Here is a 57671-nt window from a genome sequence, read left to right as displayed (position 1 = left end):
TCGTCAAAGCTACTCGCTTGGATATGTACGATCGAAGCGGAGACGGGATGTTGAGGCCGTTGATTCTTAAATACGGCGATTAGCAGCGGGTGGCGAGAAGCAAGGTTAAGGTCTTATCTGTATTTGACTAAATGGTGGATTAACTTTTTCCGTCCTTGATTTATTTCTGCTTCATTCAAAGGCAAAAACAACTTTGCCCTTGCCGCCCCGTCGAAATAAAAGCGGCTTTTAAATTAACTTAGGCGTAAGGACGGCGTTGTGATAAAATAATGAGGGAGACGAGAGGCGATGGGGTGGCGATGGTTTGCTCTATCGTTTTCTTTTTTCTTTTTTTTCGGTTTTTTTTCTTTCCGGCGAATGATTTAATAATAAATTCATATATAATAACTTAAAAGAAAAATCCTAAGTTTGAACTTTAATAAAAAATCCTTTCGATCCTTTGGCGAATGATTGAGATGCTCATAATATGCAAAGGCGAATAATTGTCAGTTCCGATGATTATGAAATCCGGGTCGCAATCGTCGAAAATTCGAAATTGGCGGAGTATTATTTCGAGAGGCATAACGAGCAACGCATTGTCGGCAATATTTACAAAGGGGTTGTGACTTCCATCATTCCCGGCATCGAAGCCGCTTTTGTGGATATCGGATTGCCCCGCAATGCGTTTCTCTATGTCAACGATCTCTATCCCCAAATCGACGAATTCGGTTATTTCACCGATGAGGAGAATGGTTTCGAAGAAGGCGAGGAAGAAATCGTAGAGACGGAATTGCCGCCGCTCAATATCCGCGACATGCTGAAAGAGCAGCAACAAATCCTGGTACAGTTGCACAAGGAGCCGATCGGGGCCAAAGGCAGCCGCATCACGACCAATATTTCCCTGCCGGGGCGCTACCTGGTGCTGCTTCCTTCCACGAAACACATCGGCATATCCCGCCGGATCGAAGAGCCGGAAGAACGCAACCGCTTGAAAGAAATGGTTTCCCAAATGCTGCCGGAGAATATGGGCGCCATCGTGCGCACGGCGGGAAAAGAGATGGGGAAGGACGAGTTCGGCAAAGACTTGCAATTTCTGTTGGCCGAATGGGAAAAAATTCAGAAAAGAAGCGAGAAAGCGGCCGCTCCCGCCAAAATCCATCAGAATCCGGGCATGGTTTTTTTGATTATCCGCGATTTGATCGCCGACGGCATTGACGAGATCGTCGTCGACGAGCCGAAACTCTATACGGAAATAGTAGAATTCATCAAAGAACAACAGCCGCATCCAGTTCACCGCATCAATTACTACGACGAAGCGGCGCCGGTTTTCCGCGCTTATGGCGTGGAATCCGAAATCGAAGGATTGCGCAGCAAGAAAGTATGGCTGCATTGCGGCGGGTACATCATCATCGACGAGACGGAAGCGATGACCGTCATCGACGTGAATACGGGGCGTTACGTTGGCAAGCATAATCTGGAAGAAACTGTCTTTCAGGCCAACTTGGAATCGGCCGCCGAGATCGCGCGGCAACTGCGGCTGCGCGACATCGGGGGGATCATCATCATCGATTTCATCGATATGCGCTCCAAGGAGCATCAGCAACACCTGATCGAGCATTTCGAAACCCACTTGAAGCGCGACCGTTCCCGCGCCCATCTGTTCCCGCTGACGGAATTGGGATTATTGCAAATGACGCGCAAGCGGGTGCGCAAGAGTTTAAACAAAGCGCTGACGCAGCCGTGTTATTACTGCAAGCGGGATGGGCATATCCTTTCCAACGAATCCATGATTATCCGGATTTTCCGCACCTTCGAAGAGATCTGCAAGGAAGAAGGCGCGCATAGCGTCGCCTTGAAAGTCCATCCCCGCCTGGCCGCGAAAATCAACGAAGAACGGAAAGAGCAAATCGAAGTTCTCATCAAGCGATACGGCACGGATTTGAAAATTCTCCCCAGCGCCGACGTTCACTTCGAGCAAATCATCGAGGAAATTGCATGACCCCCGATTCGCAAAAGATGGCCTCCCTGCTTACGGAGCAGCGGAATCCCCATTCCATGAATATCGACCGCCTCTCCACGCGGGAGATTTTGGAGTTGATCCACTCGGAAGATTACAACGCTTTCCGCGCGGTAGACGATCAAATTGCAAATATCGAAAAAGCGGTGGAATGGACCGTAGAAGCGTTTCGCCATAAGGGACGCTTGATCTACGTAGGCGCCGGAACCAGCGGACGGTTAGGCGTTTTGGACGCCGCCGAATGCCCTCCCACGTTTTCGTCGCCGCCGGAGATGGTGCAGGGAGTCATTGCGGGGGGTTGGGAGGCCTTGCGGCGGGCGGTGGAAAGAGCGGAGGATTATCCCGAACATGGCGCGGAGGAGATGCGCCAACGAAACGTCGCTTTCTTAGATGTAGTGGCGGGTATTGCGGCTTCCAGCACTACGCCTTTCGTCGTCGGCGCGCTGCATGAAGCTCATGCGCGAGGCGCGAAAACCGTCTTTATCACTTGCAATCCCAACCAGGATTCCGTCCCGGAAGCGGACGCCGTCATCACCCTGACCGTTGGGCCTGAAGTAGTTACCGGCTCGACGCGGATGAAAGCGGCGACGGCGACGAAATTGGTATTGAACATGATTACGACGACGGCCATGATTCGAATTGGAAAGGTCTATCAAAACTTGATGGTGGACCTTACAGCCACCAACCGCAAGTTGGAAGACCGCTCGCGCCGAATCGTCGCCTCTCTGACGGATTTATCATATGAAGAAGCGGATGAGCTGGTTAGAAAAGCCAATGGACGATTGAAAACGGCGTTAGTCATGCATTATTGCGGAATAGAGCGCGAAGAGGCGGAAAAATGCATCCTGGAAAAAAAGGGAAGAATTCAGGATATCCCCGCCATTCATTCTCAGGTTGAGAATAACGCCCGGAGATAAAATACAAACAATCTCAATCCTATCCTTCAAAAAGACGTTAAACCGCCATTGATCGTTGAATTATTTCTTTTTTGTAATGATTTCCTTTAAAATGGTCTATTGTTTCCCATTTCCCAAAGTGATATACTTAAACAACTTATTTTTGTATCGATTCAATTAGGAAAACTGAGCGTAACTGTTATCCACCGCTTCTTTTCGGGCTGGAGAGGCCCAGCCAAGTTTTTACAATAACCGTTTTGTCGAATCGAAGAGTATGAAACAATGGATAAAGTCAGATTATTCCGAGATATTGCGCGCGTGAAGAAGCAAATGTTCGCGATGGTGAGTCTCGCGGGTTTTTTGGCTGTAGGTACAGCAACTATAATTGGTCATGGCTTCAATTTCGTCTTTCTGTTTCGCAACAGCATCATCGCCATCATCGCCTTCGGAGGATTGGCTTACGTATGCGGCATCCTCTACGAAAAAATTGTGGAGGCTCCGTTGATCGATTCGTATCGGGCGGAAGCGAAGCAGCGGATCGACGAATTGAAAACCATGGGCAGCCAAAGGATGGCGATGAGAGTCGGCGTATCCGAACTCACGCCCAACATGAAAGTCATCGATCCCATCTATAGCAAAGAAGGGGCGCTGCTGGTGCGGGGCGGCGCCAGTTTGACGGAACGGTTGATTAAAATTATTAAAGACAACAATATTCAGCAAGTCAGCGTTGAAGCCAAGCGAACCATCCCTTCCGAATCGGACTAGACAGGCGCCGGAACGGAGGAGAAATTAGTCAACGATCGGCGTTTCCCGCCGATCGATCGAAAACGGCCGTCTATCCAGGTATGATATTTCATGCGCTACTATAATGTCGTCAAAGAGAAAATATCGCAGGAAGAAGAAGCGAAGTATTGGGTGGAGTTTACCCAAACCGGCTCCCTGGATGCGCGTGAAAAATTGGCGGAAAAATACATCCACCTGGTCAAGTACGTCATCAATCGCATGTTGGCCGTTTCGCATATCGAAAGCGAAGTGTTGGATTACGACGACCTTTATTCCTGCGGCGTCATGGGGCTGCTGACGGCCATCGACAATTTCGATCCCTCGCGGGACGTGAAATTCATCACCTACGCCATCCCCCGCATCAAAGGCTCTATTATCGACGAATTGCGGTCGGTGGATTGGATCCCCCGATCGTTGCGGCAGCAGGTGAATCGCCTGCAAGCCGTGTTTTCCGAATTGGAAGGCGAACTGATGCGTCCCGCCAACGAAACCGAGCTGGCGGAGAAATTGGGAATCGACGTCAAAGAGCTGCAGCAATTGCTCCATCACGCCAGCCGGGCCACGCTGTTGTCCCTGGACGAGGTGTTGCGTGTTTCAGACGACGGCGCCACCACTCGCGGCGACGTGACCCCTTCCCGCAAAATCGACGATCCCCGCAATTCCATCCAACAGGAGGAGATCGTCGAACTCTTGACGCAGGCCATCGAGAACCTGCCGAGCAAAGAGCGTCTGGTGGTGGTTCTGTATTACAACGAAGAATTGACCTTGCGCGAAATCGGCGAAGTGTTGGGAGTTACCGAATCGCGCATATGCCAGTTGCACACCAAAGCCATGCTGCGGCTGCGGGGAAAATTGCAAACCTGGCAGCAGGATATGATGACTTGACGGCGGGGACGATTTCTTAGCGAATCGCCGGGAAAAGAAGTTTTTTATTGCGGCCATAAAAAAACGTGACTTGCGGCAAAAAAGAGATTATAATAATATCGTCTGAAACTTGCCGCTCGCCGGAAAGGCGGCCTTTGTACGATTTTATCGATAAGGAAGGAGAGCGAGAACCATCATGACTCTCGCCGACTTCCAAAATCCGCTTGCCAATATGCCCCTGATGCAGCAAATGCAGCAGGCGCAGAGTATGCAAGCTCAATTTGCGCCGTCGATGGTAGGCAAAACGTTCGAAGACGAGGTTCGGGAAGAGCTCAACACCGTACAAGAAACCAACGAACAACAAGGGAAAGACCGTATCAACGAGGAAGATACGCAGCGGGGCGACATTCGTAAGCAACGCATACGGCGGCGCGCCAAGCGGATGGAGGAGGAGCCGGAGGAACCGGCGGCGGCCAAACCCCGCGTACGCGACGGCATTCATGGCAATCTTTTGGATATTCAGGCTTAAGTTCCGATGCGCCTATGGGCGTTGGAGCGAGCCGGTTTAAATAACTCATTTTTCGCAATTCCTGTTCCCTCGCCCTATGGGAGAGGGTTAGGGTGAGGGAAAAATAAGTCTAATAGTATCAACCCTCGCCTAACCTCTCCCAATCTTGGGAGAGGGATTTGAAAAGCGACAAATTTAAAAGCGATTTGTATTTTTAGATGTGATTTGGGAATTGTTTCTGCGGATTGAGGGAAATCCATGAGCGCAGCGATCGATGCGTTATTGATCCTGGCCTTCGTTGGCTTGGGATTGTGGACGCTTCATTTGAAAGCGAAAGTACGGGAGTTGGAGAGGGAGATCGCCTCCCGCCCGCCGGAACTGCCTTCCTTTTCCGCCGCCGACTTACGAAAATTGCAAGCGGCGATGGCTCATTTGGTGGAAGAAGTCGAAGTCTACGCCGAATCCCAATTGAAAAAAATGCAAGTCCAAACCCAAGCCATGAGCGAATTGTGCGGACGCCTGGAAGCGAAACTCAAGGAGTTGGAAGAACCCGCCCTCGTCCCCGAATCCGCCGCCACGCGGATCGTTCCCCTCTCCACGAAGCAGCCGGCGGCGCGGCACCATGCGCGGGAAAAAGTTATAGACCTGCACAAACAGGGATGGCCAATGGAAAAAATCGCGGAAGAACTGCGCATAACCAAGGGGGAAGTGCAGTTGATCGTTAATTTGTGCTGAACGTTGCGTTATTAGTTATACGGTGGGCTTCGCTTCGCTTTGAGCCCACCCTACTTAGCGAATATGATAGAGAAGTCGATTAAGAAATGCCGTCTGCAAGACGCCTCTTCTGTCAAGGAAGATTTGGCCTATTGGCTGAGCAAAACGCCCGAGGAGCGCATCGCCGCCGTCGAAGAATTGCGCAGGCAATATTATGGAGATTCAATCGGACTTCAAAGAATTGCTCGCGTTATTAAACGAATATCGCGTTGAGCATCGATCGCCGGGGGATGCGCGTTTTGGGTAGAAGGAAGGATTTGACCGAGAATAATAGTGACGAAATAGTCGAAAAGGCGGCTTTGGCGGAAAAGGAAAAAATCATGAACCGGATTATCATTGAAGGCCAGGAACTTGCGAATGCGCAGTTGCAGGCGAACGATATCGACGACGCCATCGATAAACTCCGCGAATTGAAAGCGACTCAAAAACGCGAAGATTGGCATACCCTTCAGCGATTTAATGGCATCGTAAAACCGACGGAAAATTCGGAAACCGGCGAAGAGGAGTGGTATTTGCAATGAAAGTGTTTCTGGACAGCGTAGTAGGGTGGGCTCAAAGCGAAGCGTAACCCACCATTTGATAGGTACTATCCGAACAACTAAAGCCCCTCCAATTCTACCCCTCCGGAAACAGATTCGTAATCTTCCGCAGGCGGTCCGTTTTTTCTTCGGCGGATTTCATGCCCATGGCTTTATAAAATTCCTCTCCGTAATGCCGGGTTTTGACAACGATGGGCATGGGCGTGGCGTGGCCTAGGATCAGCGCTTGCTGCTTGCTGTCCAGCGAGGCCAGCACGTTGCGCAATGCGGCGGCGCCGGATACTCCCGTGAATACGGCTTGAATGTCCTTTTCGTCGTTGAGCAGCGCCGTGATGCGCGTTCCCAATTGCGAGAGGATTTCGTCGTCGATTCCCGATGGCCGCTGATCCACGATCAACAGCGATACGAAATATTTGCGCAATTCCCGCGCGATGGTTCCGAAGATGGTCTGCCGCGCCGCCGAGGGATTGAGAAACTTGTGCGCTTCCTCGATGGTGATGACTAGCGGCTTGGGCCGGTCTTTGGCGTCCTGGCTCGCCATGTATTTTTCCGCCTGCTTCACCCACTCGTGATGAATCCGCCGCGAGATGAGGTTAGCGACAAGCAGATAAGCCAGCAGGCTGGAGATGCGTCCGAATTCCAGATCGATATGCTTGCCGCTGCGCAATTCGTTGATAAGCCGGGCGATGTTGACGCGATTCGAAGATGCGCCTGCGATCTTTTCTTCCTCTTTATCGGCGATAAACGGCAGATCGCGGATAGCCCGCAGTTTGCGGTACAGCGCCGCCATGCTCTCTTTATTGGCGCCGAGTTCTTCCGCTCTATCTTTCATCTCTTCCGGCGGGATGTCCAGCAGCGTTTTCATCCAATTTTTGTTATAACGATTGCGCAGGATATACGCCGTCTCGATGGCGGTGGCGTGCAGGTTTAGTTCCTCCTGCAAAGGCGCGATATCCTCCACCTCGATTTCCGAGAGCGGGATTCGCAACTCCAAATCCCACTTCACGGCTCGCTTGCTTGCCGATTCGGGATCAAGAGTGCAGATGAGGACGTTGCCCCGGGCGGCGAATATGTTTTTCAATCCTTTGACGAATGCGTCGTTGCCCGCGTCGCCTTCCGAGCGCGTTTGCCAGCCGTATTCGCTGTGCATGTCGAAGATCAGGTTGACGGCCTTGTTGCCTTGAATTAAACCGGCCAATACCAGCCGCGTCAAAAAGGTTTTGCCGGTACCCGTTTTACCGAAAATGCCGTTGGAGCGTTCGATGAAGCGGTCCAAATCCAGGCAGACCTCGACGTTCTCCATATCCAGCGGCGCTCCCAGATTGAAATAGCGCGCCGAACGTTCCTCTTCTTCGCCGAAGACGCGGTTCACATCCTCGCGCGACGCTTCCCGCACCGTCGAGAAATGGGCGGGGATGCTCTTGACCGGCCGCAGCAGCTCCTCGCGGTCGATGCGCCCTTGCGCCGCCGTCCGCTGCATCATCAGCATGGGCTTGAGCGACACGGTGGCGTAGGTGTGATCCCCCGCGAGAACGTCCGCCAGCAGCGATTCCCCCGGCGGCGGATCGCGCAGAATCGATTGGCTGGAAGCGTCTAGCCGCGCATCCGTAATCATGGAAAAGAAATCGAATTCGCGCCCCTCCACCACAACGAACTTTCCCGCCCGCACCTGCTCCACCGAATGCGAAGGATGCAGCCGCATCTCCAATCCTTCCGCCAGCGAGCCGGATGTGATGACGCCGAGAATGGGATTTTTCATGGATTCATCCCCGCTTCCAACCGCGCCGCGATGCGCCGCAGCGAGTCGTAATCGTCGCGAAACAATTCCGAGACGGCTTTGCCTATGCGCACGGCGCAGCGCCGCTCCCAGCTATAAGCCGCCAGAAGGCGGCGGCAAGCGCTGACTAGCAGCTCTTCCGCGGACGATTTACCGGAGGAATAGAGCAGGCGCAGAAAACCCAAATCTTCGCCGATGCGCCGCACTTCTTCGTCGCCGCATTCCCGCGTCTCGGCGTGCAGCGCGGGCGGGATGGCGGGCAGGCCGAATAGAAATTGGCCGCCGTTCAAAGAGCCGATGAGCAATGCTTGAAATTCCGAGCGCAGCAGCCCGGCTAGTTGCGGATAGTATTGTTGGATTTGATCTTCGGGGACGCCCAAGGCGGAAGGACGGCGGTGGGGATCGATGCTGGCGGTTTCCACGTTATAGACCACGCCCACGCAGGCATTATCCCGCCCGGCGCGGATGAATGACCCGTAAGCCGGAGACGGCTGGTTCCTGACGCACTGGCCGACGATCTCGGTGGTGCTGGTATAAATAATCTCGCCCAAAACTGCGCTCATCGCCGCTCTTGATTAGGAAATTAGGTGACTCGATAAAGGCGATGTTCATTATACTCCAGAGAGGCGGCGGGTCGAGCGAAGCGGATGGCGGCTATGCCTTATTTGTGCGATCTTGTTCTTTTCGCGCGGAGCAATCGGCGCGGAATCGGCGCAGTCTTTTCTTGATTAGGCGCACGGAGTGGCGGCATGTAAGCACAGACCCAATGCCCGCACTATTTTGAGAACAGTGGCGAAATCCGGATGGCCTTCCGGCGACAGCGCTTTATTGAGGCTTTCGCATTCAATGCCAGTTTCGCGAGCGATTTGCGTTATACCTTTGGCCCGCGCGATGTCTCCCAAGGCCGCTGTTATCATTGAAGGATCGCCATCTTCAAGCGCGGCTTCCAGATAGGCAGCCATGTCCTCCTTGGTTTTCAAATGTTCGGCCGCATCCCAAGGCTGGATTAGGGTTTTTGCCATGAGAATCTCCTACAATTCGCGCGCCAGATTGATCGCTGTATAAATATCCCGTTCTTGGGAGCGTTTATCGCCGCCTGCAAGAAGGATTACCAATGAACGTTCGCGTATTTTGAAATATACTCTATAACCCGGACCGTAGTCGATGCGTAATTCCGAGATGCCTTCACCGACGGGTCTAACGTCTCCGAAGTTTCCCAGCGACAAACGGCGAATACGAATATCAATTCGCGCTCGCGCTTGCCGGTCTCGCAAACTGTCGAACCATTGGGCTTAGGCCTCTGTCTGGTGAATTTCGATCATTGTTAAACTATATCTTATTGAATTATAATAAACAAGAAAAACCTTTGGTTGACTGACGGATATTCACTCTACGACATATAGAGATTATAACTGATAATCGTGCATTTGAAGCGCGACGCTGTTGTTTGCCAGTGGCGCCCGTATTTTTTAAATGTTGGAAGAAAGTAGATTATCTGCGTCAGTTCCCATCTTCGCCGCTTCGAAGGTTTTCGAAGCCAAGCGGTCCGAAGTGACGTTGCCGATTTCCCCGGCTTGAAGCGTCAGTTCGTTCTCGCCTTCCATGCGCACGACGCCCTTCTCCACCATGACGACGACGTCGTTAGGAGATTGATTGGCAGGTTTTTTGCCGCCCATGAAGACTATGATTCCTACTAAAGCGACAATGCAGACGACGACCGCTAGAGCTAGCCATTTGTTCATAGCCCCCTCTAAAGGTATGTTTATGGATTGAAGGTTATCGGATATTGCGTTTTACTAAAAATCGTTTTTCATAATGAAAGTCAATAATCCTAAAAAAAACAGTTGGCGATTTGTTTGAGAATATTAATCCTTATTTTTTAATAAGAATGCGTAATAGCATCCTTATTACCCAAAAGGCGAGCGGAAAGTATTTATAACTCACTGAATTTCTTTTACTAATCACTCGTCACTTGTCACTAATCACTATTTTTAGGATTATGAAGCCGTTATTCTCGTTATTCCCAACCGATATTTCTTATAAAATATAAAGAATCGCATCTTTGGGAGGAATGAAAATGAAGGTTTATCGCAGCATCTTATCGCGCCGGAATTTTATATACCGCGCCGCTTTCGCCGCCGCCGCTCCTTTCGTCATCCCCTCTTCCGCGTTAGGATTGGACGGCGCCGTGGCGCCTAGCGAGCGGATTGCGCTGGGAATCATCGGAACCGGCGATCACGGCGTCAATCGCAATATCAAGCGCTTCCTGCCAGAGCCGGACTGCCGCATCGTCGCCGTATGCGACGTGGATCGCAAGCGGCGCCTTGGAGCCAAAGCCCTGATCGAAGAGCGTTACGGCGAATTGCTGCCAAAGGGAACGTATAAAGGCTGCGACGATTGCAACGACTTCCGCGAATTGATCGCGCGAGAAGATATCGACGCCGTCATGATCGCCACGCCCGACCATTGGCACGTCATTCCCGCCATCATGGCCGCCGAAGCGGGCAAAGACGTAATGTGCGAAAAGCCGCTTTCCCTCACGGTTCTCGAAGGCCGGGCGCTCAGCGACGCCATGCAGCGCACGGGACGCATCTTTCAAACGGCTTCGGAAAACCGCTCCGTGGAAGTCTATTACCGTATGTGCGAACTGGTGCGCAACGGACGCATCGGCAAGCTGCAAAGCATCAAGGTCGGCCTGCCGCAAGGTCATTCCATCCAAAAAGCCGGCATGGATCCGGCGCCTGTTCCGGAAGGCTTCGATTATGACCTCTGGCTCGGCCAGGCACCCGAAGCGCCTTACTGTCCCGCACGCTGCCATTGGAACTTCCGCTGGATTCTCGATTATTCCGGCGGGCAGTTAACCGACTGGGGCGCCCACATGATCGATCTAGCGCAATGGGGCAACGATACGGAACATACCGGCCCCATCGAAGTGGAGGGGAAAGGCGAATTTCCCAAGGAAGGCCTATACAACGCGCCGACTCAATTTCACATCGACTACAAATACGCCAACGGCGTCTCCCTGACCGTTTTTTCCAAAGAACCTTCACTGCGCTTCAAGGGAACGGAAGGCTGGATCGGCAACACCGGGTGGTGCGGGCCGCTGGAAGCCAGTTCGCCCTCCATCCTGCAAGAAAAAATCGGCGAAAACGAAATCCATCTCTATACCTGCCCGGCGGGCGAACAGCGCAATTTTCTCGACGGCATAAAGACGCGCAAACCCTGTTACGCTCCCGCGGAAGTCGGCCATCGCACCATCACCATCGCTCATATCGGCCATATCTCCATGCAACTGGGACGCAAACTGAAATGGGATCCGGACCAGGAACGCTTCATCGGCGATCCGGCGGCGAATTGGATGCTCAACCGCCCCATGCGCTCGCCGTGGAGCCTATAAAGAGAACGCTTCTTGCCGTAGGGTAGAGGAGAATTTCGGTTTGGGAATAATCAACGAACGACAATGAATGCGAAGGAGAAGAATCATGCCGAAATCGGCGGGTTTTACTTTAATCGAACTATTAATCGTTGTCGCTATTATTGGAGTATTGGCCGCCATCGCCGTTCCCAATTTCATCAATGCGCAGACGCGAGCCAAGATCGCCCGCGTCCAGGCCGACGCCGAAAGCATCGGAACCGCCTTGGAAATGTATAAACTGGACACGAACGAGTATCCTCCCGACGCCCGGTCCGGCGTCTATACTCATTTCGCCTTATATTGGGCCAAACAACCCTCCAGCGGCAAACACTTGACCACGCCCATCGCCTATATGAGTTCCATTCCCATCGATCCCTTCAACAGCAAAATGGAATGGAAAGGATGGACGCCGATCAGCGACGCTCAAAACTATCAGAAATCGCAGTTCTTTCTCAATCGCAAATACAACGAAGGCGTCAATTCATGGGAACCGGGACTTCCCTTCGCAGACCTTTTCAAGGGCGCCGCGTGGCAAATCTATTCCATCGGCCCATCCATTAATTACGGCTGGCGCGCCGAATTGACCGCCTGTTGGCTGATGCCCTACGACGCCAGCAACGGCTTGGTCAGCCAGGGCGGCATCTGGCGCATCGGCTCCTGAACCGCTTGCAATTTTGGATTTTTTTTGGAATGATTAAAAGCCGGTTGGCGTTTTCAAACCTATCTATATTCATTCGAAACTCGATGGAGGAGAATATTATGCATTGCCGAAAAATTGTATTCGCGGGTCTGGCTTTAGCGATTGCCATCAATCATGTTTTTTATGCAAGCGCGGCGGAACGTCCATCCGTCAAATCCCCGCAAGTATCGGACGACGGGCGCGTCACGTTTGAACTCTACGCTCCTAATGTTCAAAAAGTAAGTATGAATTGCGGCGAAATGCAATCGCAGATCGGCGCATCCTCCAAAGAGATGACCAAGGGCGAGAACGGCGTTTGGAGCCTGACGGTAGGGCCGCTGAAGCCGGGGATTTACGACTATACCTTCGATGTGGACGGCGTAGTCAATACCGATCCCTCCAGCCCCTTCGTCTTCGGCAACCGCCAAGGTTCGCGCGGCTACGTCGAAGTGCCCGGTCCCAAAGGTCAGCCGCGTCATGACGAATGGCGCGATGTTCCTCACGGATCGGTAAACATACACTGGTACGCCTCCTCGGCGGCGGAGGGCGCACGGCGGCGCGTGCATGTCTATACGCCGCCGGATTATTTCAAGAACGGGGAAAAGAAATATCCCGCGCTCTATCTGCTGCATGGCAGCGGCGATAACGATTCCCATTGGATGTGGATCGGACGCGCCAACGTCGTCGCCGACAACCTGATCGCCGACGGCAAGTCGCAGCCGATGATTGTCGTCATGCCCGATGGCCATGTTCCGCTTCCCGTTTCTATGGAACAAGACCGCGCCAACCGTTGGAGCCGTTCCCGCGAAGCTTTCGAAAAAGATTTGATGACCGATGTTATCCCCTTGGTGGAATCGGCGTATCGCGTTCTGCCCGGACGCGAAAATCGCGCCATCGTCGGCTTGTCGATGGGCGGCGGCCAATCGCTCTTCGTGGGATTGAACAACCTGGATACGTTCGCCTGGGTGGGCGGTTTCAGTTCCGCCGCTAGAGGCATGGAGCCGGTCGTCGCCAAACTGGCCGCCGAGGCCGAAGGCGTCAATAAACAAATGAAACTGCTGTGGATCGCCATCGGCAAGAACGATTTTCTGCTGGAAGAAAACCATAATTTCATCAAGTCGCTGAAGGACAATAAAATCGATCATATTTACAACGAGACGGAAGGCGCCCACCAATGGAGCGTCTGGCGGCTCTATTTATCCGAGTTTATCCCGCTGCTTTTCCGTTGAACAGCATAGAAGAAAGAAATGTAGGGCTGGCTCAAAGCAAAGCGTAGCCCACCATTGCCCCATTGAAGAAAGGAACAAATTAATGCAGCGAAATATGGGATTGATAGCTGTTTTATTCTTTATCGGCTACGTCGCAATGGCTGGCGCCCAAGATTCCAAGAACGAAATCCAATTGATCGTGCGGGGCGACGATATCGGCTCTTGCCACGCCGCCAATGTCGCCTGCATCCAATGTTATCGCGAGGGGATCGTGCGTTCCGTGGAGGTCATGGTTCCCGCGCCCTGGTTTAACGAAGCCGTGAAGATGCTGGCGGAAAATCCGCAGTTGGATGTTGGCGTTCATTTGGATTTGACCAGCGAGTGGGAGTATTACAAATGGGGGCCTATCACTCATGCTCCCAGTTTGGTGGATGAGATGGGACATTTCTTTCCCATGACAAGCCCAAATAAAAATTTTCCGCCTCATTCCAGTTTCATGGAAGCCCGCGCCAAAATTGAAGAGGTGGAAAAAGAACTGCGCGCCCAGATCGAATTGGCGATCGATAAAATCGCCAATGTCACCCATCTGAGCGCCCACATGGGAACGCCCGTCTGTACGCCTGAATTGAAAGCGTTGACGATGCGGCTCGCCGACGAATACGACTTACCTCTTGAAGCGCCCGCCGCCAAATATGCAGGGGGCTTCGGCGGCAGCGAAATGACGCCGCAGGAGAAAGAATCCGCCTTGTGCAAGATACTGGAAAACCTAAAGCCTGGCCTTTGGCTTTTCATCGATCATCCCGGCCTGGATACGCCGGAAATGCGTTCCATCGGCCATGAAGGCTACCGCAACGTAGCCGCCGACCGCGACGGCGTTACCAAGGCGTTCACCAGCGAGAAAGTGAAGTCCATTATCCAAAAACGAAGCATCCGCCTGATGAGCTATGGAGAGTTAAACCAAAAGGAATGATTTGGAAAAGTAGGATGGGTCGCGTTTTTTGACCCATCATTACTTGGAGAGGGAATCGACTTCATTCGGATTTATACATGCCATTAAGCCATACGGAGGGATTGCGATGAACAGGAAAAACCTAACCGGATGGATTCTCGTATTCATTCTTTTTCAATCTCTTTCCACCCAAGCCTCGGAAATTCTCGATCTGGCCCGGTTGATCCCCGGCAAGACGTATGCGCAAAACGCTTTATGGATCGAAACTCCATTGACGGCGCGGTTCAATTCCTCGAAAACGGTAACCGTCGTCGACGCAACTGGTCCAGCGGCGATTACCGTGATCCATTTCGCCATGCCCCAGACGTTGAAATTGAACCGTGACCTCTTGTTGAAAATGTATTGGGACGGCGAAGCGGAACCCAGCGTCGACGTCCCGTTGGTGGATTTCTTTTGCGATCCCGCCGGAACGCGGGACGAAGTCAATACGGCAATGGTGAATAAACAGCGGGGCTTCAACGCTTATTTTCCCATGCCGTTCCGCCGCTCCGCCCGCATTGAGTTGGTCTACGATGGACCGGTCGAGCCGGGCGAGGAACTGTGGAAAATCATGCCGTGCTACAGCTATGCGATGATCCGAACCGATCAAAATATCGATGACGATATCGCTTACTTTCACGCCTATTGGCGGCAGGAGGGATTGCTGTTGGGGAAGGAGGATTATCTGGCATTGGAGGCGAAAGGAAGAGGGAAGTTCATTGGTTGGAACGCCACGGTGCGCCGCCCTGGCCGCTCCGGCTATCCTGTCGATGAGAACGCGAAATTTTATATCGACGGTGAGGAGAAGCCGTCCGTCGAATTGCAAGGCATTGAAGATTCCTTTGGCTTTAGCTGGGGCTTTCCTCCCGTGGACGTGCAATTTCCTTATACGGGATATTGTAAATTTCTCCAAGGCGCTATGGCTTATCGTTTCTTTCTCAACGATGCCATCTCGTTCGATCGCTCGCTGCGCCTGACGATCGGCTTCGGCGAAAACGAAGATCCCTTTTTCCGCCAAGAGTTTTCCAAGCCGGGAAACGAGCTGCAACTCTCCACCGTCGTTTATTGGTATCAACGGGAACCTCATGCGCCGCTGCCTCCCTTGCCCGCCGCCGCCGAACGCGCCCCGGCGCCGGAAAATCCGCTGTGGCCGAGCGTGGAAAAACTGCCAATGGAGGAAGAACTGCGAACCCAGGGCGTGAAAATCTATATGCTTTGCGGCCGGCCGCAGAAAGAAGTGATTTTCGCCGAAGAAGGTTACGGCGCGGAAACGAAAAAAGGATACAGCTGGGACGGCTTCCGGCCTCCGGTTTACCATTGCCGCGCCGATGACAAGGAGCTGATTATCGAATTGACCGTTCCCCCTCGCTCCGTGGGAACCGTTCGTCTCTACGCCATCGACGCCGATCAATTTAAAGGAGGGCGTAAACAGGAAGTCTGGGTAGGGAAAACCTCCTTAGGCGTCATCGAACATTTCGAAGAAGGGCGATGGCTCGAATGCCCGGTCTCGTCGGATGAATCGGCTCTAGGCCGCCTGTATATCCGCGCCCAAAATAAGCGCGACGCGGCGAATGCGGTTCTTTCCATCGTGGAGTGGGTGGAGAAGAAATAACCTTAATAACGCATGTTACGTATTTCTATTCCCTCGCCCTTTGGGAGAGGGTTAGGGTGAGGGGTTATAAGTTCAATCAAATCAACCCTCACCTAACCTCTCCCCATCTTGGGAGAGGAATTGTAAAGACGGCAAATTCCTTGAAAAATGGCATTCATGCGTAACAAGAGTCAGTAATTCCCCTTGGTATAGGGAAATCCGTCCTTGTAATGACCTTCAACGAGAGCGATGATGTTTCCCGGACTGGTAAGGCCATTGGTGGCGTTGTATGTTTCTCCGTCAAAAACCTTGTCGGGGCCGTAGCTCAAAACGAAATACGCCGCTTGGCGGTTGCTGCGCACCGGATCTTTCGAGTTTTTGTTATAAGCGAAATAGGCGGGTTCGCAGTGATATTGTCCCACGGTGCAGCATTGCCAAGGCCATTCGCCTTTGCGTTTGGGATCGGCGAAGATGTCGGCGACGGAGGACGTGAGATAGGAAATAGGCGTCGTAACGAAGCGGTGCTGAGCGGGATCGCCGTCAATGTGCGGGGGATAGGCGCCTCGGTCTAATCTATACATAAGATAACTTTCGGCGATGGAGCGCTCTTCGGAAACGACGCGGGATATTTTGGCCCGCACTTGCGCGTTCAAGAAATTGGGAACGGCGATGGCGGCTAGGATGCCAATGATGGCCACGACGATCAGCAATTCGATGAGAGTAAAACCTTTATTGGACATTTTCGTTCTCCCCAATAGTCATTGATTCGCAAAAAAAGCATTATTCCTTCTCGTTTTCTGCCAATGCGCCTAACGAGTTTATCATTTTTCGGAAATTCGATGACATAATAAAGTATCATGAGTTAGGCGGATAAGCAATCGAATCTTCGTGGAATATTTTTATTAACGGAATGCCCCTTTAAAGGGGCTAACGATAATAGCCCGCCGTTTCAACGGCGGGTTGATTTCTGTACCGTTAAAATCGCGATGAGGATTGTTCCGGTGATAGGGGCGTTAGGAATAGAGAGGGCCAAAGCCGATAGGGCGATCGGCCCGTCATGTGCTTTGCAATCCTTGGCGTTGGTTTACTTCTACGGTGACATGCGCCAGTTCATCGTGGATGCTTAGCAGCCGCCGGAATTCGTCCGGAACGGCGGCGTCCGTCACGGCGAGCGAAAGGATGCAGGCATACTTGCTTTTTCCGACGCGCCATACGTGCAGGTCCGTGATGTCGATCTTCTCCGATCTTGCGTCGATGGCTTTCCGGATTTTGGCCACGACGGGAGCATCCATTTCGGCGTCGAGCAGGACGCGCCCGGTATCGCGCAACAATCCATAAGCCCATACTGCGACAAGTACGGCGCCCGCAATGCCCATGGCCGGATCGAGCCAATCGGCGCCCCAAAATTTGCCGCCGATCAGAGCCAAAATGGCAAGCGCCGATGTGGAGGCGTCGGCAAGGACATGCAGATAGGCGGAACGTAGGTTCATGTCGCGATGATGGCGGTCGTGGTGAAGTTCACGATCGTCCTTGAGCATCTGCGCGCAGGCAAGATTGACCAGCAGGCCGGATATGGCGATCGCAATGGCCTGGTTATATTGTATCGGCGTCGGCGAGATCAGGCGCTCAAAGGACTGATAGAGCATCAATCCGGCGACGCCTGCGAGAAAGACGGCGCTGGTATATCCGCCAAGCGCCTCAATTTTCCATGTGCCGAAGGCGAATCGTTCGTCGCGGGCAAAGCGGCGGGCGGTCCCGTACGCCAACACCGACAGTCCGAGCGCCAAAGCGTGGGAACTCATATGCCAACCGTCCGCCAACACCGCCATCGAGTTGTACGCCCACCCCCCGGCAATCTCGGCGATCATCATTACGGTTGTCAACGCCACAGCCCAACGCGCGTTTCTCTCGGCCAAGGGATTGCCTTCATCAAACGCATGGGTGTGGCGCCAGTCGTTAATAGAAGCGGATATTTGCATTGAATAGCATCCTTTGTCCAAATCGAATATCGTTTTTCAAGAATATCATTCGGCGATTTCTTTTATGAGGCTCTTGCAAAAATGATAAGGTCCGCTTTTTTAATTCTCCCCCCATGCTTGGGGAGAGTTAAGGGGGGTTGATTATATTAGACTTAAAGCAACCCCCTCCTAACGTCCCCCAAGCATGGGGGAGGAATAATGGAATTTTGCAAGAGGCTCTTATTATAAAAAATACCGGCGGCGCGCTCGATTTACAATGAATATTTATATATTCGAATCTGTTTTTTTCGCAAGGTAACCATACTGTAAAGTCATGCGCATTCCTTTTCGTAAACCTAATTTATACTGCGTGATTCTCCGAATAGCGTCCGGCGCCGGACGTTTTCCTGTCCGTTATCGGACATGGCCAGCTAGGAATTGCCTCTCGTTTTCGAAGGTAGGAATTATCGAACAGGATGAATTCGTTAAACTTATCGCCATTGGAACGATCCTTGCCTTTTAGCGGTGATCGAAGGAGATGAGAATTATGGATATACCTCGCGAATCTTCCAGACGCAAACGCATTATCCGGCGCACTCTCGCCGTTGTCTTAACCTTGATCGTAATCGGCGGCGTTACCGCCGCTCTTTCCCGCTTGGAACCGGCTGCGCCTACGGTGGAACGCTCTACCGTCTGGATCGATGCCGTGAAGCGCGGCGATATGCTGCGTGAAGTGCGGGGGCCGGGCAGCCTGGTTCCCACCGATATTCGCTGGGTGGCGCCTGAAACCAATGGGCGAGTGGAAAATATACTCGTGCGGCCGGGAACATTCGTAACGAAAGAAACGGTGATTATCGAACTGAGCAATCCCGAATTGCAATTGGATTTGGATGACGCTCAGTTGAAACTCCAGTCGGAGGAATCCAGGTTGGCGGCGAAAGAAGTGGAGTTGGAAAACCAATTGCTGAACCTGGAAAGTTCTTCCGCACAGATGGAAGCCAACCTGGCCGAAGCCAAGCTCAAAGCCAAAGCGGATGAAGAACTGGCCCAAAACGGTTTGATTTCCGATCTGCAATTGCAAGTATCCAAAGTGCGAGCGGAAGAGTTGGCCAAGTTGAAAATCATCGAGGAAAAGCGCATTACCGTTCAGCGGCGGCTTTCCAAAAAAGAACTGGAAGTGTCTCAAGCGCTAGTGGAACAAGCCAGCGCTTACCTGGCGCTGAAAGAACGGCAGGTCCAATCGCTCCAGGTAAAAGCGGGATTCGGCGGCGTGTTGGAGCAGATGCTGGTGGAAGAAGGCCATCAAGTAACTCCGTCAACAAACTTAGCCAAGGTCTCCGATCCTACGAAGCTGAAAGCAGTGCTGCGCATCGAACAAAACCAGGCGCGGGAAGTGAAAATCGGTCTTCCGGCGAAAATCGATCTGCGCAGTTCCATCTTGAAGGGGCATGTCATCCGCATCGATCCCTCGGTTCAGGAAGGAACGGTCAACGTAGACGTGGCTTTGGACGATTCGCTTCCGGCGGGCGCGCGCCCGGACCAAACGCTGGACGGATATATTGAAATCGAGAAAATGACGAATATTTTGTATGTTGGACGACCCGTCTTCGCTCAAACCAACGCCGCCATCAGCGTCTTCAAACTCGATCCCGAACGTCCTGAAGCGCAGCGGACGCGAGTTCAGCTGGGCCGCAATTCCGTCAATACCGTCGAGATTTTGGAAGGTCTGAAAGAAGGCGACCGTATAATTCTGTCGGATATGAAAGAGTACGATAAAGAAGATCGCGTCCGATTAAGATGAACCATTCGAAATAAATCCAAACAAATCTTCGTATCTATATCGATAGGATAAAAATATGTTCTTCAAAAAAACAATCCAACCGGAATCTCAAGTGCATTTTCGCGAATTGGCGCCGGACGATTCGATGTTGATCCACCTGCATGGCGTTGAAAAGTACTATCAAAACAAAGCGGGAAAAACATACGTTTTACAAGATATCAGCCTGGATATTCAGCCCGGCGAATTCGTAACGATCATGGGGCCTTCGGGCGCGGGCAAATCGACGCTGCTGCATATCCTGGGTCTGCTCGATGGCGAGTGGAACGGCGAATATTACCTTATGGGCAAACCGGTTCATAAACTCCAGCCCAAAGAGCGCAACGAATTGAACAAACAAACCATCGGCTTCGTCTTTCAGAGTTTCCATCTGCTCGATTCGCTGACCGTGTATGAAAATCTCGATACGCCGCTTTCTTATCGCAACATCAAGGCATCCGAACGCGCCTCCATCGTCTGCGACGCCTTGGACCGCTTCCAGATCGTGGGAAAGAAGGATTTATACCCCAGCCAGCTTTCCGGCGGGCAGCAGCAACTAGTGGCCGTCGCCCGCGCCGTCGTCGCCAATCCTAAACTAATCCTCGCCGACGAACCGACGGGAAATCTGCATTCCAAGCAAGGCGAGGAAATTATGGAATTATTCGCCAAACTGAATAGAGAAGGGACTACCATCGTTCAGGTTACCCATTCCGAAAAAAACGCGGCCTACGGCCATCGAATTATCCAGTTGCAAGACGGCGTCGTCGCGGGCGATATTCATTCCGGCGAATGTAAGGAAGCGGTTGGATCACGATAACGGAGCGACGTGAATTTTTAGTAGGAGAATGATGGGCTACGCTTCGCTTTGAGCCCACCCTACACAGATTAAAAGCCCACACCCTAACCCTCTCCCAGAGGGCGAGGGAATGGGATTGCGTAACATGAGTTATTAAATTACTAGAAAACTTATAAACGAAAAAGCAATAGCCAAACGGTAAAGGAGAGGCGCCATGAGTCACAATTCCGGTCTTATTCAAATGACCGACATCCGCAAGGTCTTCGTCACCGAAGAAGTGGAAACTCATGCTTTGACAAACATACATTTAACGATCGACAAGGGCGATTACATCGCCATCGCCGGACCTTCGGGCTGCGGGAAATCGACGCTGCTTTCCATTATGGGCCTGCTGGATGCGCCGTCCGATGGAACTTACATTTTGAACGGGACCAACGCCTCCGAACTCTCTTTGAGCCAGCGCGCCCGCATCCGCAACAAGGAAATCGGCTTCATTTTCCAAAGTTTCAACTTGATCGGCGATTTGACGGTGTACGAAAACGTCGAACTGCCTTTGACCTATCGCGGGATGACGGCGGCGGAACGGAAAAAACGGACTATCGAGGCGCTGGAGAAAGTAGGCATGTCGCATCGCATGAAGCACTACCCCGCCCAGCTTTCCGGCGGCCAGCAGCAGCGCGTCGCCGTCGCCCGCGCCGTAGCGGGAGAACCCTCGATCCTGTTGGCGGACGAACCGACGGGCAACCTCGATTCCCATAACGGCGAAGTAGTTATGGAACTGCTGCGCGACCTGCACCGCGAAGGCGCGACCATTTGCATGGTAACCCACGATCCGCGCTACGCGCAGCACGCCGACCGCAGCGTTCATCTCTTCGACGGCCAAATCGTGGAAGAAGAACTGCACGATTCGTTCGGCGAATCCGCAAAACCTGCTGCCATAGAGGCGTTGTAAAATCCCTTCGCTGGCGGAACGGCGATGGGCAAAGAAAATAGAAAATATGGAATCGAAAACATGTCAACATTTTTGCAAGACGTTCGTTTCGGCATCCGAATGTTAGTCAAAAACCGGTGGATTACGCTGTTGGCGGTTTTGGCGTTGACGATCGGCATTGGCGCGAATTCGACGATTTTCAGCTTAGTGAATTCCATCATGTTGAGTCCCATGCCGTTTCCCCATCTGGAGCGGATGATGCGCGTTTGCGAAATTCAAGAAGGCGAGGATGTCAACAGCACCGCCATATCCGGACCGAATTACTTGGATTTGAAGCGACAAAGCCAGTCTTTCGATTCGCTCGCTCTCGTTACGGTGAATTGGTATAACCTGACGGGAGATGGCGAGCCGGAGAGAATTTCCGTTTATATGATGACAGCAGAAATATTTCGGACGACCGGTACGCTGTCAATGACTCTCGGCAGGCCCTTTTCCGCCGAAGAAGAACAGCCAGGAAAGGAACGAGTCGTATTATTAGGGTACGGTTATTGGAAAGAACATTTCGGCGGAGACAAGGATATACTGAACCGCAAGATTTTTTTGGATGGAACGCCGTATACCGTTCTAGGAGTGCTGCCATCGGAAATGGGTTTTTTGGAAGGCGAAGCGAAAATGTGGCTTCCCTTACCAAGCGATCGCGTAAAAGAAAATCGCAACAACCGTTATTACAACGCGGTCGCTATGTTGAAGGAAGGCGTTTCTTTGCAACAAGCCCGCGCCGAAATCGATGTGATCTCCAAAAATCTCGAAAAGGAGTATCCCGAAGCTAACCAAAAATACCATCTATTTGTCGAACCGATGATCGATCGCTTGGTGCGTCTGATGACGCAGACGTTAATCGTTCTTCATGGCGCAGTGGGCTTCGTGCTTTTGTTGGCCTGTTCGATCGTCGCCAGCCTGCTCCTGGCTCGCGCCGGAATCCGGCAGAAAGAAATCGCCATTCGCACCTCTCTTGGCGCCAGCCGTTTTCGCATCATACGTCAAATATTGACGGAAAGCGTCATTCTCTCTTGCTTGGGCGGAATTGGCGGATTGATGTTGACGCTGTGGGGATTGGATCTGATGGTTGGTCTTCTGCCTCCCGGGCTTGCGCCATTTATCCTGCGCGCCGGCATTGATATTAATGTGTTAGGATTTACATTCGCCGTCTCCATTCTGACGGGATTGTTGTTTGGTCTGGCTCCGGCGCTGCAAACCTCCAAAACCAACATCGTGGAAACTTTGAACGAAGGAGGACGCGGTTCAGTTGGACGAACGAAGAGCGGGCGCATTCTGCGTTATCTGGTCGTAAGCGAAATCGCTTTATCTTTGATTCTATTGATTGGCGCGGGATTGTTAGTCAATAGTTTCGCCCGTCTCCAACATATCGATATTGGTTTCGATTCGGATAATCTTCTTACATTCCATCTCCCTCTCACCAATAGCAAATATAAAGAAGACCATCAAAAAACAGCCTTCTACAGAAACGCCATCGAACGCATCGAAAAGATTCCCGGCGCGGAGTCGGCCGGAGTTACCAGCATTTTGCCTTTGACCTGGGGAACGAGCGCGGTTTACGAAATTCCGGGCCGGGAATCGGGGGATTCGCGAGATGTACAAACGGCGGAAATCCGCCAAATCAATCCCGCCTATTTCCAAGCCATGAAAATTTCTTTGTTGAAAGGCCGATTTTTTTCGCCGGATGACGAAAATTCGGAAAGCCGCCGGATTATTATCAATGAGTTTTTGGCGCGGCGCATCGAGAATGGCGGCGATCCTATCGGGAAATACCTAACGATTCCCGATTGGGATTCCCACCCCTACGAAATCGTCGGCGTCGTCGGCAACGTCAAAGAATACGGCATGACGAGCGAATTCCGTCCGGCGATTTTTACGCCTTTCCTGCATCGTCCCGGAGGTTCGATCTGTTTCGCCATTCGTACGAAAGGCGATCCTTACAAGCTCGCTCCGGCGGTACGGCAACAAATCCGGGCGATCGATCCCGACATGCCCATCCAAAATCTCCGCAGCATGGATCGGTTGATTACCGATACGATGATTATGGAACGTTTTCGCATGATTCTCGTTTCCATGGTTTCCGTGGTGGCGCTGATACTTTCTTCGCTGGGAATATACGGAATTATCGCCTATTCCGTCAGCCAGAGGACTCATGAAATCGGCGTACGCATGGCCTTGGGCGCCCAGATGAACGACGTCGTGCGCATGGTCGTATGGCAGGGTTTCAAATTGATTTTAATCGGCGTGACGATCGGCCTGGCCGTCTCCTTCGCCGTTACAAGAGTATTGGCCAGTTCGCTCTATGGAATTGGCGCCGCCGATCCCGCAACTTACATTGTCATTTCCATTCTTTTGGGAGTCGTCTCTCTATTGGCATGCTATATCCCCGCCCGCAAAGCGGCCAACGTCGATCCCATGATTGCGCTGCGGTGCGAGTAAATCCATCTTAAGCAATGGAATGATATATTTACATTATCTATCGAGTAGATAAACAATTCGCTGGGGGATAAAACCGGTATCTGGATGAAAAGGAGAAGGGCGATGTCGGTGTTATGGCAAGATATCCGTTATGGCTTGAGGATGTTGACAAAGAACTTGGGTTTTACGACGGTGGCGACGCTATCGCTTGCATTGGGAATTGGCGCGAGCGCTTCGATTTTTTCGCTGATTAACGCCATTCTCCTCCGTTCGCTGCCGGTTCCCAATCCGCACGAACTCCGCACAATCCAATGGGCGGGGGACGATCTGAAATTTAATGGCATCTCGGGAGGTTGGAGTCTACGCGATGGCCGCGAGGTTGGCGACGGATTCTCCTATCCTGTTTTTGAAAACCTTCGAGAGCAATGCGCCGGGGAGGCGGATATATTTGGATTTAAAGAAACGGACAAGGTAATAGTCCGCGCTCGGCGCGAAGCGTTCAGCGCCGAAGGATTGTTGACGTCGGACAACTTCTTTTCGGCTTTGCAGGCGCGGCCGCTGATTGGGCGGTTGTTTATACCGGGAGAATCTACCGAGGGCGATGCGCTGGAGACGATTATCTCTTATTCTTTGTGGGAGCGGCAATTCGATCTCGATCCCAGTGCGCTTGGCCAGTCCCTCACGATAGACGGCCATAGTTTCACTGTCATTGGCATCCTTCCACGAGGATTTCCTAGCATACGCCCCGGCAACGAATTCGAGTTTTACGTCTCCATGGCCGCTCAACCGCAACTTAGGTCCGACTGCCAATTAGCCAATCCCGGCCGCTGGTGGGTTCCTCTTATTGCAAGAATAAAACCCGGCGTTTCGGAATCGCAATTGCAGGCGTCGCTCGATGTCGCTTTCGCCCATGCGTCCGATCAGTGGATGACGAATACCAAAATCTACATGGACGATGGCCGCCGGGGCGCGCGGGATTATGAGCAAGACGAATATAAGAAACCTTTGATGTTGCTATTCGGCATAGTGGGCGTGGTGGCGCTGGTAGTCTGCGCCAACCTCGCCGGACTTTTGCTGGCGCGAGGCGCCGCCCGGCAACATGAATTTTCCGTACGCGCCGCCGTAGGCGCGGGACGCTGGCGAATGATTCGCCAAACCCTGACGGAAAACGTATTGCTTTGCATGATCGGCTCCGGTTTTGGATTGTTGTTTGCGCTTTGGGGAAAAGATTTGGTGGCTCGCCTCCTTACCGGTAAGCCGGATGGACTTCGTTACGATACTTCGCTCGATCTTCGCGTGCTGGGTTTCGTTCTCGCCGTTTCCGTAGCGACAGCATTGATATCAGGTCTGCTTCCCGCGTTGCGCGCCGCTTATAGAGATCCTTTGCCGGGACTCAAATCCCACGCCGTTCTGGGAACAAATCGCTTGCGCAGCGGGAAAACGCTCGTGATCGCTCAAATGGCATTTTCATTATTGTTATTGACCGGCGCAGGACTGTATGTTCGTACATTAGTGAACATCGTAATGATCGATCCGGGATTTGCAATGGAGAAATTGTTGTGGCTAGAAGTAAATCCAGGAAAAGCCGGTTATCAGGGACAAGAGATCGAGGAATATTTCGATCGAACGCAATCCGCACTGGCGGCTATTCCCGGCGTTCGCTCGACTGCGCTCTCCCATCTGGCTTTATTGACTGGCTGGTGCACTAATGGCCACTTTTTTACATTGCCTGATCACCCCAATGCTCAAGGTTCAATGCCCTATCGGCTGACAGTAGGCGAAACGTTTTTTACGACGATGGATATTCCTTTGCGAGTGGGACGAGTGTTTACCGCCGCCGATACGGCCAACGCTCCTAAAATAGTCGTAGTCAACGAAACCTTTGTCCAACAATACTTGCCGGATGTCTATCCCATCGGCCAGATTCTCCGTGTGAAGGATACGGATTGGCAAATCGTTGGCGTTTGCGCCGATGCCAAATATAACAATATTAAGCAAGAAATTCCGCCCACCGTCTATTTTCCATGCCGCCAAGATAGCATCTTTCGAAGGGAGCATAGCGCCTTTATCGCGATCAATTCCAATCTCACCCCTTCGACGATTGTTAACGGCGTTCGCAGAACAATGGCGGCCGTCGATCCCAATGTTCCCATTCTACGAATCGCCACTCAAAAACAATTACGCGATAAATTGATTTCTTCAGAATGGATGTTCGCCATTCTGTGCAGCGCTCTCGCTATATTAGCTGTCATGCTGGCTTGCATAGGCTTGTACGGTCTAATGGCGTACAACGTTTCTCAACGTACGAACGAAATAGGCATCCGCATGGCGTTGGGAGCGACGGGCCGTCGCATCTTCTGGCCGATTCTGCGCGACGCCTTGCTAATGGCCATGGCGGGCGCTCTTTTGGGCGGACTAGGCGCTTTGGGAATTACGAGGCTGATCCAAAGCCAATTGTATGGCGTTGCTTCCACGGATCCTATGACATTCGCGATAGCCATCTTAGCCATTTTTATAATAGCCGCGCTCGCCGCACTGATTCCCGCGCGCCGCGCGGCCAACGTCGATCCCATGATCGCGCTGAGGTGCGAGTGAATTCTTTTTATTGAAATGGAGCATAACAAATGACGTCATTGATCCAGGATATCCGTTTCGGCTTGCGCATGTTAATCAAAAATAAGCGGCTGACATTGACGATTGCCGTTCTATTGGGAATTGGCATTGCTGCGAACACGGTCATTTTTAGTGTTATCAATGCCGTTCTGTTACGTCCACTGCCTTATAACGATGCCCATCGGCTCGTACGCGTTTACCAAACAAAAATCGAAGAGAACAATTCCAGAACCAGCGTTTCGTATCCCAATTTTGCCGATTTGTGTGATCAGAACCAAGTTTTCGAGGGATTCGCGGTCTACTATGGTGCGGAATGGCGTCAGGTGCGGACTGGCGACAGCATGGAGCGCATCAACGCCATTTACATTTCTTCCGATTTCTTCTCGACGTTGGGCGTCAAACCCATATTGGGACGTACTTTTCTTCCTGATGAACACCAACCGGGCGGGAAGCCTGTAGTGATTTTAAACCATGATTATTGGATGAATCGTTTTTCCTCCGATCCCAATATCCTTGGTCAATCCATCTTCATCGATAACCAGCCTTTTACAGTGGTAGGGATCACGCCGCCGAATTTTCGTTTTGAGTTTACTCGCCAAAACTCCTTGTGGATCCCCTTATCATGTCTTCCAGGAATGGATACGGTCAATCGCGGAAAAAGGTTTCTTGCAACCGTTGGACGCCTTAAGCCAGGGATTGCAAGAATACGGGCGCAAGAAGACCTGAATCTCATTGCCGAACATCTGGAGCAAGCTTATCCAGACTCAAATAAAGGAGTCCATTTTTCGGTACTATCTCTGAATGAGGTTTATGCCCGCCTCGCATTGGAGATCTTTCGAAAAGAACTATTTTTTGTTCTTCAGGCGATCGCCGGTTTGGTATTGCTTGTGGCCTGCATCAATGCTGCGAATTTATTGTTAGCCAAAGTCTCGTCGCGCCAAAAGGAAATCGCCATCCGCAGCGCAGTAGGCGCAGGGCGTTTGCGAATATTTCAACAACTACTCGTCGAGAGCGTTTTATTGGCCGGATTCGGAGGCGTTTTGGGCGTTTTTTTAACCGTTTGGAGCATAGATTCTCTTGTTCTGCTTAAACCCTACTATATACCCTGGTATGCGGACGTCGCTATCGATACTCGAGTTCTTTTATTCGCATTATTGATATCCCTAATGACAGGTTTGCTTTTTGGTTTAACGCCTGCGCTGGTTGGCGTGAAAACAAACCTAACGGAAACATTAAAAGAAGGAAGCCGAAGATTGAGCGGCGGATTTCGTTCCTATGGATTGCTCAATTATCTTGTTACATCGCAAATCGCGATAGCGTTCGTTCTGTTGATTGCAGCGGGATTGACGATTCATAGATATTTAGGTCTTCTGACGATCGATCCTGGATACGACCGGGAAAATGTCATCACGGCGAGGATTGAGTTGGATTGGTTAAAACCGCCCTATTCCCAGCCGCAACGTTGTCTGGCGTTTTTTCAGGAAGTCCAGGACCGCATCAAGAATCTGCCCGGAACGCAGGTGGTCAGCGCCGCCAATTCTTCTCCTCTTGGCGGAACGGGCAACATGAAGCCATGTAAGATCGATGGCTATACCAATACCACCTACAACGAGTTATCCGATTTTGATAAAAGTTTGCCCGACCGCGATCATTTTTGGATACCATATTGGGAACTCTTTCCCGATTATTTTCGCGCGTTAAAAACTCCGTTGATCCAAGGCAGGCATTTCACGGATCAGGATACTGCTGCCGCTTCGCCGGTGGTGATCATCAATCAATCAATGATGCGACGCTTTTGGCCAAATGAAAGTCCCATTGGACGCTACATCACATTCAGCGATCGTAAATCGAATAACAGTTCCAAGGATCAATCCAAATCGAGTAAGAAACCGACGTCTATTGCCCGCGAGATTGTCGGCGTAGTGGGTGATGTGAAACATATTGGGAGAGGTAAACCAGGTGATCCAGAAGTTTATATTCCCTACCTTCAATCGGGTTTTATTTTTGATATGACTCTGTTTATCCGAACGAATTTTGATCCAGGTTCCATGATATCTTCCATAAAAAAAGAGGTTGCAACTGTGGATAGCAATGTCGTGATCAACTCTATCAGAACCTTATACGAGCAGTTTTATAGTATGATCTCTCCTCAGCGTCTTACTATGATTTTCTTGGGCGTCCCCGCTTTAACGGCTTTGTTATTGGCATCGATCGGCATATACGGTTTGATCGCTTTTTTCGTCTCCCAACACACCCAGGAGATCGGAATCCGCATGGCCCTGGGCGCTACTAGAAACGAAATTATGAAAATGGTCGTCAGACAGGTAATGAAGCCCACTCTGATCGGTGTTGGGCTTGGTCTACTGGGTGCGTTTGCAATCACGCGCGTAATTTCAAACATGCTTTATGGAATAACACCGATGGATCCGATAACCTATTTTGTAGTTTTTGTGGTTTTGAACGGCGTCACGCTTCTAGCCTGTTACCTCCCCGCACGCCGCGCCGCGAGAGTCGATCCCATGACTGCGCTGCGGTGCGAGTAAATTTATTTTTGATAATGGAGCGTATATAAATGACATCGCTAATCCAAGACATCCGTTTCGGCTTTCGCATGTTGTTGAAGAATCCCAACGTTTCCATCTTTGCGGCGTTGGCGCTGGCGATTGGCATCGGAGCGAATACGGCGCTTTTCAGCTTGATTTACAGCGTTCTGCTCAGCCCGCTGCCTTTTCCGCAACCGGAAGAAATCATGTGGGTGCAAACCACATGGCGCGGCGGCGGTCAGGGCAACAGTTCCGGACCGGATTACCTCGACTGGGTGGAACAGAACACGGTCTTTCAAGAATTGTGCGCGATGCAGACGGATTGCAAATTCAGTTTGACCGGCATGGGCGAGCCGAAAGCCTTGCTCGGCATACGGGCGACGACGAATTTCTTCGACGCCATCGGCGGCACTCCCGCGTTGGGACGGGGATTTCTTCCTGAAGAATCGGAAGGGGGAAAAGAGCGAGTCGCGGTTTTGAGCGACCGGCTTTGGAAAAATCTTTTTGCTTCCGATCCCAATATTGTCGGCAAGAAGATCGCGTTGGGGGAAGAACCGTGGACGGTGATCGGCGTGGCGCCGCCAATGATGGGTTTTATCGAGGAGATGGCGCAACTTTTCGTTCCTTTCAAAAAGGAAGACCTCAACCGCAATCGCGGCAGCCATTCCTTGGGCATACTGGGCCGGTTGAAAGAAGGAGCTTCTCTCGACCAAGCGCAGGCGGAAATGAGTTTGATCGCCAACCGTTTGGAAGAGAAATACGTCGATTCCAACAAAAACAAAGGCGTCATTGTTCAACCGCTCAAAGAAATGCTGGTTCGAGAAATCAAGACGGCGTTTCTTATTCTCTATGGCGCAGTCGGTTTTCTGCTATTGATCGCCTGCGTCAACGTCGCCAACCTGTTATTGGCCAAGGCTGGTTCCCGCAGTAAAGAGATCGCCATCCGCACGGCGTTGGGCGCGGGGCGATGGCGCATCTTCCGCCAGGCGCTGACCGAGAGCGTAGTGTTGTCGCTTTTCGGCGGATGTCTGGGATTGATGTTCGCATTATGGGGATTGGATGCGCTGCGCTTTATCGCTCCTCGCGGCGTGGAAACGGGAGGCGTGGGCATTCCAGGCTTCGATGAAATTGGCATCGATCCCGCGATCATGGGATTCACGCTAGTTCTCTCCTTGATGACGGGTCTCTTGTTCGGAGTGGTTCCCGCCTGGCAGATTTCCAAATCGAAAATCAACGAGATACTAAAGGAAGGCGGACGCGGATCGTCTTCCGGTTCGTCCCGTCATCGCATCCTCGGCGGCTTAGTCATTGCGGAAATCGCTTTGGCTTTGATTCTCCTGATGGGAGCGGGACTCCTGATCGCGAGCTTCTACAATCTGCAAAACGCCACGCTCGGCTTCGATCCGAATCATGTCCTGGCCGCGCAAATCGAACGTCCCTCCACTCCCATGAATCAAGACTGGCGAAGCCGCGCCCGTTTTTTCAATCGGATCGTCGAGCGCATCGCCGCGCTTCCCGGCGTCGAATCGGCCGCTGCGATCAACATGCATCCATTGACGCCGTATAACTCCAATAACAGTTTCATCATCGAAGGACGTCCGCGGCCGGTTGGCGAATTCATTACGGCGGAATATCGCACGATTACTCCCGATTATTTCAAGACAATGAACATCCCATTGATTAAAGGGCGCTTTTTCACCGATGACGATAAAGAAAACAACAAAATCGTGACGATTGTCAACGAAGAGTTCGTGCGTCGATTTCTGCCCAAAGAAGAGCCTATTGGAATGCGCATCGAGCAAGGCGGCCAATTGAAAGAAATCGTCGGCGTCGTGGGCGACGTGAAATTGCGCTCCTTAAACGATGAAGTCTTTACTCCCTTCACGTATATTCCCGTTAATCAAGACAGCTGGTTGATGATGACCCTCGTGGCGCGGGTGAAGGGCGAACCCCTTGCCCTCGCGTCCGCCTTGCGCCGGGAAATTTGGGACGCCGATCCCAATCAGCCGATTTTATGGATTCGGACAATGAACCAGATCGTCGGCGCTTCCGTCTCCGTTCAGCGTTTTTGCATGATTCTCTTATCCGCTATGGCGGGCGTGGCGCTGCTTCTTGCCATTATAGGGATATACGGCGTGATGGCTTTTTCCGTTCAAGAGCGTACTCACGAAATCGGCATCCGCATGGCGTTGGGAGCGCAAGTTCCCGATATTTTAAAAATGATCGTAAAAAAGGGATTTTTCTTGACATGCGTTGGATTGACCATCGGCCTCGCGGGAGGATTCGCCGCCACCCGATTGATGAGAGGAATGCTCTATCGAATCGACGCCGCCGATCCCTTAACTTACATTTTCGCGGCGATCGTTCTTCTCTTGGTCGCTATGCTAGCCTGCTACATTCCCGCCCGCAAAGCGGCCAAGACCGATCCGATGGTAACGCTGCGATGCGAATAAGGCAGTAACGAGTGATGAATGATGAATGATGAATGGGGCGCCCCAAAGACTGAAAATAAGATGGGTCGCGTTTTTTGACCCATCGGTTGTTAAGCGATATAAAAATCGATACGTCGAACGGTGTGACCTATCTTACGATTTGCTTAAGAAAATATAAAACGCCCTACGAAGAAAATTGATTGACAATTGCCAATAAAATCGAAATCGATTTATCGAATAAATGCGCATCGGAGCCATTATTATGAAGACAAAAATTCTCGTCGCTTGTCACTTGTCGCTCGTCACTGTCTTTCAAGACTTGCGCTATGGCCTGCGGATGTTCGTCAAGAATCCCGGCTTCGCGATTGTAGCCGTTTCGATTCTCGCGCTGGGCATTGGAATCAATACGGCGATTTTCAGCGTACTCAACGCCGTCTTGCTGCGTTCCCTGCCTGTGCCCAATCCGCACGAACTACGGTCGATCAACTGGATGGGGCGCAATCCTGAAATGAATCATTACATGGGCGCCGGGATGGGAGAGACCTCTACGGGAATGAGATATGCGGGATCGTTTCCCTATCCAGCCTATCGCAGTTTTCGCGAACGCGGAGCCGGTTTTGCGGAGGTTTTCGCCTATTTCCCTCTTTATAGCATGACTCTCCACACGCGTAACGAATCGTCCGTAACCGAAGGAATGATGGTTTCAGGCAATTTTTTTACCGGGTACGGGAGGCGTACCTTGATCGGCCGAACGATTACGCCTGAAGACGACCGGATCGGAGCTGCCCCCGTGGTTGTGATTACCTATCGGTGGTGGGAACAACATTTCGATCTCGATCCCACCGCGTTGGGGCAGACAATGCAGATCAACAAAAATCCATTCACTATCATTGGCGTTCTACCTAAAGATTTTGTAGGACTCATACCGGGCGATCCGACCGAATTTTATGTTCCGCTCTCCACCCAGCCTCAATTAACCGCGAATTTTCCCTTGGAATCCACCATTCACTGGTGGATTCAGATCATGGCTCGGCTCGCGCCGGACGCGAACGAATCGCAGGCTCAAGCCTCTTTAGAGGTTCTCTTCCGGCAGATATTAGCCGTATCGACCACGAAAATGGAACAGCCGAGTATCATGCTGGAAGACGGAAGCCGCGGGCCATTAATTCAACGCCAAAGCATGGCTCAACCCCTATGGGCGCTTCTGGCCGTCGTCGGATTGGTTCTTCTGATCACCTGCGCCAATATCGCCAGCCTCCTGCTCGTGCGCGGCGTCTCCCGGCAGCACGAAATGGCGATTCGCACCGCGATCGGCGCGGGACGCTGGCGTCTCATCCGGCAATCGCTGACCGAAAGTCTGCTTCTTTCGTTGACCGGCGCCGCCGTTGGATTGATCTTCGCCGAGTGGAGCAAATCGGCTTTGTTGGGATTTTTTATTAGTTATATGGATAACCTTCATATCGATGCGAGAACCGACGCCAATGTATTGGCATTCACTCTCGGACTCTCCGTTTTTACGGCAGTTTTATCCGGTTTGCTACCTGCGTTTCGTGTTTCCCGCGTCAATCCCGCCGCCGGATTGAAAGATCGAGCGGCCATGGTTTCGCCGCGTCTTCGATTGGGAAAACTGTTGGTATCCGCCCAGGTGGGTCTCTCACTGCTGCTTGTTGTGGGCGCTGGACTGATGATACGGAGTTTCGCTAATCTCAGTTCTGTCGATCCCGGTTTTAATCCAAAAAATTTGCTTTTATTCCGTTTGGATGCCGGGCAATCGGGATACGACGACCAAAAATCGATGGAGTTTTTTGGGAACGTGCGGCAATCGGTGGCTGCCATTCCCGGCGTTCAATCGGTGGCTCTCTCCGATCTGGCATTGCTCAGCGGCGGAATGTCGGCCACCAGCGTTACTCTTCCAGGGAATTCTGAAACTCCCGATGCTTCGTATCAGACGAATCGGTTATTCGTGAGCGATTCTTTTTTTTCAACTCTGGGTATGAACCTCGTGCTCGGACGCGATTTCAATCCAAACGATTCACAAACCGAGTCTCTGGTTGCGATCGTGAACGAGATGTTTGTGAATTCATTCCTGCCGGGCGTCAATCCGATCGGGCAGGCTGTTAAATCCGGTTCGACGGAATACCGGATTGTGGGAGTTTGCAGCGACGCCAAATACCAAAATCTGAGGGATAAAACACCTGCAACCATGTACCTGGCTTACCAACAGAAATCGAGGAAAGCCGGCGCGATGTTTTTTGAAGTGCGATCGGTGTTGCCGCCGCTTTCATTGGTTCCCGCCATTCGCAAGATTGTGTCCGTGATCGATCCCACCATTCCAATCACACAGATTAGTACTCAGCAACAAAATCTTGAGAGATCCATCGTTCAGGAGCGCTTATTCGCTTCCTTATGTGGTTTTTTGGCAGTACTGGCGATGTTGCTCTCTTGTATTGGCCTTTACGGTCTGATGGCCTACACCGTGAAACGACGCACCATCGAGATTGGAATCCGCATGGCGCTCGGCGCTCGTCCGCGCGACGTGGCGATGCCCATTGTTCGCGAAGCCTTTTGGCTGGCCTTCCTGGGCGTCATTGTTTGCATACCCGTTGCGTATGGCTTGGCGCATCTCATCCGCAGCTTCCTTTACGGTATTGAGCCTTACGATCCCGCAACGCTGATAGGAGGCGCAGCGCTATTTCTTGTCGTCGCGATTCTCTCGGCGTGGATTCCCGCCCGCCGCGCAGCGAGAGTCGATCCGATGACGGCGATGCGATGCGAGTAAGGCAAAAACAAATGACGAGCGGCAACAACGGGCAATTAGGAGATTAGATAATGAATGCTTTTCTTCAAGATATTAGATTCGGATTCCGCGTATTGACAAAGAATCTCGTCTTTACATCCGTGGCGGTTTTGTCGTTAGCATTGGGCATCGGTGCCAGCACGGCGGTTTTCTCGCTGGTGAACGCCGTTCTGCTAAGTTCGCTGCCAGTTCCTAATCCGCAGGAATTGCGCGTCATTAAATGGTCCGGCGCCGATCCAAAGTTCGGCAATTTTTCGGGATGCTGGCTGGATGATGGTCCCAATCGCCATAAAGCCGATTCCGTTTCCTATCCCGTTTATATCAATCTTAGAGAACAGTGCGCCGAACAGGCGGAAATTTTCGGTTATGCTGAGTTGGGAAACATCACAGTCCGCGCCCGGCGCGAGGCGTTTAGTTCCGAGGGATTGATGGTATCGGATAACTTTTTCTCCGGACTGCAAGCGCGTCCGCTCATAGGGCGATTATTCGAGCCGGGAGAAAAATCCGCAGACGAAGGAAATGGAGTTGTTATTACTTATTCGTGGTGGGAGCGGCAATTCGACCTCGATCCCAACGCGCTCGGCCAATCCGTCACACTGAATGGACAGCCATTTACTGTCATAGGCATCCTTCCGCAAGGTTTTCCCGGAATAGAAACCGGCGGCAAGACGGAATTCTACGTCCCAATGGACGCCGCTTCGAATCCCCTATCCGGTTGGAGGTCAAAGGAATCCCAAGACTGGTGGGTGCATCTCATGGCGCGAAAGAAATCCGGCGTCAGCGATACGCAGTTGCAAGCGGCGTTCGACGCCGCCTTCGCCCATGCGACGGAAGATATCATAAAAGATACTAAGGTCCTTATTGACAATGGCCGCGCTGGTCCATCATTTCAACGCGATTTCTACCGCAAGCCATTGATGGTTCTTTTCGGCGTAGTCAGTTTAGTACTCCTAGCCGCTTGCGCCAACATTGCGGGACTATCGATAGCGCGGGGCGCCGCTCGGACGCATGAGTTCGCCATACGCGCCGCTATCGGCGCCAAGCGTTGGCGGCTCGTCCGGCAAACGCTTACGGAAAGCCTGTTGCTTTCGCTGCTCGGCGCTGGTCTTGGCGTTCTGTTGGCTCTTTGGGGAAGAGACGCGATCTCCCGTCTATTGGCAGGTTCGCCGAATGGATTGCATTACGACGCGCCTCTTGATCTCAACGTATTGGGATTCGCGTTAGCGGCGACTTTTGCGACGGCTATGTTGACGGGTTTGCTTCCCGCCTTGCAAGCGGCGTTGGCGCATCCGATGGATAGCCTTAAAAACCGCGCCGCTCTTGGTTCCTCGCGATTGCGGACGGGACGGCTGCTAATCGTCGCGCAAGTTGCCATTTCTTTGCTGTTATTGGCTGGAGCGGGGCTTTATGTCCGGACGATCATCAATCTTGTTCGCATCGATCCGGGATTCAATGCGGAGAATTTGCTGCTATTGCAAGTCAGTCCCGGCAGCGCCGGTTACCAGGGCGCACAGACTGCGTCTTACTTCGAAAAAGCGCAGGAATCCTTGGCGGCGATTCCCGGCGCGCGCTCGGCGGCGATTACGCAATTCGCTATGTTGGGCGGTTGGATGACCGGCGGCAATTTCTTTACCCTGCCTGACCATCCCGCGAAAGACGGATCAGAACCTAAAGCCCATAAGCTCTGTATAAGCGAATCGTTTTTCGCCGCTATGGGCATCCCTTTACGGATTGGACGAGAGTTCACCGCCGCCGACAGCGATGGCGCACCCAAAGTTGTAATCGTTAACGAAACTTTTGTCCATAAGTACCTGCCTGACGCATACCCCATCGGGCAGATTCTCAGAGTAAACGACAATACCGACTGGCGGATTGTGGGCGTATGCGGCGACGCCAAATATACGGACATTAAGGGAGAGGTTCCGCCAACCGTTTATTTCACGTTTCGTCAAAACAGTATTCGCGAAGGTTTTTTCGCGGTGAGAACGGCGCTGCCGCCAGCGGCGATGATGAGCGCCGCGCGCCGCGCGTTGGGCGCAATCGATCCCAATGTTCCTATTATCAAAATGACGACGCAACTCGCGGTGCGCGACGAAAAGATCGCGCAGGAATGGATGTTCGCCATTTTGTGCAGTTCGCTTGCGCTCTTGGCGGTGTTGCTGTCGTGCATCGGATTATACGGTTTGATGGCTTACAATGTAGCGCGCCGCACTAGCGAAATCGGCATCCGCATGGCGCTGGGCGCGACTCGCTGGCGCATCGTGCGGCCTATTCTGCGCGACGCCTTGTCAATGACGGCGGCTGGCTTGTTTGTTGGAGGACTCGGCGCCTTGGCCGCCGCGCGCTTGATTCGCAGCCAGTTGTACGGCGTGGATCCTTACGATCCCTTTACGTTAGCATCCGCCGCGATTTCTCTTCTCGCCCTCGCCGCCCTCGCCGCGTGGATTCCCGCCCGCCGCGCCGCCAAGATCGAACCCATGTCAGCGTTGCGCTGCGAATAATCCGAGTTTTTTTTTATTAGAAGACAAGAAGATTCTCTTTATTCAATATCTAAACAAGGAATTCATCATGAATCTTATTAACAATAAGCGTTGTTTTTGTTCCTTCGTAATTGTTGTCTCTCTTTTCATCGCTTTGTCGGCTTTGCAAGGCTGCATGACCTCCCTGATCCGCGAAACGGGGCCGGAACATCAAGCCATGTTGAATGTAGACGCCAATAAAATCGAAAGCGTTTCTCTCGAATCGTTTTCTCAAGATAAGCCGATAACGATCGAGGAGGGAACCCGGCGGCAAAAAGAGGAAGCGATGGAGAGGGAATCGCAGAGCGCGATTGTGGAATTAAGCTTGGCGGACGTGCGCGCGGCGGCTCTGGCCAACAATCTGGATTTGAAAGTGGAACTGGTCAATCCTTCGCTAGCGCGGGAAAAGTGGATGGAAGAACGCGCCAAGTTCGAAGCGGCGTTCTCTGGCGGCGTTCAATATTCCGATTCCCAATCGCCCGCTTCTTCACAATTGGAGGGATCGAAATCCACGATGCTGCAATATGAACTTGGCATCCGCCAGCCGCTGCCCACAGGCGGTAAAATCGAGATCGGCCAACCCAGCGGGCGTTACGAAACGAATAACCAATACAGCCTATTGAATCCCGCTTTCGAAACGGATCTGCAATTCTCTCTGAGTCAGCCCTTGCTGCGCAATGCGGGCTTGAGAGCTAATACCCATTCGATTCGAGTGGCGCGTCTGCAAGAAAAAATGGCCGACGCCCAAACCAAGTTGCAGGCGATCCGCATTCTCGCCGAAGCGGACCGCGCCTATTGGAAAGTGTTTGGCGCATCCCAGGCCTTGCAAGTCAGCCAGCAGCAATATCAAATCGCTCTGCGGCAGTTGGACGAAGCCAAAATGCGCGTCAAATCCAAGGCGGCGCCGCAAGTGGAAATTACGCGCGCCGAGTCGGGCGCGGCGGCGCGCCTGGAAAGCATCATTCTGGCGCTTACCAATCTCCGCTTGGTGGAGCGCGATTTGAAACGGATCATGAACCGGGCCAACCTGCCGATGGACGCAACGGCGGGAATCATGCCCATGACGAATCCCTCGCCTCTAGGGCTGAAGTTGAGCGCTGCGCAGTTGTCTCAATACGCCGTGCAAAACCGAATGGAAATGCTGGAAACGGAACTGCAATTGGCGATGGACGAAAGTACGATTCAGTACGCCAAAAACGCGCGCTTGCCCAATTTTATTTTCGATTATCAATACAATATCAACGGCTTGGGGGGAAACTTCGGCGCTTCCTATAAACAAATGCGCAACGCCGATTTCGCCGATTGGTCCGTGGCTTTGACCGGCGAGATTCCCCTCGGCAATAAAGCCGCCCATGCGCGGCTGCGGCAGGCATTATTGGCGAAAGTTCAACGCCTGGCGACGAAGGAACTGCGCCGCCAAGCCATCGAGCAGGAAGTCTACAACGCCATCGATCTCCTGGAACAGAACTGGCAGCGCATTCTCGCTTCGCGGCAGGAAGCGTTGTTCGCTGCGCGCACCTATGAAGCGGAGCGCAAGCAATTCGAACTAGGCGTCAGAACAAGCACCGACGTCCTTTTCGCCGCCGAACGGTTGGCCTTGGCTCAGGAACGCGAGATCCAGTCCCTCATCGACTACCAGATCGCCCAGGTAGACATCGCCTACGCGACGGGGACGCTTTTAGGCGAAGCGGGCGTCCAATGGCAACCGGCGGAATTGTAATCCATTCGTTTCTCAAAAGCGAAAGACATCGAACAAATTCAAATAAACCTAATCCTTTACGCTCTCCTCTTGGCGAGTAAAACGGCTCGTCCCAGCCCGTGTTTCCGTTTATTCCCTATAAATTGATGGGATCGATTAAGAGCGGAAAAACTTTCCCTAAGCCCCCTCTATGCAAATTTTGGGCAACATGGCAGGAATTATTTATCGAAAAAATCAGGTGAATATCTCTTTGCTAAGCAAGGTGCATGAAATATTGTATAAAAAGCGGCAATTTTTTTTCTATCCCTGAAAATTGAGATATGATAAAATTAAGCAAGATTTTGTGGAATTTTTCTGAAACGGCGGGAAGAACGGAAATTGGAAGAATGAACGATTCTACGAAGAAAGAGTCTAAGAAAGAGGAAACTCAGCCGGTCGTCAGTTCTCTTTCTATACGTTCCAAGTTTTCGTTGGAAGAAATCAATAAAATGCTGGGCGATATCGACGCCGTCATCTCCAATCTCAAGGCGGAAATGCAGGGCATCGATCCGGAAGATATGATTAAGACCGTGCGCGGGGGGCGCGTGGTTTGGATCACGAAAGAAGAAATGAATACGATTCTGGCCAAGCAACGAAAATTGACGGGCGTCAAGTACGTCAAACGCAGCGCGCGGGGCGAGGATAGCCTTTCGTCGGAAATCAACCGCCGGGTGGAAGCCTGCCGGGCGTTGATCAACGCCGTGCGCAAAGCGGCGCCGGAAGAGAGCGCCGAATTGTCCAACCGGATGCGGGAGTTGGAAGCCATGCACAATCAATCGCTGAGTCACGCCAAGGAAGTCCGCTTGCTGGAGACGGCGATCCATAGAAAAAAGATGGAAGATCCGATTCTGAAGGAGATGGAAAACGCCAACGCCGAAATGTTGGACGCCTTCAACAAAAACGAATTGGCGGAAGTAGACGTTTGCCAATCGTTTTGCGACCGGCACATGGAGGAATATCTCGCCAAACAGAAGCGGATCGAACCCTACGTCAAAAAAGCAAAAGAATGCCGCCTGGCTTTTTTGCAGACCAAGCAGGCGCTTTTCCAATTTCAGTTTGGCATGATCGAAAAGGGAAAAGAGATGCTGACCCGCCATATCGAAGAGATCGTCTACCATGACAAGGAAAGCGTTTTTTCCCCCAGTCTCGCAAAAATGGCGCAGGATTTGGGAAATCTACTGGAAGAGAGCCGTTCCTGTTTTCTGGCCTTGGCGGAATATCCTTTGGAGGAATTGGAGAACCAAAAAGAGGCGTTTAACGATGCCGATAAGCGTTTTCTTGCGCCCCTCTTCAATCAAATCGTCGATTTTGTGGAGTTGTTCAAACAAGCGTGGTCGCAATGCGTCGAAAAGAAAGGCGCGGATTTGGGAAAGATGTTAACAGTGGAGTCAGCGGTAGATGGATCGGCGAAAGTCGAGACAACGGAAATCGAGACAGCGGAAGACGAGTCGGCCATGAAACGCATGGTTTACCAGGAACAAAAAGAGCAGGAATCGTAAAGCGTCCGCCGTAAGATCGGCGCGGGAAGCCGTCCGCCGCTAAAGGAGTATCGAAGGAATGCGCATCGATAAGAAACGCCCCCCTCAAAACGCCGACGCTCAGACAGAAGAGAACAGCCTTTCGGAATCGCTTCGCCTGCTCGGCGGGGGAATGGCGACGCTGATTGACGAATTGCGCAAAATCCCCAAAGAAAAAATGAAGCATTATTTCATGGAATTGGAAAACATCCGAGGCTTTCTGGAGACGCTGGAATTCATCCGCGAAACGATGCCGGAAGAACGTCTTCATGAAACCATCCGCAATACGGTCAAATCGATCCGCAAAGCGTTTGAAAATATTCCGCGCGCCGCCGTCTCGCAGATGACCGCCGTTTCCGTCGATCCGGCTTGCGGTTTACCCGATTTTCTTTTCCGAGTCATGCGCCTGTTGGGTCCTACGATTCGCATCAACAAAAACCAGATGTCGGCTTGGATCGAAATCGATTCTGAAGAGGCCGCTTTTTTTACTCCCGAATGCGTTTTGGAAGGCTTGAAGCGGAAAAACGTCGTCCGCGGCGTCATGGAATCGCAGGTGCAGGAAATCTTCGAAACTTCGATATTCAACCAGGAAGTTCTCATCGCCAAAGGCAAGTCGCCCACGTTCGGGCAAGACGGGCGCATCGAATTCAAGATTCAAGTGGAAGACATGGGAAGAACCCCGAAAAAATTGCTAAGCGGACGCGTCTCTTTCAAAGACATCAAACTCTTCGATTATATCGCCCTTGGCAACGTGTTGGCGGAAAAAATACCGCCCGCGCCCGGAACTCCCGGCTATACCGTAACGGATCGGGTTTTGGCGCCGCCGGAAGCGCGGGAAGCCCAATTTCCCGATTGCGAATATACGAAGATTTCGGAGGATGGAAAAACGCTCCTCGCCACGGAAAATTGCTGCGTAACCAAGAAAGATGGACGCATTCTGCTCGAACCGTCCTTGATCGTATCCGGCAACGTCTCCTACGAAACGGGGAATCTGGATTCCCAGGTGGCCATCATCGTACAGAAGGACGTACTGCCGGATTTCCTCATTCGCTGCGAAAAAGACATTCATGTTCAAGGAACCGTAGAAGCCGCCCGGCTGGAAGCGAAAGGCAATATCGTCATCAAGGGCGGCGTGTTGGGCAAAGATAAAGCCTTGCTGGAAGCCAGCGGCGACATTTCGGCGCGATTTATCGCAAACGCGACGGCGACGAGTCTAAACCAAATCGTCGTGGAGTCGGAGATCATGAATTCCAAAATCTGGTCGGGCGGAAGAGTGATCGTCGCCGGCGCTCCGGGGCAGATCGTCGGGGGAGAAATCGACGCCGATGCGGATGTCGTAGCCGATACGATCGGATCGGAACTGGGAGTGAAAACCGTCATTCGCCTGGGCGGAAAAATCGAGGACTTATCGGCCTTGATCTTGGAAACGCAGCAGAAAATCGCCGAGCAGGAGGAGGCGATGGACAAATGCGGTCTGATCATCGATACTCTCAAGCAGCAAATCGCCCAATCTCCCGCCCCGCCGGAAGAGTTGAAGCAGGCCTTAGATCGCGCAAGGGACATGTCGCAGAAAATCCGCTATACTTACAACGATCTGATCGCCGAAAGCGACGGACTTCAAGTTCAATACGAAGAGAGTTTGAAGCGGACGCGCACGGTGCGGGCGCGCAAAAACATCATGCCCGGCGTGGTGATTCAGATTCAAGGGGCGGAACTGGCCGTCAAGAAGCCGACGGGTCCGGCGACCGTAGTCAAACAGGGGGACGAATTGGCTGTCTTTCCCTTCAAGGAAATCGACGCAAGCTGAACGGATAGAGGACATTCGCAACTATGGCAGTCGATAAATCCATTCTTAATTCCATTACCAACGCTCTCAAGGAGGAAACTCTCGTATCGGAGGAATCCATCCAAGCGTATCAGGAGGATATGCGTCTAGCCGAAAAAGAGCGGTTGCAAACAGGCCAAAAGCGCAAAGAACTGCTCGATTCCCTAAAAAAATCCGTTCAAAAAAAAGGCTCCGCCGCCGATAGCCGCGCCCTGGTCCGCGAAAAATACGTACGAATCATCCGCGACGGTTTGGCGTCTGAAGTGGAAGGGGCCGCCAATCGGCTTCAAATCGAGTTGCAAGCGCTCAAAATGAAAGGGAATTTTTCCAAAAAGGCGGAACAGACCGCCAAACTCTTTTTCGATTCGTTGAAAGTCTTCACCGAAAAAAAGAGTTTATTGGAGCAAATCGAAAAAAAATTGGATGCGGTTAAGGAAAACGGTAAAGAAGATCCTGCTCCGAAAACGAATGCCGAGGACAATCAAAACCTGATGAAAGCCCGCTTCCTCAACCTGGCGGCGTCGTTCCGCGCCAACCTTTGTCAATTGATGAATGAACTCCTTGCCCATTACGAATCGTTGGAAACTCAGATTCAAAACGATCTGGAGGAGGAAGATCGCGCCCGCTCTCTCTTTTACGGATGCATCTCCTCGATGGATGAAAACAAACGCCGCAAGGTTGTTAAATTATTTCAGACCAAGAGCCTGAACGGGGGGATTGAAATCCGCATCCATCTTTACAAAACCTTCGTCGAACAATTGGCGAGAAACGACGCGAACGTGGCGGCGAAGGTTCATAGCCTGGCCCGGAAGAAATCGTGGAGCTTGCTGAAGCAGGGCCGTTACCAGCAAGCGGCGGCGGAACTATGCTACGCCCTGCATTTATGGAAACAGGAACCGGAATCCTATCGCTTGCTGGCCAATGTTTTTCTTCGCATGAAGGACGAAAAAAAAGCCTTTACGGCCTTGAACGAAGTCCTGCGCTTATGTCCCGACGATATGGTCTTGCGCAAACGCATCGCCGCCTACTGGGCGAAATCGGGCGATTTTCGTCAAGCCGTCCGGGAATACCGCGAAATCCTCGAACGGCGGCCCGAAGACGACGCCGTTCGCCGCGAATTGGGTAAGTTATTGTACGAGAACAAAGCGTACGCCGAGGTTCCCGGATGCCTCGACCTCTATCTTCGCCGCAGACCGGAAGACGAAGAGTGCCTGAAATGGATCGGAATGTCCTGGATGATGACCGGGGATTGGCGGAGAGCTATTCCCAATTTGAAAACCGCCCTCGAACTTAGGCCGAACGATTTGGATTTGATTTTCAGTCTTTCCCGCGCCTATCGGAGCCTTGGCCAGTTGGACGAAGCGATTGGGATTCTTGAACAAGGTCTCCGCCAATCGCCGGATTCCGCCATGCTCTATTTGTCTCTCGGCTCGATTCGTCAAGAAAGCGAATCGTGGGAAGAAGCGGAAAAAATGTATCGCAAGGCCATGGATTTTCAGCCTCCCGCCGCCTCGCTGCTCCTGGCTCTGGGGAACGTTCAATCCGCAATGGGCAAATGGGAGGAAGCGATCGCTTCTTGGGAACAAGCGAATGGGATGGATGAAAATCGGAAAGACGTTCTTCTCGAATTGACCAAAGCGTTGCGGCGGCAAAGGAATTACGAACGCGCCGAAATCCTGTTGAAATCGGCGGTCGAACGCGATGGGAAAGAATTGGAGTATTGGCGGGAATTGGCGGCCGTTTACGCCGAAACCGGCCGGTGGGAAGCCGCTTCCGCCGTTTTGAAAAAAACGGCGGCGTTGTAAGGCAACAATGACCATCCTGCGGATTAATAATCCGCAGACAAGAGGGGCGCCATGTCAACATATCAAGTTCTTGTGGCCGATGACGACGTTTCCATTCGCAATCTGATTCAAAGATTGTGTCTGGAATTGAATTGGACGGTCGATCTCGCCGCCGATGGACAGGAGGCGTTGAAATATCTGGCGGAAAGGCCGCACCAGATTTTCGTAATCGACGTGAAAATGCCCGGTCCTTCCGGCATCGATTTGGCCCGCCGCATTCTGCAAATCGAAGAGGCGCCCGCTATTCTCATTCTGACCGGACATGCGGAAGTGGATATGGCGGTCCAGGCTATCAAAGAAGGCGTATACGACTACATCCAAAAGGACGTTGTCGAGATCGACGTTTTCAAACGGATTTTAGCGCGGGCGGCGGACTATCGCGAAAAACGTCTTTGGAGTATGCGCGCCCAGCGCGAACGCGAAAAGACGATCCTGGATATGGAAGCCGCCAACCGGCAATTTCAATCCATCTTGGAACTGAGCAGCGATTTGATTTTTATTCTCGACGCCCGGTCTCGCCAAATCCTGGACTGCAACGCGGAGGCGCGCCGCCGGTTGGGATTTGAACGCCAAGAATTGCTGGGTCTTAAGTTCTCGGCCATCGACCAAGACCTGGCCCAAGCAAAATGGGAAGAATCGCTGCGGACGGCGCTTTCGGAAAAGCCGCCGCTCCTCGAAATCGTTTTCTATGGAAAGGAAGGGATCTCCTTTCCCGTGGAAGTTTCTTTCGATTACGTCTGCCTGGATACCGGCGAGTTCATCGCCGTTGTGGCGCGCGATATCAGCGAGAGAAAAAAAGCGGAAACCATCCTGCAGGAGAGCGAAAACAAATACCGCACGTTATTCGAATCCTCGACGGACGCCTTAATGCTTTTAAGCAGCGGAGGATTTATCGATTGCAATAAACAAACTTTGGAGATGTTTGGTTTATCGAACAAGGAAGAATTTCTTCATGTTCATCCCGCCGATCTTTCCCCTCCTTTTCAATCCGATGGAGAGGATTCGCGGATGGCGGCGAATCGGAAAATCGCGGAAGCCTTCGAACGGGGATTTAATAAGTTCGAATGGATTCACCGCCGGAAGAATGGAGAAGATTTTTCCGCCGATGTCTGGTTGACTGCCTTTCAACTAGGAGGCGAAAGATTCCTCAATGCCACCGTGCGAGACATCACCGATTTGAAAAAAGCCGAAGAATCTCTTAGAGAACGGGAAGAAGTCTTAAGCAAAATCACCACTTCCGCCCAAGACGCCATCATCATGATAGACCACGAAGGAATTATCATCCTCTGGAATCCGTCGGCGGAAAGAATTTTCGGGTATTCCTCTCAAGAGGCGATGGGCAAGGAACTTCATACTCTTCTTGCGCCGCAATCGTATTATAAGGATTATCAAAGAGGATTTGCGTCTTTCCAAAAAACAGGAGAGGGCGCCGCGGTAGGGAAAACCCTAGAATTGACGGTTATCCATAAGAATGGAAGGCTTGTTCCCGTGGAACTCTCTCTCTCGGCGGTTTCTATCAAAAACCAATGGAACGCCATTGGAATTCTACGCGATATTTCGCAAAGAAAGCGGCACGAAGATAAAATTCTGCAGGCAAGACAGTTAGCGGAAACTCAGGCCGCCATGCTGCGGACGATTATCGAAACCATGGACGAAGGCGTCGTTGTTTCGGACGAGCGGCATGGCATCACGGAAGTCAACGATTTCTTTGTGCGTTTGGCCCAAACGCCCAAAGAATTTCTTATTGGAGCGGATTTGAACCGCGTGATCCGCGATATTTCCGGCTGCTCGCTTGCCCCTATTCTCGATCGATTCCGGAATAGCGAGGAATGGTATAGGACGAATCTCCAGGGAGAGATCGCGGGAAACAAAGTATTATTGTCTTTGCAGCCCATCTTTCATAATGGCGTTTTTCATGGCGCAATTTTAACGATCGTCGATATTTCGGAAATCGTATCGGACCGGGAAAAAGCGGAGGATGATATTCGCCGCAACAACGAGTTTTTCCTCAACGCGCACAAGGAAATGCATGCGCCATTGGATGGATTGTTGGAAATGGCCGATCAAGCCCTGACCGGCGCGATCGACGGCGATCAGCGCCTGTTTTTGGAAATGATCAAACAATGCGGAATCACCCTTAAAAATATTCTGGACGACGTAAAAAATCGTATTGAGCAGGAAATCCCCATGTCTTGATCCTGATATTTATCCATAATACCGTTTGCCCCTTGAAATGAGATATCCGATTTCTCGGAAATCTCCGTTTTCCTCAAAACAACGCCTCTTTTTCCGCTTCGACGGGTTGATTGCGCTGCCGCTTCGCCTCTTCGGCCATTTGGATCAAGGCGTCGAAAAGAGGGGTTAAATCCTTGTCATACAAAGCGGAGAATGGAATAGCGGGGGCGCAGATGCGCTCCAGGCGGCGAAGATCGATGGGATTCTCGACGGCGTCGCGTTTGTTAAGAATCGTGAGCATGGGTTTTTCCAGAGCGTTCAAGTCTTTCAAGGCGTCGGTTACGGCTTCGATGTGGCGTTCGGAGTTTTCGCTGGATGCGTCGAGGACGTGAAGCAGAACGTCCGCTTCCTCCACTTCCGCCAGCGTTGCGCGGAAAGCGCCCAACAGCGGCGGCGGCAGATTTTCGATGAAGCCGACGGTATCCGATAGGAGGATGCGTTCGCCGTTAGGCAGGCGCAGCCGCCGCGTCGTGGTGTCCAAGGTGCAGAAGAGCAGGTCTTTGGCGTCGACGCGAGATTTGGTGAGGCGGTTGAGAATGGTGGATTTTCCGGTGTTGGTATAGCCCACCAGCGCCGCTGATAGGGCGCCGCCGCGCTGGCGCGCCCGCCGCTGCACCCGGCCTACGGCGCGGCATTTTTCGTATTCGCTTTTCAACTTGCGGATGCGGTCGTCGATTTTGCGCCGGTCGACTTCCAGTTTGGTTTCGCCCGGCCCTCGTGTTCCGATGCCGCCCCCCAGGCGGGAGAGTTCCACGCCGCGGCCCGTGAGGCGCGGCTTCAGGTATTGCAACTGCGCCAATTCTACTTGAATCTTGCCGTCACGCGTTACGGCGTGTTGAGCGAAGATGTCCAGGATCAATTCGGAGCGGTCGATTACGCGGCGCCCCAGGATTTTTTCCAGGTTGCGTTGATGCACGGGCGAAAGGTCGCAGCCGAAGACGACGATATCGATCCCTCGGTTTTTCCCGCCGCGGCGCCCGGCGTCGATTTCCGGCGCTTGGCGGATATGATCGGCGATTTCCTCCACTTTGCCCTTACCGATAAGAGTAACGGCGTTGGGTTCGCGTAGATTCTGGGAAATCGTAAGGACCGTCGCCAATCCCGCCGTTTCGGCCAGACGCTTCATTTCTTCTTCCACGGCTTCGTGGTCGTCGTCGCGTTGATGGGGAAAACGAACGGTTACCAAAAGCGCGCGTTCGGCGAGTACGCTCTCGGCGTTGGCTTGGGCGTTATAAGATTCGATAGTCATAAACTCCTTCTAAAGCGGCGCAGCCGCATACCCTCTTCTATGAAATGCGCAGCTTATTATACTCGTTTATGATCCGCTATTGAAACGGACGGACGGGCGCCTCGCCCTTCCCTCCGTCTTCTATAAACGGCGCGCGCTTAGGGATGAGACGTTCCCCTTATTATTTTGTTAATAAATTGCTAGATTCATCTATTGTTCTTTGATAGGAACGCAGAGCGCGGCGGGAAGCCAGCCGCATGAAACTTGGAAGCATAGTTACGCCTTGGAGGTTGTTCAAGCCATGACGCCTGAAAGTCAGTCCTCCTCGCTCGGAAGAACCGCAGGCCGCAATGGATATTCGAATACGGAATCGGAAATTCCCTGGTTGACGATCGACGATGAGATTCGAAATTTGTTGAAGAAATCCCTGCAGGAAGATAAGGGGGGCGGCGACGTGACCACGATGGCCACGATTTCTCCCAACAAACTCGGCTCCGCGAAAGTCGTCGTAAAACAAACCGGCGTGATGTGCGGCTGTCCCTTGTTTGTAGAGGTCTACCGGCTGGTCAACGAGAACGTGAAGGTGAATTGTTGGGCGCGGGAAGGCCAGACGCTTTCGGCGGGACGGACTGTTTTTACGCTGGAAGGGCCGCTGGGAGCGATTCTCACCGGCGAACGGGTGGCGCTGAACTTGTTGTGCATGTTGTCGGGAATCGCCACCACGACGTCGGAGCACGTGCGGGCTGTGCGCCATACCAAAGCCCGCATCGCCGATACGCGAAAAACTACTCCCATGCTGCGGCGGCTGGAAAAATACGCCGTCTGGGTCGGCGGCGGCATCAATCATCGGATGGGACTGTACGATATGGTTTTAGTGAAAGATAACCATATCGACAGCTGCGGCGGGATTCTCAAGGCGGTAAACGCCGTCAAAAACCGTTGGGGGAATACGTTCCTGATCGAAGTGGAAACTCGCAACCTGGAGGAAGTAAAGGAAGCGTTGCAGGCGGGCGTGGATCGGATCATGCTGGACAATATGGAAATCGACACCATGACGGAAGCGGTAAAGATCATCGAAGGGCGCGCGGAAACGGAAGCATCCGGCGGCGTGAATTTGAATACGGTCTCTTTCATCGCGGAAACCGGCGTCGATTATATATCCATCGGAGGCTTGACTCATTCCACGAAATGGCTCGATTTTTCCATGATTATCGACAAGCATCTCACGGAAATCCGTCACGGGAATCATGATTGAAGAAGAATAGGGATATTCTCTCGCAACAGCTTGCCCGAATGAAGAGAAATCCTTATTTTTAAGCCCTGAAAGGGCGAAATAAGATAGCCCAGGCCATCGGCCTGGGAACAGGATCGACAAAAACCTTAAGCCCTGAAAGGGCGAAATAATAAATTCGTATTTCTTCTCTTCATACGGCTAAATAGTTGCATTCTCGCGAGAAGACGGCGTTTGAAACAGCTGGCGCACAATCGCGTCAGGGGCCGAACGGCGGATTTTATGCAAGAAGGATCATGCAAAAAACATCGAGAAGGCGCGAGGTTTTCTCTTTCTTATCGTCGGAATAATGGATAAGAGAGTCGGGAGTTCGAACATGGAAAGCCATATTAAAATCGTCGCCGTCTGCCATATTATTTTAGGCGTTTTAGGTATACTTTTCGCCTTTTTGTTTCTGGCCTTAATGGGAGGCGCCGCGCTGATCGTCGGCGTGGAAACCGGAATAAACGATTCGGCGCTTCCTTTGTCGCTTATGGCGATTGTGGGTTTGATATTCAGCGGCTATATCTTTTTGAGTTCCATTCCCGGCGTGATTGCAGGGATTGGTTTGTTAAAATACGCCGGATGGGCGCGGGTTCTTACTATTATCATTTCGATTTTGTATATTCCCGTCCACTTTCCCTTCGGCACGCTGTTGGGCATTTACAGCTTATGGGTCTTGTTTTCCTCGGAATCTTCCCGTTTGTTCGAACGCGCCCAAACCGCCGGATCGGAGCATCCGGGCGGAGGAGGGACGGCGTAAGCCATTCGTTTCTTAGTATTCCGATGAAATTCGCCGAGACATGGCTAGCGCTTCTTCTGCTTCCGGAAAAAGGCCTTTCTTTTGGCATACGCGGGAAAGGTTGGTATAGGCCAAAGGATCGTTGGAACTGAGTTCCACGGAATGTTGGGCGGCATCCAAGGCTTTGTCCAAATCCTGCAAACGCTGATAAGCCATGGAGATCGCCAAATAAATCTCGCCGTCGTTGGCATCGATTTCGAGGGCTTTATTGAATTCTTCGATCGCCTCTTCCAGGTTTCCCTGTCCGTAAAGGTCGAGTCCTTTGTAGTAGATATCCCGTTTCGATGGCATGATTCCTCCGAAATCAACGAATGGGCGGTCGAATCGGCTCGCCAACGCTGCTGGAGCGATTCTATCCGCGTCTCTTGCGAATGTTATCATTCGGCGTTTTTACAGTGTAGCCTATTCTTCACCTTCCGCCAGCGCGGCGAGACGATTGTGGCGGGCTGGGTTTTACTTGCTGAACCGCGTTTTTCGGATCACTAGAGGATGTCATCGTTTCTGGGCATGGATTGAAACGCGCTTACTCTATCCGGTCCATCCAATAGCCCGGTCTCCGGCGGTCATGCTCAATGGAGATAATAAAGATGTAATCCGGGTATTCGTAATAGAATATGGAATAGGGGAAACGTTTGAGGTGAAATTTTCGAATCGCGCTAGCCGTGTAAGAAATGGGAACCCCAATTCTGGGATTGCGGGTAATGATGTCTTCCGCATCGAGAATGGCTTGCTTGAATTCTTCTCCAAAGCTTGTTCTTTGTTCTGCGTAATAGCGGGCGGATTGCCCGATCTCCTGCAGTGCTTCTTCGTGGTAGATAAAAGGCTTCAAGATTATTTGCGTGCGCCCTTTATGCAAGCGTCAAGGTATTGATGTACTTTCTCGGCGGGAATTCCTTTAGCCTTTCCAGATTCGTATTCGGCAAGCCGCCGTTCAGACTCTCGGCCCCAGGCTTCTTCGATCTCAGCGCGTTCTTCCGCGCTCAGGTTATCTTCATCGGTTTTTCGTAAAGGAATCATTAGAACTCGGCCTTTCTTTTCCTCGTCATCATTATAGCCCAAAAACCAGAAACATTCAGTCCACGATCTATTGGAAATCATATTCTCCAAACGGATTGTCGTCCGGCTTGAAAGCGTTGTGACGGCGTACGCGCTCCAGGATTTCGCGTACGGCTTCCCCGCCTAAAGCATTTATGCCCACGGTCAAGAAAATTTGTCCGGCTGGCAGTTCCTTCCGAAATTCATCGTCTTATCGCCGGATTTTGCCGGTAGAGGCTTCCCCGTACTCACTGGATGTTTCCTCGTCCTCATCAGTTTTCATTTCTCGCCATCACGCGCGGCGAGACGGTTAGGCGGAGGTTTCCGATTGGGCGGTTTCGGGGATGCAGTCGGGAAAAATAACCGTGAACCTTGCGCCTTGGCCATTGCCGGATTCCAACTCGATTCGTCCTCCCAATAATTGCGTCAGTTCTTTCGTAATCGCCAATCCCAAACCGAAACCCTCGCCCTTTTCCGCATTTTCGCCTTGGCTGAATTCCTGGAATATTTTTTCTTGTTCATCTAATTTGATTCCGGGACCGGTATCTTCGATGGTGATGGAGACGCCTGCGTCTTCAAAGCGGTTCACCGATAGTTCCACGTATCCCTTTTCCGTGAATTTAATGGAATTGGCCAATAAATTTTGGAGAATAAGATAGAGTTTGTCCCGATCGGACGAAATGATGGGCGTAGAGGGATCGGAATGGATGCTGAGCAGCAGGTTTTTGTTTTCCGCCAAGGGGTAAACGTTTTCCGCCACCTCGTCTAGAAGATTATCAAGAGGAAATTCGCTCTTTTCCACTTTCACGCCGCCGCTTTCCAGGCGGGAAAGATGCAAGATTCCGTCGATGAGTTTGAGAAGAACATCCACATTGCGCTCCACGGAGGTCATGGCGTCGCGCTGCCGTTTCGTTACCTCCCCATAGACGCCGTCGGAGAGCAGAGTGCATGCGCCGAGTATACTGTTAAGCGGGGTTCTCAAATCGTGAGAAAGGCGGGAATACAGCCTGTTCTTCTGTTCTTGCAAAAGGTTGAGGCTGCGGTTGGATTCCTGAAGTTGCAACGCCGTCTTTTGATATTCTTGGGAATGGCGTTCGATGCGTTCGATATAGGAAGACCTTTCCTTTTCATGATGTCGCATTAATGCGGCGGATAAGATGGCGAACGGAATCACGACAATGAGAAAAAGGACGAATCCCCAATAGAGAATGAAAGAAGAGTGCTCCGTAAGCCGCTTTTCAACAGCCGATTCGAATTGATGGACGCCGATTAACCAGGCTTCGCCGCCAATTTCGATGCGGCGGAATTCGACCAATTGATCTCCGTTGGGGCTTTTTAAGCGGCCGGCGATTTTGGCGATTCGAGGAGAATCCAAAAATTGGGCGATAGTAATGTTCCCTTTTTCGTCGAAATCTTCTTCCTCGTCGTCGAAAGGCGTAACTTGGTAATTTTTCATGCTGAGAATATCCCCATCCGACTGGCAATCCGGCGATGCGCGCAGATTGGATCCGGCGTCTACTACGCAGATGTATCCATCGCCGGGAATCTTGATGCTTAATAAATAGCGGCGGATATTCTCCAACCATTCGTCCTGAGTGGAGTAAATAGTTCGCGATTCTTGAAAATACCTTTCAAACCATAGAGAAATGGCGTCGTTATCCCGCATGACCTGATGGAAAAGGATAAGGCGAAATTCATGAACGATTTTATAGCCGGTTATGGGCAGGCCAATGGACAGAAAAAGAGCGAGAGCGGCGATAATCAGCCCAAATATGCGCCGATACGCCGAGTCGTGATTTACGTCTCCATTCGCGCCTGGTTGCATGGTATTCTGTTCTTGGGAATTCGTAATCTCGGACGAGTTTTTCTTATTTCGCCCGCCGAAAATGCCGGGCGATTTGTCTCCATCGAATCTCCGTTAAACCGATCGCGGAATCCCCGGATGGGATAACATCCTCCGATGAATAGAATTACTATCGAAATTGGATAGATCGAACTCCGAATTGACGATCAATCCCTTCCATTATAACGGTCTTTTGGAGCGATAGTTTTGCAACCGGCAGGGGTATTCTGTCGAAGATGATCGGCCTTGTCAATCGCAAAATGGAAATGCGTCAGGAGAAAAAATTCGATCCTCATTCGCCATTCGCCTTAGGATAGCGAGAATCTTATATGAATAAGAAGAGTTTTTGTCCTATTAGCTTATTGTTTCTTCTGGCCTTTACTCTGCGTTTCGCCGGATTGTCAAGCAATCCCCCTGGTTTCTTTCGGGATGAAGCGGACAAAGGATACACTTCGTACTCTCTGATGAAGACGGGGATGGATCAAGCGGGAAAGCATTGGCCGCTTTTCGTTCGTTCGTTGAACGTAACGACCTCCTCCATGTATCAATACCTGGACATCCCCTTCATCGCGGGATTGGGAATGACGGAGACGGCGGTACGGCTGCCCGCATGTTTTGCGGGTTCGTTGTCCGTTTTGGCAGTTTATCTCTTAGCGCGGAAATGGTGGAACTCCGGAACGGCGTTTTGGGCGGGTTTGTTCGTTTGCTTCTCGCCGTGGAGCCTATTGTTGAGCCGCTGGGCCAATCAATCGATTCTCTTGACGCTCTGGATTCCGCTGGGAGTTTATTTTCTAATGCTGGGAAGGGAAGACGGCGTTCCCCGCGTCCGCGACTCGCTATTGTCGGCGTTTTGCCTGCTCGCCGCTCTATACACCTATGAACCTGCGCAACTTTTCATTCCTGTTTTTTCTTTTTTCGCATGGGCGAGCTTACTCTCCCGGCAGATGTTTGTCCGAGATCGGCGAGCCGCTTTTTTATGGGCGATGGGCGCCTTCTGGCTTTTATTCGCCGCGGGATCGATTCCCCTGCTTCATCATCTACTCTATCAACCCGACGAAAGCGCCGCCCGTTTTTCCCGCATCGGCATCTTCGACGGCCAGCCTTTCTATTCCGCCATGATGGAATTCCTGCGCAATTACGCGGCGCATTTATCTCCGAGTTTTTTGTTTTGGAGCGGCGACGCCAACCTGCGTCATCATTCCCGGATGTTCGGCCAAATTCATTTGTATCTCATTCCATTGATCTTCATTGGACTTCCTCAGGCATTGCGCCAGCGTAATGCAAAAGACCGGATTCTTCTCGCATGGCTGCTCTGTTTTCCCTTGGCGGCCGCCTGCACGCGAGAAAGTATTCCTCACGCCTTGCGCAGCGTTTTCGCCGTCCCTATTCTTCAACTCTTGGCCGCAAATGGGCTTCATGCTTTGCAGGAAAATCTTCCTTGGCTTATCGCTAAATTGGGCGAAACTCGCGTGCATTTTTGGCGGCGCGCAGGAATTGCCGTTATGGCTGTCTGCGTAAGCCTGCATCTCGCCGATTTCTTTTTCCGCTATCCCCGCTACTCTGCGGAATATTGGGAATACGGCTATCGTAATGTGGTCGATTGGTGGAAAACGCATCATTCGGAAGCGGATGGAACCGTCGTAACCGGTCTCGCGGAATATCCCTATATCTTCTTTTTATTTTATAATGAATATCCCCCGGATCGCTGGATCGCGGAGCAGCGCGTCGAAGGAGTAACCTTTCTCCCATTAGGCGAATCCGCCGACGCTCATTTGCAAGAAAGAGAAGGACGGTTTCTCTACCTTGTCCGGCCTATGGAATTGAACCAAATTCAACCGGAGAAAGTCGTTTTGGACCCCTATAAAACGGCGCATTGGAAATGGACGGCCTGGGGAAAGAGATTGGCGCCGGTTCCATAAAGCAGTAGCCAGCCGTCTTCGTAAGGTGAAAAATATTACGATCGCTGTTTCATAGAGTAAAAATAATTATAACGTAGATTGATTTTTAATCGGATTTCTTATCCTCCAAGAGAATGCAGCATGGCTGGACAAGCGATGAGTTTGAAAGAGTAGTGGAGGGAGATTAGGCGGATAATGCTGTAATTCCCATATTTTTAGTGGAAAGGTTTTGCTATAATTCATATTAATCAAGGGAAAGTCGAGTGAAGATCATGAGCGCGAAAGAGATTAACGAACGCAAGTTTAGGGAAATGATTAAGTATATTTCCATGCGATCGCTTGAGGACAAGTATTTTGGAGCGACGAAGTTGAATAAGATTTTGTTCTATTGCGATTTTATCGCCTATAAGGATTTTGGGGAGTCGATATCCGGAAGCGGATATCGTAAAGGGCATTACGGTCCCGCGCCAAATACGATTCCCAAAGTTTTGAAAACGATGATCGAAGAAAAAGAGATGATCGAGGTTCCACGTCCATTCGGCAGTTATATGCAAAGGAAACCAGTCGCTTTGCAAGTTCCCGATTTGGATATGTTCTCTCCAAAAGAGATCAGTTTGATTGACGGCGTGATCGAACAATTCGCGGGGATGAGCGCCTCGGATGTGAGCGATTTGTCGCATGAGTTTATTGGATGGCAGGCGGCGCGAATGGGCGAGGATATTCCTTACGAGACCGTTTTGCTGGAGGAGCATGAAATAACGGAAGAAGAAAAGGAATACGGAAGGTCATTGATGGGAATGGCCGAAGAGATGCTGGCCCGATGAAGTATAATCCGCCAAGAATTGTCATTCGATCCGAATTGTTCGAAGAGCATTACTTGCATTTAAAGAACGAAGGTACGCATCGGATTGAAGAATGGATAGAAGGATGCGAGTATTCATTGCCGCGATCGCCGAAAAAAGGAGAATTGATTGCGGCGCATAAAGGGAAAGAGATTTTAGCGAACAAGTATTTCGATATGGCGAATAAGCGTTATATTTTGATTTATCATACTTACGATGACGAGAAGGTGATATTTTTAGATATCAGGGAAGGGGAGAAGCAGGCGTAAGCGGTTAGAAACTATGAAGACGAGGGGCGATTTTGGGCGAGATCGCCCCTCTTAGTTTTTTGATGCGGGAAGTTTTTGCTGCGGAAGAATCGGAATCGCTTCGCGGCGGGAAAGGAATACTTTTAATGGATGTTCGACGAATCGCTCAGGAGATGCGTCCGGTCGTTTATCAGGCCGGATATATCGCCATGAGCCACTTCCGCCACGTGAAGGCGGAACGCAAAGCGGACGAGAGTTACGTTACGGCAGCCGACCGCGACGTAGAGAACTTTCTGCGGGAAGAAATCCAGCGCCGATATCCCGATCACGGTTTTTTCGGCGAGGAATCGGGACAACATCGGATGGAAGAACCGGAATACGTATGGGCGATCGATCCTATCGACGGGACGGCGCCGTTCGTATTCGACATGCCCATCTGGGCGGTTTCAGTAGGACTATTGCGGCGAGACCACGCCGCCGTGGGCTTCGTTTATCTCCCCGTCTTGGATGAAATGTACTGGGCGTTCGATGGGGGAGCGGCATTCGTCAACAATCGTGAGATTCGCGTTTGCGAGCCGGTAGAGATGACGGAAAAAACGACGATCATGGCGCCTTCCGCCGCGCTTAACGGCTTGACTACAACGTTTCAAGGGAGAAGTTTGAGTTTTGGTTCCGCCGCCGCCCATATCTGCTATGTCGCGCGGGGAAAAATTCATGGCGGCGTCATCGAATCTATCCGCCTGTACGATATCGCCGCCGCTGCGTTAATCTTGAAACAGGCGGATGGCGTCATGCGATATCTATCAGGCAAAGAAGTCGATCTATGGGAATTGATCGACGGACGCAAGATTGCCGAACCGTTCGTTTTCGGCCATCCCCATAACGCTGAGCAATTGCGGGCGATAATATCGAAAAAGGCGAAAGATTAAAGCGAGTATCTCGCGCCGCTTCCTGGAAAAGGCGGAGATGCGTTATTCTTTGGTAAAATCGAAAACAACCTATTGCAAAAAGAAAGGAAAGAAGATGAGAAAAACATTATTTTATGCAGCGTTATTTGGAATCGCCGCCAGCCTGTTTATCCAAGCGCCGGGAGCGCAGGAGGTTCGACGTTTGTCCGTCAAGGATTATCAGGACAAAATGAAAGCGGGTTGGATCGGCCAAATGGCGGGCGTGGGCTGGGGCGGTCCGACCGAATTTAATTGGAAAAGCGAAATCATCCCCGCGGATAAAATGCCCAAGTGGGAGCCGAAACTCATTAACCAATTCGATCAGGATGACATCTACGTGGAGATGACGTTCCTGCGCAGTTTGGAACTCTATGGTTTAGACGTCTCCATCCGCCAGGCGGGTATCGACTTCGCCAATAGCGGCTACCCGCTCTGGCACGCCAACCAGGCTGGGCGCGACAATCTGCGCAACGGAATCGCGCCGCCCGATTCGGGACATCCGCAATTCAATAAGCACGCCGACGATATCGACTATCAGATCGAAGCCGATTTTTCCGGCCTGATCGCGCCGGGAATGCCGAATACGGCCATTCAACTGGGCGAGGTTTTTGGCAGGCTGATGAATTACGGCGACGGCCTCTACGGCGGGCAGTTCGTCGGCGGCATGTATGCAGAGGCGTTCTTCGAGACGGATATCGAAAAGATCGTCCAGGCGGGATTGCGCTGCATCCCCGAAAAAAGCCAATACGCCGAAACCATCCGCGACGTCGTAAAATGGCATAAGGAAAATCCCGATAATTGGGAAAAAACCTGGAATCTCATCAACGAGAAATATCAACTCAATCCCGATTACCGCCGCTTCTCCTGCGAGTTTAAAGACGCTTTCAATATCGACGCCAAGATCAACGGCGCCTATATCGTTATGGGCTTGCTTTACGGCGGCGGCGATTTAGACAAGACCATCGTCATTGCGACGCGTTGCGGTCAGGATTCCGACTGCAACCCCTCCAATGCGGGCGGGATTCTATTCACAACCGTCGGCTTCTCCAAACTGCCCAAGCGCTTCATATCGGCGTTGAACGAAGAGAACCATTTCAGCCACACGGCCTATAACTTCCCCAAGCTGATCGCCGTCAGCGAAAAACTCGTGCGCCAGGCGGTGGAGAAGAGCGGTGGCAAGATTGAAAAAGACGCCAAGGGAGAAGAAATATTCGTAATTCCAGTTCAGAAACCGAAGCCAAGCGCCTTCGAACAGTGCTGGGAACCAGGACCCGCCGCCAACAGCAAGTTCACGGATGAGGAAAAGGTGAAGATTAAAGTGGAAAGCAAATAAACGGGATTTATACCAATCTGAGTTAAAATTGCAGCTTATATATTCCCTCGCCCTTTGGGAGAGGGTTAGGGTGAGGGAAATATAAGCCTAATAATATCAACCCTCACCTAACCTCTCCCAATCTTGGGAGAGGAATTTTGAAAACAACAATCTCAATGCATGTTGGTA

The 57671-nt window shown here is 51.7% G+C and carries 45 protein-coding genes and 1 pseudogene (1 of these 46 running past the window's edge); 34 read left to right on the top strand and 12 right to left on the bottom strand.

Going from position 1 to position 57671, the window contains the following annotated elements; all coding sequences use genetic code 11:
* The 8 genes from AB1656_03915 to AB1656_03880 all read left to right on the top strand — a co-directional run.
* On the top strand, positions 1-83 hold the end of the coding sequence (locus AB1656_03915) for a TIGR03960 family B12-binding radical SAM protein (GenBank protein ID MEW6234509.1). 2440 nt of this gene lie to the left of the window's left edge; only the last 83 of its 2523 coding nucleotides appear in the window; its start codon lies off the left edge, out of view; the stop codon is at positions 81-83.
* Between the two features lie 383 nt (positions 84-466).
* A complete protein-coding gene (locus tag AB1656_03910; GenBank protein ID MEW6234508.1) occupies positions 467-1978 on the top strand; it encodes an Rne/Rng family ribonuclease in 1512 nt (503 codons plus the stop codon).
* On the top strand, positions 1975-2913 hold the full coding sequence (gene murQ, locus AB1656_03905; GenBank protein MEW6234507.1) for an N-acetylmuramic acid 6-phosphate etherase: 939 nt from the start codon (positions 1975-1977) through the stop codon (positions 2911-2913). The genes AB1656_03910 and murQ overlap by 4 nt, the downstream gene beginning before the upstream one ends.
* Positions 2914-3174: 261 nt before the next feature.
* Complete coding sequence (locus AB1656_03900) at positions 3175-3657, top strand: hypothetical protein (protein MEW6234506.1); 483 nt, start codon at positions 3175-3177, stop codon at positions 3655-3657.
* A gap of 90 nt (positions 3658-3747) precedes the next feature.
* Positions 3748-4560 carry a FliA/WhiG family RNA polymerase sigma factor gene (locus tag AB1656_03895; GenBank protein ID MEW6234505.1) on the top strand — a complete coding sequence of 271 codons (813 nt, stop codon included), beginning with the start codon at positions 3748-3750 and terminating at the stop codon, positions 4558-4560.
* A 175-nt stretch (positions 4561-4735) separates the two neighbouring features.
* Positions 4736-5068, top strand: coding sequence for a hypothetical protein (locus AB1656_03890; GenBank protein ID MEW6234504.1), 333 nt, complete (start codon positions 4736-4738; stop codon positions 5066-5068).
* A 237-nt stretch (positions 5069-5305) separates the two neighbouring features.
* Complete coding sequence (locus AB1656_03885) at positions 5306-5782, top strand: hypothetical protein (GenBank protein ID MEW6234503.1); 477 nt, start codon at positions 5306-5308, stop codon at positions 5780-5782.
* Between the two features lie 359 nt (positions 5783-6141).
* Positions 6142-6342, top strand: a complete 201-nt coding sequence (locus AB1656_03880) for a hypothetical protein (GenBank protein ID MEW6234502.1) — start codon at positions 6142-6144, stop codon at positions 6340-6342.
* A 94-nt stretch (positions 6343-6436) separates the two neighbouring features.
* Here the strand turns inward: AB1656_03880 and AB1656_03875 are convergent, their stop codons facing one another.
* The 5 genes and pseudogenes from AB1656_03875 to AB1656_03855 form a co-directional block, all read right to left on the bottom strand.
* Positions 6437-8119: an ATP-binding protein gene (locus AB1656_03875; protein MEW6234501.1), complete on the bottom strand. Its 1683-nt coding sequence runs from the start codon at positions 8117-8119 to the stop codon at positions 6437-6439.
* Entirely contained in the window at positions 8116-8700 is a 585-nt protein-coding gene (locus tag AB1656_03870; protein ID MEW6234500.1) for a hypothetical protein, read from the bottom strand. Before AB1656_03870 ends, AB1656_03875 begins: the two co-directional genes overlap by 4 nt.
* A 165-nt stretch (positions 8701-8865) precedes the next feature.
* Positions 8866-9159, bottom strand: coding sequence for an addiction module antidote protein (locus AB1656_03865; protein MEW6234499.1), 294 nt, complete (start codon positions 9157-9159; stop codon positions 8866-8868).
* A 9-nt stretch (positions 9160-9168) separates the two neighbouring features.
* A pseudogene (locus AB1656_03860) lies at positions 9169-9459 on the bottom strand (type II toxin-antitoxin system RelE/ParE family toxin).
* A 147-nt stretch (positions 9460-9606) separates the two neighbouring features.
* Positions 9607-9879, bottom strand: coding sequence for a hypothetical protein (locus AB1656_03855; GenBank protein MEW6234498.1), 273 nt, complete (start codon positions 9877-9879; stop codon positions 9607-9609).
* A gap of 335 nt (positions 9880-10214) precedes the next feature.
* Here AB1656_03855 and AB1656_03850 point away from each other — a divergent pair, with 335 nt between their 5' ends.
* From AB1656_03850 to AB1656_03830, 5 genes are all read left to right on the top strand, one after another.
* Complete coding sequence (locus AB1656_03850; protein ID MEW6234497.1) at positions 10215-11534, top strand: Gfo/Idh/MocA family oxidoreductase; 1320 nt, start codon at positions 10215-10217, stop codon at positions 11532-11534.
* 85 nt (positions 11535-11619) lie between these two features.
* Complete coding sequence (locus tag AB1656_03845) at positions 11620-12213, top strand: prepilin-type N-terminal cleavage/methylation domain-containing protein (GenBank protein MEW6234496.1); 594 nt, start codon at positions 11620-11622, stop codon at positions 12211-12213.
* A gap of 98 nt (positions 12214-12311) precedes the next feature.
* Entirely contained in the window at positions 12312-13460 is a 1149-nt protein-coding gene (locus AB1656_03840; GenBank protein ID MEW6234495.1) for an alpha/beta hydrolase-fold protein, read from the top strand.
* Positions 13461-13542: 82 nt separating this feature from the next.
* Positions 13543-14409 (top strand): polysaccharide deacetylase family protein, encoded by an 867-nt coding sequence (locus tag AB1656_03835; protein MEW6234494.1) that lies wholly within the window; start codon positions 13543-13545, stop codon positions 14407-14409.
* A gap of 106 nt (positions 14410-14515) precedes the next feature.
* Positions 14516-16039, top strand: coding sequence for a glycoside hydrolase family 172 protein (locus AB1656_03830; protein ID MEW6234493.1), 1524 nt, complete (start codon positions 14516-14518; stop codon positions 16037-16039).
* 170 nt (positions 16040-16209) lie between these two features.
* Here AB1656_03830 and AB1656_03825 read toward each other — a convergent pair whose 3' ends face one another.
* Positions 16210-16758 (bottom strand): prepilin-type N-terminal cleavage/methylation domain-containing protein, encoded by a 549-nt coding sequence (locus AB1656_03825; GenBank protein ID MEW6234492.1) that lies wholly within the window; start codon positions 16756-16758, stop codon positions 16210-16212.
* 315 nt (positions 16759-17073) lie between these two features.
* A complete protein-coding gene (gene dmeF, locus AB1656_03820) occupies positions 17074-17997 on the bottom strand; it encodes a CDF family Co(II)/Ni(II) efflux transporter DmeF (protein ID MEW6234491.1) in 924 nt (307 codons plus the stop codon).
* 526 nt (positions 17998-18523) lie between these two features.
* Here dmeF and AB1656_03815 point away from each other — a divergent pair.
* From AB1656_03815 to AB1656_03750, 14 genes are all read left to right on the top strand, one after another.
* Positions 18524-19777 (top strand): HlyD family efflux transporter periplasmic adaptor subunit, encoded by a 1254-nt coding sequence (locus AB1656_03815; protein ID MEW6234490.1) that lies wholly within the window; start codon positions 18524-18526, stop codon positions 19775-19777.
* 124 nt (positions 19778-19901) lie between these two features.
* Positions 19902-20609 carry an ABC transporter ATP-binding protein gene (locus tag AB1656_03810; protein MEW6234489.1) on the top strand — a complete coding sequence of 236 codons (708 nt, stop codon included), beginning with the start codon at positions 19902-19904 and terminating at the stop codon, positions 20607-20609.
* Positions 20610-20802: 193 nt separating this feature from the next.
* A complete protein-coding gene (locus tag AB1656_03805) occupies positions 20803-21540 on the top strand; it encodes an ABC transporter ATP-binding protein (GenBank protein ID MEW6234488.1) in 738 nt (245 codons plus the stop codon).
* A gap of 60 nt (positions 21541-21600) precedes the next feature.
* Positions 21601-24015: an ABC transporter permease gene (locus AB1656_03800; protein MEW6234487.1), complete on the top strand. Its 2415-nt coding sequence runs from the start codon at positions 21601-21603 to the stop codon at positions 24013-24015.
* Between the two features lie 102 nt (positions 24016-24117).
* On the top strand, positions 24118-26589 hold the full coding sequence (locus AB1656_03795) for an ABC transporter permease (protein MEW6234486.1): 2472 nt from the start codon (positions 24118-24120) through the stop codon (positions 26587-26589).
* A 29-nt stretch (positions 26590-26618) separates the two neighbouring features.
* Complete coding sequence (locus AB1656_03790) at positions 26619-29150, top strand: ABC transporter permease (GenBank protein MEW6234485.1); 2532 nt, start codon at positions 26619-26621, stop codon at positions 29148-29150.
* Between the two features lie 29 nt (positions 29151-29179).
* Positions 29180-31603, top strand: a complete 2424-nt coding sequence (locus AB1656_03785; protein MEW6234484.1) for an ABC transporter permease — start codon at positions 29180-29182, stop codon at positions 31601-31603.
* Positions 31604-31844: 241 nt separating this feature from the next.
* The gene (locus AB1656_03780) at positions 31845-34361 is read left to right on the top strand and encodes an ABC transporter permease (GenBank protein MEW6234483.1); all 2517 of its coding nucleotides are present in this window, start codon (positions 31845-31847) and stop codon (positions 34359-34361) included.
* Between the two features lie 50 nt (positions 34362-34411).
* Complete coding sequence (locus tag AB1656_03775; protein MEW6234482.1) at positions 34412-36880, top strand: ABC transporter permease; 2469 nt, start codon at positions 34412-34414, stop codon at positions 36878-36880.
* Between the two features lie 67 nt (positions 36881-36947).
* Positions 36948-38618, top strand: coding sequence for a TolC family protein (locus AB1656_03770; GenBank protein MEW6234481.1), 1671 nt, complete (start codon positions 36948-36950; stop codon positions 38616-38618).
* Positions 38619-38983: 365 nt separating this feature from the next.
* The gene (locus tag AB1656_03765; protein ID MEW6234480.1) at positions 38984-40135 is read left to right on the top strand and encodes a hypothetical protein; all 1152 of its coding nucleotides are present in this window, start codon (positions 38984-38986) and stop codon (positions 40133-40135) included.
* 58 nt (positions 40136-40193) lie between these two features.
* On the top strand, positions 40194-41960 hold the full coding sequence (locus tag AB1656_03760; protein ID MEW6234479.1) for a FapA family protein: 1767 nt from the start codon (positions 40194-40196) through the stop codon (positions 41958-41960).
* Between the two features lie 23 nt (positions 41961-41983).
* The gene (locus AB1656_03755) at positions 41984-43783 is read left to right on the top strand and encodes a tetratricopeptide repeat protein (protein MEW6234478.1); all 1800 of its coding nucleotides are present in this window, start codon (positions 41984-41986) and stop codon (positions 43781-43783) included.
* 51 nt (positions 43784-43834) lie between these two features.
* On the top strand, positions 43835-46018 hold the full coding sequence (locus AB1656_03750; protein MEW6234477.1) for a PAS domain S-box protein: 2184 nt from the start codon (positions 43835-43837) through the stop codon (positions 46016-46018).
* 73 nt (positions 46019-46091) lie between these two features.
* On the opposite strand, the gene hflX is transcribed toward AB1656_03750, so the two are convergent.
* Positions 46092-47306, bottom strand: a complete 1215-nt coding sequence (hflX, locus tag AB1656_03745) for a GTPase HflX (GenBank protein ID MEW6234476.1) — start codon at positions 47304-47306, stop codon at positions 46092-46094.
* Between the two features lie 280 nt (positions 47307-47586).
* Here hflX and nadC point away from each other — a divergent pair, with 280 nt between their 5' ends.
* The gene (nadC, locus tag AB1656_03740; protein MEW6234475.1) at positions 47587-48540 is read left to right on the top strand and encodes a carboxylating nicotinate-nucleotide diphosphorylase; all 954 of its coding nucleotides are present in this window, start codon (positions 47587-47589) and stop codon (positions 48538-48540) included.
* Between the two features lie 352 nt (positions 48541-48892).
* Positions 48893-49318: a hypothetical protein gene (locus tag AB1656_03735; GenBank protein ID MEW6234474.1), complete on the top strand. Its 426-nt coding sequence runs from the start codon at positions 48893-48895 to the stop codon at positions 49316-49318.
* Positions 49319-49330: 12 nt separating this feature from the next.
* Here the strand turns inward: AB1656_03735 and AB1656_03730 are convergent, their stop codons facing one another.
* The 4 genes from AB1656_03730 to AB1656_03715 all read right to left on the bottom strand — a co-directional run bounded on the left by AB1656_03730 (position 49331) and on the right by AB1656_03715 (position 52217).
* Entirely contained in the window at positions 49331-49648 is a 318-nt protein-coding gene (locus AB1656_03730; protein MEW6234473.1) for a tetratricopeptide repeat protein, read from the bottom strand.
* A gap of 232 nt (positions 49649-49880) precedes the next feature.
* The gene (locus AB1656_03725; protein MEW6234472.1) at positions 49881-50186 is read right to left on the bottom strand and encodes a type II toxin-antitoxin system RelE/ParE family toxin; all 306 of its coding nucleotides are present in this window, start codon (positions 50184-50186) and stop codon (positions 49881-49883) included.
* A 2-nt stretch (positions 50187-50188) separates the two neighbouring features.
* A complete protein-coding gene (locus AB1656_03720) occupies positions 50189-50374 on the bottom strand; it encodes an addiction module protein (protein ID MEW6234471.1) in 186 nt (61 codons plus the stop codon).
* Positions 50375-50702: 328 nt separating this feature from the next.
* Positions 50703-52217 carry a HAMP domain-containing sensor histidine kinase gene (locus AB1656_03715; GenBank protein ID MEW6234470.1) on the bottom strand — a complete coding sequence of 505 codons (1515 nt, stop codon included), beginning with the start codon at positions 52215-52217 and terminating at the stop codon, positions 50703-50705.
* A 347-nt stretch (positions 52218-52564) separates the two neighbouring features.
* Between AB1656_03715 and AB1656_03710 the strand changes: the two genes are divergently transcribed.
* The 5 genes from AB1656_03710 (at position 52565) to AB1656_03690 (ending at position 57503) form a co-directional block, all read left to right on the top strand.
* Positions 52565-54154, top strand: coding sequence for a phospholipid carrier-dependent glycosyltransferase (locus AB1656_03710; protein ID MEW6234469.1), 1590 nt, complete (start codon positions 52565-52567; stop codon positions 54152-54154).
* A gap of 251 nt (positions 54155-54405) precedes the next feature.
* Entirely contained in the window at positions 54406-54957 is a 552-nt protein-coding gene (locus AB1656_03705) for a Panacea domain-containing protein (protein MEW6234468.1), read from the top strand.
* Positions 54954-55244 (top strand): hypothetical protein, encoded by a 291-nt coding sequence (locus tag AB1656_03700; GenBank protein ID MEW6234467.1) that lies wholly within the window; start codon positions 54954-54956, stop codon positions 55242-55244. Before AB1656_03705 ends, AB1656_03700 begins: the two co-directional genes overlap by 4 nt.
* A 125-nt stretch (positions 55245-55369) precedes the next feature.
* A complete protein-coding gene (locus AB1656_03695) occupies positions 55370-56152 on the top strand; it encodes an inositol monophosphatase (protein ID MEW6234466.1) in 783 nt (260 codons plus the stop codon).
* A gap of 94 nt (positions 56153-56246) precedes the next feature.
* Positions 56247-57503 carry an ADP-ribosylglycohydrolase family protein gene (locus AB1656_03690; protein MEW6234465.1) on the top strand — a complete coding sequence of 419 codons (1257 nt, stop codon included), beginning with the start codon at positions 56247-56249 and terminating at the stop codon, positions 57501-57503.
* Positions 57504-57671: the final 168 nt, after the last annotated feature.

This window comes from Candidatus Omnitrophota bacterium, from assembly GCA_040755155.1.
GTDB lineage: Bacteria > Hinthialibacterota > Hinthialibacteria > Hinthialibacterales > Hinthialibacteraceae > JBFMBP01.
This window is presented reverse-complemented; position numbering and strand designations above follow the sequence as displayed.

Bases quoted from the DNA above. Each gene is read 5' to 3' on its own strand.
- AB1656_03875 (MEW6234501.1), bottom strand. From the start codon at position 8,119: ATGAAAAATCCCATTCTCGGCGTCATCACATCCGGCTCGCTGGCGGAA.
- AB1656_03800 (MEW6234487.1), top strand. From the start codon at position 21,601: ATGTCAACATTTTTGCAAGACGTTCGTTTCGGCATCCGAATGTTAGTC.
- AB1656_03880 (MEW6234502.1), top strand. From the start codon at position 6,142: ATGAACCGGATTATCATTGAAGGCCAGGAACTTGCGAATGCGCAGTTG.
- AB1656_03840 (MEW6234495.1), top strand. From the start codon at position 12,312: ATGCATTGCCGAAAAATTGTATTCGCGGGTCTGGCTTTAGCGATTGCC.
- AB1656_03765 (MEW6234480.1), top strand. From the start codon at position 38,984: ATGAACGATTCTACGAAGAAAGAGTCTAAGAAAGAGGAAACTCAGCCG.
- AB1656_03850 (MEW6234497.1), top strand. From the start codon at position 10,215: ATGAAGGTTTATCGCAGCATCTTATCGCGCCGGAATTTTATATACCGC.
- AB1656_03795 (MEW6234486.1), top strand. From the start codon at position 24,118: ATGTCGGTGTTATGGCAAGATATCCGTTATGGCTTGAGGATGTTGACA.
- dmeF (MEW6234491.1), bottom strand. From the start codon at position 17,997: ATGCAAATATCCGCTTCTATTAACGACTGGCGCCACACCCATGCGTTT.
- AB1656_03785 (MEW6234484.1), top strand. From the start codon at position 29,180: ATGACATCGCTAATCCAAGACATCCGTTTCGGCTTTCGCATGTTGTTG.
- nadC (MEW6234475.1), top strand. From the start codon at position 47,587: ATGACGCCTGAAAGTCAGTCCTCCTCGCTCGGAAGAACCGCAGGCCGC.
- AB1656_03735 (MEW6234474.1), top strand. From the start codon at position 48,893: ATGGAAAGCCATATTAAAATCGTCGCCGTCTGCCATATTATTTTAGGC.
- AB1656_03760 (MEW6234479.1), top strand. From the start codon at position 40,194: ATGCGCATCGATAAGAAACGCCCCCCTCAAAACGCCGACGCTCAGACA.
- AB1656_03690 (MEW6234465.1), top strand. From the start codon at position 56,247: ATGAGAAAAACATTATTTTATGCAGCGTTATTTGGAATCGCCGCCAGC.
- AB1656_03810 (MEW6234489.1), top strand. From the start codon at position 19,902: ATGTTGATCCACCTGCATGGCGTTGAAAAGTACTATCAAAACAAAGCG.
- AB1656_03730 (MEW6234473.1), bottom strand. From the start codon at position 49,648: ATGCCATCGAAACGGGATATCTACTACAAAGGACTCGACCTTTACGGA.
- AB1656_03710 (MEW6234469.1), top strand. From the start codon at position 52,565: ATGAATAAGAAGAGTTTTTGTCCTATTAGCTTATTGTTTCTTCTGGCC.
- AB1656_03855 (MEW6234498.1), bottom strand. From the start codon at position 9,879: ATGAACAAATGGCTAGCTCTAGCGGTCGTCGTCTGCATTGTCGCTTTA.
- murQ (MEW6234507.1), top strand. From the start codon at position 1,975: ATGACCCCCGATTCGCAAAAGATGGCCTCCCTGCTTACGGAGCAGCGG.
- AB1656_03825 (MEW6234492.1), bottom strand. From the start codon at position 16,758: ATGTCCAATAAAGGTTTTACTCTCATCGAATTGCTGATCGTCGTGGCC.
- AB1656_03830 (MEW6234493.1), top strand. From the start codon at position 14,516: ATGAACAGGAAAAACCTAACCGGATGGATTCTCGTATTCATTCTTTTT.
- AB1656_03715 (MEW6234470.1), bottom strand. From the start codon at position 52,217: ATGCAACCAGGCGCGAATGGAGACGTAAATCACGACTCGGCGTATCGG.
- AB1656_03805 (MEW6234488.1), top strand. From the start codon at position 20,803: ATGAGTCACAATTCCGGTCTTATTCAAATGACCGACATCCGCAAGGTC.
- AB1656_03750 (MEW6234477.1), top strand. From the start codon at position 43,835: ATGTCAACATATCAAGTTCTTGTGGCCGATGACGACGTTTCCATTCGC.
- AB1656_03900 (MEW6234506.1), top strand. From the start codon at position 3,175: ATGGATAAAGTCAGATTATTCCGAGATATTGCGCGCGTGAAGAAGCAA.
- AB1656_03815 (MEW6234490.1), top strand. From the start codon at position 18,524: ATGGATATACCTCGCGAATCTTCCAGACGCAAACGCATTATCCGGCGC.
- AB1656_03705 (MEW6234468.1), top strand. From the start codon at position 54,406: ATGAGCGCGAAAGAGATTAACGAACGCAAGTTTAGGGAAATGATTAAG.
- hflX (MEW6234476.1), bottom strand. From the start codon at position 47,306: ATGACTATCGAATCTTATAACGCCCAAGCCAACGCCGAGAGCGTACTC.
- AB1656_03780 (MEW6234483.1), top strand. From the start codon at position 31,845: ATGAAGACAAAAATTCTCGTCGCTTGTCACTTGTCGCTCGTCACTGTC.
- AB1656_03885 (MEW6234503.1), top strand. From the start codon at position 5,306: ATGAGCGCAGCGATCGATGCGTTATTGATCCTGGCCTTCGTTGGCTTG.
- AB1656_03700 (MEW6234467.1), top strand. From the start codon at position 54,954: ATGAAGTATAATCCGCCAAGAATTGTCATTCGATCCGAATTGTTCGAA.
- AB1656_03865 (MEW6234499.1), bottom strand. From the start codon at position 9,159: ATGGCAAAAACCCTAATCCAGCCTTGGGATGCGGCCGAACATTTGAAA.
- AB1656_03895 (MEW6234505.1), top strand. From the start codon at position 3,748: ATGCGCTACTATAATGTCGTCAAAGAGAAAATATCGCAGGAAGAAGAA.
- AB1656_03790 (MEW6234485.1), top strand. From the start codon at position 26,619: ATGACGTCATTGATCCAGGATATCCGTTTCGGCTTGCGCATGTTAATC.
- AB1656_03720 (MEW6234471.1), bottom strand. From the start codon at position 50,374: ATGATTCCTTTACGAAAAACCGATGAAGATAACCTGAGCGCGGAAGAA.
- AB1656_03870 (MEW6234500.1), bottom strand. From the start codon at position 8,700: ATGAGCGCAGTTTTGGGCGAGATTATTTATACCAGCACCACCGAGATC.
- AB1656_03755 (MEW6234478.1), top strand. From the start codon at position 41,984: ATGGCAGTCGATAAATCCATTCTTAATTCCATTACCAACGCTCTCAAG.
- AB1656_03890 (MEW6234504.1), top strand. From the start codon at position 4,736: ATGACTCTCGCCGACTTCCAAAATCCGCTTGCCAATATGCCCCTGATG.
- AB1656_03845 (MEW6234496.1), top strand. From the start codon at position 11,620: ATGCCGAAATCGGCGGGTTTTACTTTAATCGAACTATTAATCGTTGTC.
- AB1656_03835 (MEW6234494.1), top strand. From the start codon at position 13,543: ATGCAGCGAAATATGGGATTGATAGCTGTTTTATTCTTTATCGGCTAC.
- AB1656_03910 (MEW6234508.1), top strand. From the start codon at position 467: ATGCAAAGGCGAATAATTGTCAGTTCCGATGATTATGAAATCCGGGTC.
- AB1656_03695 (MEW6234466.1), top strand. From the start codon at position 55,370: ATGGATGTTCGACGAATCGCTCAGGAGATGCGTCCGGTCGTTTATCAG.
- AB1656_03770 (MEW6234481.1), top strand. From the start codon at position 36,948: ATGAATCTTATTAACAATAAGCGTTGTTTTTGTTCCTTCGTAATTGTT.
- AB1656_03775 (MEW6234482.1), top strand. From the start codon at position 34,412: ATGAATGCTTTTCTTCAAGATATTAGATTCGGATTCCGCGTATTGACA.